This is a genomic window from Arthrobacter sp. LFS091, from assembly GCF_047977885.1.
In the GTDB taxonomy this organism is placed as follows: Bacteria; Actinomycetota; Actinomycetes; order Actinomycetales; family Micrococcaceae; genus Arthrobacter.
Map to the genome: position 1 here is coordinate 115,212 of NZ_JBFPFP010000007.1, position 55,600 is coordinate 170,811.

Below are 55,600 nucleotides of genomic sequence, written 5' to 3' on the forward strand. Positions count from 1 at the left end.
CGCGCCGCCATGGCGAGATGTTGGGTTCCTCGACGCCGGTCCATAGCTCCAGGAATCTCAGGACGGACGTGTGGTCGAAGACCTCGGAGCTGACGACGCCGCCAATCGTCCAGGGGGAGACCACGGTCATGGGGACGCGCGGGCCCAGGCCGATAGGCCGTGCCGTGGTCCAGTCCGTGGATTCCCCGGAGGCCGGGCGCGGCTGGACCGGCGGCGGAACGTGGTCGAAGTAGCCGTCGTTCTCATCGAAGTTCAGGAAAATGGCCGTGCTGTCCCATGTCGCGGGATCGCTGGCAATGGTATCCAGCAGGCGGTACACGAAGTTGGCACTGCCCACGGGCGTGGAAGCTCCGGGGTGTTCGGAATCCGCCGCCGACGGAACGAGCCAGCTGACCTGTGGCAAAGTGCCGTTGGCGATGTCGGTGCTGAGGCGTTCAAGGAGGGTATTGGGGCGCCCCCTCCACATGGCTTTGTCGAACAGCGACCTTTCGGCATCGGTCAGTGTGCTCCGGCCCGCTTCCAATTGGGCGAGGAGACGATCCTGCTCTGCAGGGTCCTTGCCGGCGAGGCTGTCGTAGAACTCTTCGGTGGTGCGCAGCTTGCCGTCTACGGAGGCCAGCATCTTCCTGCCAATTGCCTTGAATGTCTGGAAGTACTCCACGGCGTTGTCCGTGAAGTTGTCCCAGTCCTGGTAGATCCGCCACGGGATACCGGCCTGCTCCAGCCGCTCGGGGTAGGTGGTCCAGTCGTAGCCGCCGTGGTCGTAGCCGTAGGCTGCGTTGGTGACGGCCCTCTTGCTGCTCCCGGGTTCGTTGCCCGTGGTGCCGCTCCAAAGGTAGGTGCGGTTCGGGTTGGTGGAGCCGTTGACGGAGCAGTGGTAGGCATCGCAGATGGTGAAGGTGTCAGCGAGTTCGTACTGCAGCGGGATGTCCTGGCGCTCGTAGAACGTCATGGTGGAGGCGCTTTTGGCGGGAATCCATTTGTCACACCAGCCGTTGTTCCAGGCCGTGGTGGTGCCGGCGAAGGAGTGGTCCAGGTCGCCAAGGTATTGGATGTCCGAGCCTGGCCGTCCGGCGAGTTCGGCGGCCTTGCGGAGGGAGAAGGGCAACACCGTCTCCCCCGTGGCGCGGGGCTGTTCGAACACGGACTTGCCGTTGGGCAGACGGGTGACGGACTTGTCGGCGTAGCCGCGGACGCCGCGAAGGGCACCAAAGTAGTGATCGAAGGAACGGTTTTCCTGCATCAGCACGATCACATGCTTGATGGACTGGAGGTTTCCTGGTGGAACGGGTTTGGCCATCGCCGCCTGGACGGAGGGAGGCAGCAGGGATCCGGTCGCGGCCAGTGCCGTGGCTGCGGCAGCGGTGCCGAGGAAGCCACGACGGGACAGTCCGGCTGAGCCGTTGGTTGAACGTTTCACCAAATCAGGAGAGTGCGAGGACATCAAGGGGCCTTTCATGGTCAGGGTTGACCACGCCAGCTTAGGCACTCCAGGTGAACCGATGATGAAACCGCGGCAAACCACCGGGGCGTGCCGGGACTCTGGCTTTCTTTAGAGAAGTCAGCTACTTTGGTGCACATGCCCCTCCGATCTGACTGGTCCGCCCGCACGTGCAGCCTCGCCCGCGGCCTGGATGTCCTCGGCGACCCATGGGGAAGCCTGGTCCTCCGCGAAATCTTCTTTGGAAACGGCCGCTTCGACGCCATCAAACGGCGGCTCGAGGTGGCAGACAATGTCCTGAGCAAACGCCTGGCCTGGTTGGTTGAATCCGGCTTGCTCGTCCAACGCCCGTACCAGGACGGAGCACGTACCCGCCAGGAATACGTCCTCACTCCCAAAGGCGAGGACGCGCTGCCTGTCCTGAACGCCATCATCATCTGGGCCGAAAAGCACCTGGACGCCCCGAACGAGGTCTCCCATATGCGGGTCATCCATACCGACTGTGGGCAAGCGACATCGTCGGCTGACACCTGCGCGCATTGCGGCGTCGCACTGACTGCCGCCAACACCAGCTGGCACAGTTACAAGCGGAGCGACCATCCCCTTCCCCTCGCCGTGGCACCCCGCGAAAACCACGCGCCCGTCCCCACATCGGAGATTCCCGCATGACCGCTCCCGACCTCACAGGAACCCCCGCCGGAACAAAAGGCGCTCCCTCGGGCAAACGACGACGCCTGCATCCTGCCTGGATCGTTGCCGCGGTAGCCTTCCTGGCGCTTGTTGGCGCGGCAGGGTTCCGGGCGGCACCAGGCGTGCTCATGGTCCCCCTTCAGCATGAGTTCGGCTGGTCAACCACGGTGCTGTCCCTGGCCGTCAGCATCAACCTGGTCCTGTTCGGGTTGACCGCGCCCTTCGCTGCTGCGTTGATGGAACGGTTCGGCATCCGCAAAGTCACCTCGCTTGCCTTGTGCCTGATCGGTTTGGGCTCGGCACTGACGGTCTTCGTTAACCAGTCCTGGCAAATCCTGCTCACGTGGGGCGTGCTGATCGGGCTCGGCACGGGATCCATGGCATTGGTCTTCGCCGCGACAATTGCCAACACCTGGTTTGCAAAGAACCGTGGCCTGGTCATCGGGATCCTCACCGCGGGAAGCGCAGCCGGACAGCTGGTCTTCCTGCCATTCATCGCAGCGCTCGCGCAGAACCCCGGGTGGAGGGGTGCTTCCCTGCTCATTGCCGCGGGTGCCCTCGCAGTGGTTCCGCTGGTGCTGCGCTGGTTGCGGAACTCACCGGCCGACGTCGGGGTTTTGCCTTATGGGGCAGAAGAACCCAATGCGGAAGCCGCCGAAGCCGGTACCACGCCGCCGCTGTCAGGCGGAGCCGGCGCTGGGGTTCCGTCGCCGGCAACGTCCGACTCCGCCAACGCTGCCGTGCGTGCCCTGCAGGTCCTCAAGCGTGCCAGTAAAGTCCGTACCTTCTGGGCGCTGGCGGCCGGGTTCGCTATCTGTGGAGCCACCACCAACGGGCTTATCGGCACACACTTCATTCCCTCGGCCCACGATCACGGCATGCCGGAAACCACAGCGGCGGGCCTGTTGGCCGTCGTCGGAATTTTCGACATCGTGGGGACTATCGCATCCGGCTGGCTCACCGACCGGTTCAACCCCAAGGTCCTGCTGGCCGTGTACTACCAATTCCGCGGGATCGGCCTGCTGGTTCTACCGTTGCTGCTGGGCTCATCGGTGGAGCCGAGCATGATCATCTTCGTGGTGGTCTATGGGCTCGACTGGGTTGCCACGGTGCCTCCCACAGCAGCGATTTGCCGGTCAGTGTTCGGCGCTGACGGCTCTGTGGTGTTCGGCTGGGTATTCGCCGCCCATCAGCTCGGTGCCGCTGCCGCAGCACTGGCAGCCGGGTTCATACGCGATGCCACGGGACACTACAACTACGCGTGGCTCGGTGCAGCCGCCATGTGCACCGTGGCGGCCGTCATCAGCGCCACCATCCGAAAGGACGCCGCCAAGAAAGTACCAGTCGCGGTGGCTTGATGGCGTTTGTTGGGCCCGCTCTGCACAGTATTCCGGCCGGGGAAAGCGTAGAGCGGGCCTCGCAACTCGGGACGGTCAGCCGCGGAATGCCCCGATCCCGGTGATGTGCTGCCCCAGGATGAGGGTGTGGACCTCGTCCGTGCCCTCGTAGGTCCGAACAGATTCCAGGTTGTTGGCGTGGCGCAAAGGGGAGTAGTCCAGCGTGACGCCGTTCCCGCCCAGGATGGTCCGTGCCTCCCGGGCGATCTTGATGGCCTCACGGACGTTGTTGAGCTTTCCGAGCGAAATTTGCTGCGGCTGCAGGTGACCGGCGTCCTTCAAACGGCCCAGGTGGAGGGCCAGGAGGGTGCCCTTCTGGATCTCCACCAGCATGTTGACCAGTTTTTCCTGCGTCATTTGGTATCCGGCCAAGGGGCGGCCAAACTGCAAACGTTCGCCCGCGTAGTCCAGGGCTGCCTCGTAGGAATCCCGTGCTGCACCCATCGCGCCCCACGCGATTCCGTAACGTGCCTCGTTCAGGCAAGTGAACGGCCCCCGCAAACCCGCAGCGCCCGGGAGGATCGCGTCCGCTCCCAGTCCGACGGCGTCGAACGTCACATCGCACTGGATCGAGGCGCGCATCGACAGCTTTGGTTCGATCGGCGTAGCGGTCACTCCCGGGGTTCCCGCCGGGACCAGGAAACCGCGGATGCCGTCCTCGGTGTTGGCCCACACCACCATGACGTCGGCGATCGAGGCGAGGCCGATCCAACGCTTGGCTCCGTCCAGGACCCAACCGTCGGCGGTCCGTCGGGCAAACGTGGTCATGGACGACGGGTCCGAACCCGCCGTCGGCTCCGTCAGGGCGAAACAGCCGATCAGCTCGCCCGCCGCCATCCGTGGAAGCCATCGCTCTTTCTGCTCCTCGGAACCCCACTTATGGATGGCAGTCATGGCGAGGGAGCCCTGCACCGAGACAAAGGTGCGGATCCCTGAATCGCCGGCTTCCAGTTCCATCGCTGCCAAGCCATATTCGACCCCGGTCCGGCCAGGGCATCCATACCCCTCCAAGTGCATTCCCAGCACCCCAAGCTCACCCAGTTCAGGGGCAATTTCCCGGGGAAAGACGGCGTCCTCATACCAGCGGGCGATGTTCGGCCTGATCCGCTGCGCTGTGTAGTCCCGCACCCTGTCACGGAGGGCTACCTCGTCCGCCGTCAACAAGGAATCAAGCGCCAGGATGTCGGACGGGTTCGTCGTTGAATCGCTCATTCCAGCATCCTAGGCGGCTACTCGCCGCGGACGATCCCAGCCTCGGCACGTTCGCCCGTGAAATACCCGCGGGTGGACGGCGCGAACCTGCACACAACGGCCAGCACCACGCCGAGGGCCAGGAGCAGTACGCCGCTGACGAACGCGCCACCGATGCCGAATATCTGGGTGTCGCCGTACGACGGATCCCACATCTGCACGGCCGAGATGAAGAACGCAGCGGTCAGGGACAGCGCGCCGAGCAACGGCAGGATGCCACGGAACCACAGGTTGCGGGCTGAGTCGCGCAGCGTGGAACGGAAGAACCAGATGCAGGAGAACCCGGTCAAGGCGTAGTAGAACGCGATGAAAAGGCTGATGGCGCTGATGGAATCGGAGAGCAGGTTCTGGCTGAGGAAGCTCATGGCCACGTAATAGACAACGGCCACCACGCCCATGACCTGCGTGGAGAACCCCGGCGTCTGGAAACGCTCGTGGATCTTGCCGAAACGCGGAGGGAGGGCTCCGTGGACACCCATGGACAGGGTTCCGCGGGCAGTCGGAAGGATGGTGGTCTGGGTGGAGGACAGGACGGAGGCCAGCACGGCAACAACGATCAACCAACCCCAGGGGCCCAGCACAACGTCCTTCATGGCCAGGAAGACGTCATCCTGGTTGGCTTCATTGCCCAGCCCGATGCCGTCCGTGCCGATCGTGGCGTACATCATGACCAGCAGCGCCACGGAAACGTAGATGGCCAGGAGGACGGTGGCTGAAATGACGGCCCCGCGGCCCGGGGTCTTCGCCGGGTTCTCGGTTTCTTCGTTGAGCGCCAGGCACGTGTCCCAGCCCCAATAAATGAACAGCGCCAGGAGAGCCCCGTGCACCACGGCGCCTGGATCCGCGAAGGCCCCGGCGGGGTTGAACCATTCGATGTCGAACGGCTGCCCCTCAGGCGCGCCGCCGGTGATCCTGAAAACGATGGCCACGGCGAAAATGCCCAAGGAAATGTACTGGATGTACGTCAGGGTGCGCTGGACGTGCTCGCCAAGCCGGATCCCGCGATGGTTTACGTACGTCATGAACACAATGAAAAGGACTCCCGTGGCCGTCACCAACCAGGTGTTGTCCGCCAAGGAACCGTCGCCGACCAGCAGCCAGAGATACTTGCCGGCGATTTGGGCCAGGTTGGCCAACACCACGATCCCGGCGAGGGCAACCCCCCAGCCACCAAGCCATCCAGCCCACGGGCCAAAGGCCTTGCGGGCCCAAAAGAACGTGGTGCCGCAGTCGGGCATGGCGCTGTTGAGTTCCCGGAAGGCATAGGCAATGAACAGCACCGGGATGAAGCCGAGGACCAGGATCAGTGGAGTGTAGTTGCCGTTGACAGCCACAATGAGGCCGAGAGTTGCGGCCAGCGAATACACGGGCGCGGTGGAGGCCAGGCCCAGCATGACGGAGTCGCCCAGGTCCAGGATGCCGGCGCGGAGGCCTTTGGAAGGCACGACGGCGGAACGGTCGCCGCCCGCCGCGCCGCCACCCGGCGTCGTAATTTCAGTGCTCATAGGGCAGCTCCGTAGGAAGTAGCAGGGGGCGCCACAGGCGCCGGGGCATCGATGGTGTTGGGCACGAAGCGGCAGAAGTAGTCCGTAATGGGGCCGTCCGATTCGCGGATACCGCAGCCCACGGATTCACCATCCACTACCCACAGGCCCAGGACTGGGTGGTTGCCGTCGAAGTCCGGAAGGGAGTGGTACTGCTGGAAGCACCAGCCTTCACGGCCGTAACCGCCGGGCTGCTGTATGTCGATGCCGGGGGCGTGGATGCGGATGTTGTCGCCCTCACGTCCATGCAACGGCTTGGCCACCCATTCCTTGAGCGGACCCGGGTCTCCCAGGTACGCGGGCAGCAGGTTCTCATGGTTGGGGTAGAGGTGCCACAACGCTGCGAGCAGGGCTTTGTTGGACAGCAGCATCTTCCAGGCAGGCTCAACCCAGCGTGGGTTGTGGGCACGCTGCAGCAGCCTTTGCCCAAAAGGCTCCTTCATCATGAGTTCCCACGGGTACAGCTTGAACATGGTGCTGATCATGAAGTTGTCCAGGTCCACGAAGCGGTTGAGGTTCGGGTCCCAGCCGATATCGGACATGTTGATGCCGATGGTGGTCCACCCGCCTTGGCTCGCGACGTCCCGCATGTAGGCAGCCGTCATCCAGTCTTCGCCTGACTCCTCAGCCTCGGAGTGGGCCACGTGCAGGGTGCTCATGCCGGTGCGGAACTGCAGCTTCTTCCACTGCCGGATCAGGGCCTCATGGATGCCGTTCCACTGGTCCTTTTCCGGGAAGACGTCCTGAAGCCAGAACCACTGGGCCACCGAAGCTTCGATCAACCCTGTGGGGGTATCGGCGTTGTACTCCAGCATCTTCGCTGGACCGCCCTTGCCGTCATAGATGAAGTCGAAGCGGCCATAGATGTCCATGTCCGCAGCCAGCAGGGAGTCACTGGCAAGCTCCAGCGCCTGTGGCCCGATCCCGATGTCGCCCATGGCACCGGTAGCGAGGTATTTCGCCGCTTCCAAGCACATGATGTGCATGTCCTCGGCGGTCTTTTCCAGCGTTTCCACCTCGTCCATGGTGAATTCGTAGTAGGCCGATTCGTTCCAGTATTCGATCTTGCGGCCATCGGGCATGGTGGTGGTGGAAAAAACCAGGCCCTGTTCTTCGATCTTCTTCTTCCAGTCCGGCCTCGGCACGGAGGGCAGTCGACGCATCCCTAGCCTCCCGAGCTTCCGCCGCTTTTGGAACTGCTGCCAAAGCCACCACGGCTGACTGTGCCGCCCTTGGTGCTGTACCCGGTGGAGGACTTGGCACCGGACGGCACGTTCTTGGTGTAACTCGGGTAGGCCGACCTGTTCTGCCCGACAGCCGGGACACTGGCGCCCCGCGAGTAGAAGTACCAGGCGTAGACGCCCGAGCTGCGGCCCGCCGAGCTGCTGTTGTCGCACTGGTTGTCGTCGACGCGCTCGCCGGTTTCCTCGTTGAAGCAGACCTGGGCGTAGTCGGCTTCCTGCTCGTTGCTGGCCACGATCGCGGTGATGGTTCCAGCCAGCAAGGCAGTCACGCCCAGGCCCACCACGACGGTCCGGCGCTGCGAGCGCTTCTTCCTCTTGGCTGCTTCCGCTGCGCCACGTTCGCGTTCCTTGGCGAAAGGATCAATGACGGGCAGGGGCTGGCCGGGCTCAGGAGTTCCTGCCTGGCCCGGGGATGCCCCAGCGGGTACGGTGCGCTTCTTGCCTTTGCTGGCGGCGCGGGTCTTGCCTTGCTGTTCCTGGGCCGGTTCTTCCACGGGCGCGAACAGTTCGGGGTGGAGTTCGGGTTTGGGCACCTGCCAGGGCGGGGGCTTGGGCGGATTGTTGCCCGCTGCGAAATCGGGGTTGCTGTCCCCGCCGTTGCCGTTGGTGCCGGCAGCGTCAGGGTTGTCTTTCGGGCCCATGCGTATCCCCCTGGATAGACCGTGGAAGTGTCCGGCGCCACGCCGGACCAGAATGCTCAGAGCAAGCCTAGTACCTGTGCGCATCGCTGGCACCGGTGACAGTCCCACATGGGGACAACTGCCCACCAAGCAACCATGTAAGGATGTAGCCATGGCGGCACCTGAGACACACAGCAACGGCGAGGACGGCGTACTGCTGCGGCTTCCGTCGGTGCGGGGCATCGGCCAGGGCAGGGTCATCAGCGGCCTGATCCTGGCACTATCGCTGCCTCCCGCCGTCGAACTTCTCGTCACGGTGCTGGGTTTCCGTAACTTTGCGATGATTATGCTCCTGCAACTGGCGGTTGCAGTGGCCGTGGCCGCGATCGGGGGCTTGTGGCCGGCTGTGGTGGCAGCTGTGCTGGGCAGCTTCCTGCTCAACTACTTCTCAGCGGACCCTGTGGGTTCGCTCTCCATCGCGGACCCCAGCACCCTGTTCACCGTGGTGGTCTTCCTTGCCGTTGCGTGTGGGGTAGGGCTTGCTGTGGGCCTGGCCACCCGGCGGGCGCAGGAAGCGGCGAGGTCGGGGGCGGAGGCCACGGCGCTTAGCGAGCTGGCCTTGCGGATCCTCAGCTCCGACGGCAGCCTGGAGTCGTTCCTAGAGAAGGTCCGTGGCAATCTGGGCATGGAGGCGGTGACACTGCTGGGGAGCCAGGGAATCACGGCGCAGGGTGCGGCACCGGAGTGGCGTGTCCTTGCCACTGCCGGCTCCAATGCGCCGGTGACCCATGCCGCCGCAGACCATGCCGCCGTCGTCGATCCCCACTACACCCTGTTGCTGCGCGGCGGGCCGTTATCGCCGCAGCATCAGCGGATGCTTGCGGCCTTCGGCGCGTTTGTTGTCGCCGTGCGCGAGCGGCAGCAGCTGGTGCAGAGCCGGCGCGATAACGTGCGGTTGTCGGAGGGCAACAAAATGCGCACGTCTATCCTGCGCGCCGTGTCGCATGACCTGCGGACGCCGTTGGCCGGGATCAAGCTGGCGGTCAGCAGCCTACGCCAGGACGACGTGGATTTTCCGCCGGATGTGGAGCGGGAATTGCTGGAGACCATCGAGGATTATGCGGACCGGCTGGACCACTTGGTGGACAACCTCCTGGACATGTCGCGCATCACGGCGGACGCCGTCAATCCGTTGCTGACCGGTACTGCATGGGCCGACGTGCTGCCGGAAGCGCTGCAAGGTATTCCCCGGAACCGTCTCCGCAACGAACTGCCGCCCAACCTCCCACCGGTTCAGGCTGATACCGGCATGCTCGAACGCGTGGTGGCGAACATTGTGGAGAACGCTGTGAAGTATGCACCTGACTCGGACGTGGTGCTGAGGGCCACGGCGGGTGCTGGGATCACCCTGGGGGAGCGGCCGGCCAGCGAGTTGCGGATTGTCGATCATGGGCAGGGGGTAGGCCCGCAGGAGGTCCTCACCATGTTCCAACCGTTCCAGCGGTTTGGGGATGCGCCCACACCGGGCCCGGCCGGTGGGATCGGGCTGGGGCTTGCGGTCGCCAAAGGATTCACCGAGGCCATGGGTGGAAGCCTCGCGGCGGAGCCGACGCCGGGTGGTGGGCTGACGCTGGTGGTCACGCTGCCGCTGTGGACCGGGGAGCAGCTATGACGCTGGTGCTGATCGTTGAGGACGAGGCGCGCATAGCGCGCGCCATGCAGGTCACCCTCCAGGCCCACGGCTACCAGGCCCTGACCGTGGGAAACGGCGCGGATGCTCTGAACGCCGCCGCGAAGCAACCGGTGAAGATTGTGGTCCTGGACCTCGGCCTGCCTGACATGGACGGTGTGGAGGTCATCCGCCGTATCCGGGGCTGGTCCAGCATGCCCATCATCGTGCTTTCCGCCCGGCACGCGTCCGAAGACAAGGTGGAAGCGCTCGACGCCGGTGCGGACGATTACGTGACCAAGCCCTTTGGCCTGGATGAGCTTCTTGCCCGGTTGCGGGTTGCCTCCCGCAGGGTAGTCACCGGAGAAGAAGAACCCACCCTGGCCACCGCCGACTTCGTAGTGGACCTGGCGGGCAAGAAGATCGTCCGGGATGGTGTGGACGTGCGGTTGACCCCCACGGAGTGGAACATCCTGGAGTTGCTGGTCCGGAACAAAGGGAGACTGGTGAGCCAACAACAGATCCTCACCCAGGTTTGGGGCCAGGCGTACGCCAAGGAAACCCAGTACCTCAGGGTGTATATCGCCCAGCTCCGGCGGAAACTGGAGAGGGATCCTGCGGAGCCACGCCACCTCCACACGGAAGCGGGCATGGGCTACCGGTTCGATCCCTAGTTCGGTGTGGGCATCCGTACACTGGTGTCCATGAACACCGCTTCCCTGCTGGCCGTCTGCCGTGTCCACCAGTTGCTGCCCGATCCCGGCAATGTGGGCGTCACTGCCATTGACAAGCGTCCCGTTGAAGGGCCGGTCAAGGTACACAAACTCGGGCTCCATGGTGATGTGCAGGCGGACCGGGCCAACCACGGCGGAGAGGACCAGGCACTGTACGCCTATTCGCAGGAGGACGCTGACTACTGGTCGGGGGAGCTGGGACGGGAGCTCGCGCCAGGTTTCTTCGGCGAGAACCTGCGTGTCACCGGCATCGAAACCACGGGCGCGGTGATCGGCGAACGCTGGAGGATCGGTCTGGACGTGGAACTGGAAGTGACCTCGCCCCGCGTTCCCTGCGCCACTTTCCAACGGGCAGTCGACGAGCCACAGTGGGTGAAGAGGTTCACGCAGGCCGGCAGGGTTGGCAACTACCTCAGGGTGATCCGGGCGGGCACCATCTCGGCGGGGGACCACATCCACCGCACGTTCGTTCCGAATCACGGCGTCACCGTGGGCCAGTGGTTCAGTGAACCCAACCCGGAGCTCATCCAGGCCCTTTTGGATGCCGAGGCAGACGGAGAGATCCGGCTGCAGGACGAATATCACGCGAAGTTCGAAAAGGTCCTGCGCCGCAGCGGCCTCTGAGACCGGCTTTGCGGACCCGTCGGGCCTGCGTTCACTACCCGGCGGGGAGAATGTGAACAAGCTCACCGGACTCCGGGTCGCGGACCTAACGTCCTGTGCCCTACACTTGAAATATCCCCCACTCCGGAAATCCCTTTATCCTGCCCAATTCTTGAGGCAGGACTGGTAAGTGTTGGGGCCCGCAACTGTGTGCGGGCATTTTCATAGGGAGAGCCGGCTAAAGAAAACGCTGTACAGACTGCTGGGATAGCAGCCAAGAGATGCAGCGGGAAGTCCTGCCATGGGATTGCGATAGCGCCGGACTTCTTGCGAAAGCAGGGCACCTTTTTCCCTGTCTCTTCGCGACGAGTACTGCGGCCAGCCCAACCGGGTCGCGCCGACTGCCCTATGGATGAGGAATTTCTCCCTATGACCGAAAATCTCAACGAAGACTTCGACGCCCAGAACACCGTCTCCGCAGAAGCCGAGACCACCGCTCCCGCCGAAGCCGAAGCACCGGCTGCTGCCGCTGCCCCCGTCGAGACCGCTGCAGCCGAGACTGCAGCCCCCGCCTCCACCGACGCTCCCGCCCCCAAGGCTGAGGACGAAGAAGAAGGCATCCGCTTTGCCGAGCTCGGCATCGATGGCCGCGTTCTGGCCGCACTCCAGGATGTTGGCTACGAAAAGCCGTCTCCCATCCAGGCCGCCACCATTCCGCTGCTCCTTGAGGGTCGCGACGTCGTTGGCCTGGCCCAGACCGGTACCGGCAAGACCGCAGCGTTCGCTGTTCCTGCCCTGTCCCGTCTGGCAGAACTCCATGACCTCAACGGTCCCTCCCGCAAGACCCAGGCCCTGGTCCTGGCTCCGACGCGTGAACTTGCCCTCCAGGTTGCCGAGGCCTTCACCTCCTACGCCAAGCACATCGATGACTTCACCGTCCTCCCGGTATACGGTGGCTCGGCATACGGCCCGCAGCTTGCCGGCCTTCGCCGTGGCGCGCAGGTTGTTGTCGGTACCCCCGGCCGCGTGATCGACCACATCGCCAAGGGTTCCCTGGACCTGTCCGAACTCCAGTACCTGGTGCTGGACGAAGCTGACGAGATGCTGCGCATGGGCTTCGCCGATGACGTGGAGCAGATCTTCCAGCAGACCCCCGAGGACCGCCAGGTTGCCCTGTTCTCTGCCACCATGCCGGGCCAGATCCGCCGCATGTCCAAGCAGTACCTGAACAACCCGGCTGAGATTTCGGTGAAGTCCAAGACCACCACCGGTGCCAACACCCGCCAGCGTTACCTGCAGGTCATGGGCCCGCACAAGCTGGACGCGCTGACCCGCATCCTTGAGGTTGAAGAGTTCGACGGCGTTATTGCCTTCGTGCGCACCAAGATGGCTACCGAGGACCTCGCTGACAAGCTGAAGTCCCGCGGGTTCCAGGCTGCCGCCATCAACGGCGACATTCCGCAGCAGCAGCGTGAGCGCACTGTTGACGCGCTGAAGGAAGGCCGCATCGACATCCTCGTGGCCACCGACGTCGCGGCCCGTGGCCTTGACGTTGAGCGCATCAGCCACGTGATCAACTACGACATCCCGCACGACACCGAGTCCTACGTGCACCGCATTGGACGCACGGGCCGTGCAGGCCGTTCCGGTGACGCGATCCTGTTCATGACGCCGCGTGAGAAGTACTTGCTGCGTTCCATCGAGAAGGCCACGCGCCAGCCGGTGGAGCAGATGCACCTGCCCACCGCCGAGACAGTGAACACGCTGCGCCTTGGCAAGTTCGCCGAGCGCATCACCGAGACCCTGGCGTCCGAGGATGTTGCAGCATTCCGCGACCTCATCTCCTCCTACGAGGAAGAGCACAACGTGCCGGCCTCGGAGATTGCCGCAGCCCTGGCCGTCATGGCCCAGGGTGGTCAGCCCCTCCTGGTCAAGGAACTGCCTGCAGCTCCTGAGTACCAGAAGCGTGAGCGCTCCAAGGACGGCTTCGGTTCCCGCGGCCCGACCCGTGCACTCACCGAGGGCAATGCAACCTACCGGATCGCCGTCGGACGCCGCCAGCGCGTCATGCCGGGGTCGATCGTGGGCGCCATTGCCAACGAGGGCGGCATTTCCTCCGCACAGATCGGTGGCATCGACATCCGCTCGGACCACTCCCTGGTGGAGCTCCCGGCAGACCTCAGCCCCGAGCAGCTGCGCGCACTGTCCCGCACCCGCATTGGTGGCGAACTGATCCACCTTGAGCTGGACAACGGCCGCAGGCCCAACAGCGAACGTGGCGGCTCCGGCGGTGGACGTGGTGGCTACGGCGACCGCGAAAACCGTGGTGGCGGCAACTTCAAGGGCAACGGCGGCTTCAAGAAGGACTTCCGCAAGAACGACGGCGAGCGTACCTCCGCTGACCGTGGCGGACGCTCCTACAGCGACCGTTCCGAGCGCACCGCAGGCAGCTTCGGCGACCGCGACCGCGGCCAGGCCAGCGGCTCCCGCTTCGGTGGTCACGGCGACGGCGCACGCAAGCCCCGCAGTGGCGGCGAAGGCGGACACCGCGACTTCAACCGCAAGGGCAAGTGGTAAACACGGCCCGGTGGTAATCACCGCTTGGCGGTGACCACTCAGTAGTTCCCTCAGGGGGTCGGCTTTCGAGCCGGCCCCCTGTTGCGTTTAAGCACTGTCCCGGGATTGTTGGCCGGGCCCGCCCTTGTACGCCGGCTGTTTCGTACGAGACCGGGTTACGGTGCGCGGGCGAGCAGGCGGCCAGGCAGCCGGAGGCAGGCACCGACAGCGCCAGGCAGCCGCAGGAAGCCCAGGAGGGCGCCCCTGAGGGCTCCGCTGGGCTCTCCCAGGGTGCCGGCAGGGTCACCGAGGTGGTGGTGGAGCACGGGGACACCATGAGTGGGATTGCGGCCCAGTTTGGCGTGGACCTCGGCGCCCTGATTGCAAGCAACGCGGACACCGTGCCAAATCCCGATTTTCTCTACCCCGGCCAGGTGCTTCGCTTGCCCTGATCTTCTCCATTCGGAGATCAACTCCGGGGCACTTTTGCAAATTGTGTCGCGGCGGTTTTTCCGCGTCGTTTCGCCGATTTGTAGCTTCTGAAAACGTCCGGTAGAGTATTTACTCGTTGCCCCCCTAGCTCAGTGGTAGAGCGCGTTCTTGGTAAGAACGAGGTCACCGGATCGATTCCGGTGGGGGGCTCTGAATGAGGGCCTGTGTCAGGGCGGTTTTGACCGGCTTGACACAGGTTTTTCTCATTCGTGGCGGTGTAGCTCAGTTGGTTAGAGCGCACGACTCATAATCGTGAGGTCGGGAGATCGAGCCTCCCCACCGCTACAGAGCAAGACCCCGCAGAATTCACCTGCGGGGTCTTTTTTCATTTCCTGGGACAGAATGGGTCCATGAGCCGAATCGCAATCATTGGCGGCCACGGCAAAGTGGCCCTGCATCTGTCCAAAATCCTCAGTGGCGAAGGTCACGATGTCACGTCCTTCATCCGAAATCCCGACCATGTGTCCGATGTCACGGAAACGGGAGCCTCTGCTGAGGTGCTGGATGTGGAGAACTCGACGACGGCGGAACTCGCCCAAGCGCTCAGCGGCCACGATGCCGTGGTCTGGTCGGCCGGAGCTGGAGGGGGCAACCCGGACAGGACCTATGCGGTGGACCGGGACGCCGCGATCCGCTCCATGGATGCTGCAGGGCAAGCCGGTGTCTCCCGTTACGTGATGGTCTCGTATCTCGGCGCCGCCAAGGACCACGGCGTGCCACCGGACAATCCATTCTTCGCGTACGCGGAGGCCAAGGCTGCCGCCGACGATTACCTGCGGAGCACAGACCTGGACTGGACTGTCCTGGGCCCGGGCACACTGACTGATGAGCCGGCCACAGGGTTGATCGAAACGGACCCCCGCAACACAGCAGACGGGACCCGGACTTCACGGGCGAACGTGGCGCTGGTGGCCGCTGCCGTCCTGGAACTACCGGGGACGGCCCACCGGACGATCCCCTTCAAGGACGGCACCGAAGACGTGGTGGACGCCCTGACCAAGGACTGACAGCTCCTGACCGGGGGATGGCCCGGGATATGTTGGTAGGGAACTTTTTCGGCAATGCCGGGAAGGGCCGTACAACATCTGGGGAAGCAGGGTTATGGATCAGTTGGCGCTCATTATCGGGTTGCTGCTTGCGACGGTGGTGGCTGTGGGCCTTGGCGACCGGCTGCGCCTTCCTTATCCGGTGCTGATGCTGCTGCTCGCTGTAGCACTGACGTTCATTCCGGGCTTTCCCGAGTTTGAGATCTCGCCGGACCTGATCCTGCCGATCTTCCTCCCGCCACTGCTGTTCGCCACGGCGCAGAAGAGTTCCTGGGCAGTCTTCCGCGTGCGCTGGCGGACACTGCTGCTCATGGCCGTGGCCCTGGTGGTAGTGTCCACTGCCACGGTGGCCGGCGCCGCGTGGCTGATGATTCCCGGCATCGGCATACCGGCGGCCATAGCGCTGGGCGCCATGGTGGCACCCCCGGACCCTGTAGCCGTGGAATCCGTTGCCGGACGCGTCCATATGCCGCGGCGGCTCATCACAGTCCTCCAAAGTGAAGGCCTGTTCAACGATGCCGCGGCAATCGTGATCTTCCAGGCCGCCGTGGCGGCAACGGTCTCAGGCAGTGACGTGGGGCCGAACGTGATACTTCAGTTCGTGGTGGGCGCGGCCTTGGCCATCCTCATCGGCATCGCGATGGGCTGGGTGACCAAAGTCATCACCAAGCTGGTTACCTCCATGGTGGCCAGAAGTGCTGTCACCCTTGTTGTGCCTTTCGCCGCATACATCCTCGCGGAAGAGCTGCACGCATCAGGCGTGGTGGCCGTCGTCGTCACCGCCTTGGAGCTGCAACGCCATACGCGACCCCAGGACGCTGCCGAACGGATCACCCGGACGGCTTTCTGGGACGTGGTGGAACTGCTCGCCACGGGGTTGGCCTTCGGCCTGGTGGGCCTCGAAACCCGTCACGTCATCCGGGATGAGGGAACGGCCATTTTCGGGATGATCGGCATGGCCGTGGTGATCTGCGTCCTGGTCTTCGTGGTGCGCTTCCTCTGGCTGGGCCTGCTCTCCCTGACTGCCCGACGGCGGCGTAACCTCCTGCCGACGTCCCCCAAGGAGGTGCTGATCCTGACGTGGTGCGGTATGCGTGGGCTGGCAACGCTGGCGTTGGCACTGGCGCTCCCCATGACTTTGCCCGATGGCAGCGATTTCCCGGCCCGGCACGAGATCCTGGTCATTGCGTGCGCCGTCCTCCTGGCCACTTTGGTCCTCCCCGGTTTGACGTTGCCGTGGCTGATGCGGGTCCTGAAGGCCACCGAGGATGGCTCGCACGAACAGGACGCAGCGCGGGTCTTGGCACGGCGTGCCCAGTCGGCGGCCGTTGCGGCGCTGAAGGAACACGACCTCATGAAGGAATTGCCTGCTGAGAAGGTGGCCTTGATTAAGGAGAAGATGCGCCGGCTTCACGCCGAGCTGCTGGATGGCACGTTGCAGAACGAGACCACGGCCGAGAAGCGCAAACGCGGGCGGGAACTGTCAATCGCCGTTCAGACGATCGCGCTGGACGCCGCCCGACAGGAAGTGGTCTCAGCGCGCAACGAGCCCGGGACCGACCCGGAGGTGGCTGACAGGGTGCTGCGGCAATTGGACCTCCGGACCATGTCGATGCCCGACTAAGTCCTGGGCGAGCCTAGGCTCTGTTCAATGACGCAGGGGAGAGGTCAAGGGCATTCGCTTCCACGTAGTCCAGTGCGTGACGAACCGCTCCGAGAGACACGATGCCATCGCCCAGGGTGGAGCTGGCAAGTCGTGGGGGAGTGAAGGTGAACTCCGGCAACTGCTGTTCGATGGCGGGAATCAGGGCGTTGGCGGACGCTGCGACACCTCCCGCTATGACAAACAGTTCGGGATTCACCAGGGTGCTGATCGAGCCGATGACCCGGGCCATTCGATGTGCCAAACGGTCCAGGGCGCTTTGCGCGGCCGGGTCGCCGTCGGCTGCCGCCGCAAAGACCATCTCTGCGGTCAGGGCTGATGGGTCACCGCCACACAGGGCCCCGAGCGCCGAGGCGGCGTCGTTTTTGAGGGCTTCGCGGCCCCACAGGGCAGCGTAGTGGGCAATTCCGTAGGTGTCGCCGACGCCGTCGACGTTGTCGAGGTAGCCGAGCTCGCCGAAGCCGCCCAGTTGGCCGTGGAGCAGGCGTCCTGACTCGAGGATGCCCGAGCCCAGGCGGTCGCCGGCCAGCATGACCACCAGGTTGTCCACTCCTTGGGCTGTTCCCTGCCACCGTTCGGCGAGGGCCGCAAGGTTGGCGTCGTTTTCGAGGAGCACATGCCAGCCATGCCGTTCGGAAACTATTCGGCGCACATCGAACGAGCGCCAGAATTCCTGGACCGTGGGCACTTCGCCTTGGCGGTTGACGGGGGCAGCTACGCCGACGGATACGGCGAGGACGGAGTTGGCCGTGATGCCGGCCTTGTGCATGGCATCTGCAGCGATGCGGTCCAGGACGTCGGCCCGTTCATCGGCGGGCACGTTGTCGGTCCGGAACGGCATGGTGACCTGGGACAGGGGGGTGCCGGCCATGTCCGCCGCAATGGTGGTGATCTTGGTGGCACCGATGTCTATGCCCAGGACGTGGGCCGCACTGTCGTCGAAGACGAAGCGGCGGGCCGGGCGGCCCTTCACGTAATCTCCGGCCACCCGTTGGTTTTCCAGTTCCTGGAGCCATCCCAGCCGTACCAGTTCATCGCAGATCGAGATGACGGTGGCGCGCGACAGTTCGGTGGAGGCCATCAGTTCGGTGCCTGTAACGACTCCCGCGCCGCGCATTGCCTTGAGCATTGCGCTGGCGTTAACCCGGCGGACCAGCTGCGTTGACGGTGCGGTACCGGTCAGCATGCTGCTTCCTCACTTTCCCGACCGCCTGCAGGAACTGAGACAGCGGCCTTTCTAAATTTAGTTCATAAATTTAGATCCCGACACATTTCGCTGAAAGTCTTGACGGTGTGGCGGCCGTCACCCAAGCTTAGCGATAGGTTGTAAATTTATCTCCTATCTAAACTCGGTGGGCAGGATGGTTGGCCCTCTGATGGTGACGCGGCCGTTGGGGTCCGCAGGATGAAAGGACTATGGTGTCTGCACAATCGACACGCAAGAAACGCCTGGCAGCGATGGGGCTGGGGCTGGCCCTGCTGGCAGGCCTCCTCTCGGGTTGCACGGGCGAACCGGGCAAGGAAACAATCCGGTTCACGTTCAGTAAGCGTGAGGCCATCGGCTTCATGGGCAAACTCGTTGCCGACTACAACGCTTCGCAGGACAAGACAGAGGTTGTCATGGACACCTCCGGCGTCGACGTCGTCTCAGCCAGCTTCGTGCGAGGCAACCCGCCGGACATTGCACTGGCCAACTACAACATGGAATCGTCCCGGTTCGTCCAGCGCGGGGTTTTGAGCGATCTTTCCGGAACCAACGCTGCCTCCCGCATCAGGGAAGACCTCCAGCCGTTGATGGACCAGTACGGCAAGTACCCAGGGCGTACCAGTGCCCTTCCCTATTCGGTGATGGCGTCCTCCGTGATCTACAACAAGGACATCTTCGCTGCGAACAACATTGAGGTCCCGACAACCTGGAGCCAGCTGATCGCCGCCTGCGAGAAATTGAAAGCCGCTGGCGTGACGCCGTTCTACGCCACGTGGAAGGACGACTGGACCATCGCGCAGGGATGGTTCGACTACTCCGTTGGCGGTCAAGTGGACACCCTTGACTTCTTCAAGAAGCTCGCCGATGAAGGGACGGGCGTCGGTCCGGATTCCTCGGTGTCGTTCCAGAAAGACTTCGACCAGCCGGTTTCCAGGATGCTGCAGTTGACCAAGAACTACGTCAATAAGGATGCAGCGAGCCGGGCCTATGGCGACGGAAACCTGGCCTTTTCACAAGGCAAGGCGGCCATGTACCTGCAGGGGCCTTGGGCATTCAGCGAAGTGGCCAAGACCGCACCGGACCTCAAGCTCGGGACTTTCCCGTTGCCGATGACCGAGAATCCGGAGGACCTGCGCGTCCGCGTCAACGTGGACCTCGCCGCGTGGATTCCTGAGGCGTCCAAGCACAAGGACGCCGCGCGTGACTTCCTTGAGTATCTGTACAAGCCGGAAGTGATGGACGCCTACAACAAGTCCCAGCTCGGGTTTACCCCAACTAAGGACTCCACGGTGGTCCCGGACCCGCGGATCGCGGGCATGGCCGGGTACTACGAGCAGGGAAAGGTCTATCAGGGTCCCTCGGTCCTGGTGCCAAAGACCATCCCGATCATGAACTACACCCAGGCGCTCGTCTTCGGCGCGGGACCTGAATCCACCCTCCGCACCCTCGACGCAGATTGGGCGCGCCTGGCGTTTCGCCAGTAGCGCCGGACCCTGGAGCCAAAAATGTCAATCCTCACCAACAAAACCACCTCCCGCACGGGCCTTCCCCGGCAACGCGGCAAGCGTCCCGTCGAACCGATCTTCTACCTCTTCCTTCTGCCCAGCCTTCTCTTGTTCACCCTTGCCATCACCGTCCCGGCCATCATCGGTATCTTCTTCAGCTTCACGGATTCCATTGGCATCGGTGACTGGAAGTTCGTTGGCCTCACCAACTATGTTGCAATCTTTGGTGATCCTGCGATCCTGCAGAGCTACCTTTTCACCTTCGGTTTCTCGCTGGTTACGGTAATCGCCGTCAACGTCGTGGCCTTCCTCCTGGCAGTGGGCCTGACCTCGCGTATCCGGATGAAGTCCGCGCTGCGCACCGTCTTCGTCATCCCCATGGTGGTTTCCGGCATCATCATCGCCTACGTCTTCAACTTCCTGTTTTCCAATTCGCTGCCGGCGGCCGGGGCGGCAGCAGGGATTCCATGGCTGGAAAGCAGCCTGCTGGCCAACCCGGACCTGGCATGGATTGCCATCGTGCTGGTGACCGCGTGGCAGGCAGTTCCCGGCGCCCTGCTCATCTACATTGCGGGCCTGGTCGCTGTTCCCGGGGATGTTTACGAGGCAGCGGACATCGACGGCGCCAGCAAGTTCCAGCAGCTCGTTAAGATCACCCTCCCGCTGGTGGCCGGATACGTAGTCATCAACATCATTCTCGGGTTCAAGGGCTTCCTGAACGCCTACGACATCATTGTCGGGCTGACGAAGGGCGGCCCGGGAACCTCCACCCGAAGCATCGCAATGACCGTGATCGCCGGCTTCAACGGCGGCGACTACGCCTACCAGATGGCCAACGCAACGATCTTCTTCGTTGTCGCCATCCTGATTTCCCTTGTACAGCTCTCATTGACCCGCGGACGGAATGCCCTCTGATGACCGAACAAGCCACCATCGAAACCGAAGCCCGGCAAACCAAACCAAGCACCGCCGTCGGACGTTCCCGCTCCGCTGGAAGAGTAAAGCCGGAGCGGGCCAACTGGTCGGGGACCGCCATCCTCCTGCTGTGCGCCGTTACTGTCCTGCTTCCCCTGTACGTCACGGTTTCCATGGCGTTCAAGACCCAGGGGCAGGCAGTTGACGGCAATGCGTTCTCCTTCCCGGCGCCATTCAGCCTGGACGGCTTCGTCCAGGCCTGGACGTTGACGAACTTCCCCGTCGGCGCTGCCATGTCGCTGCTGGTCACGGCAGGCACGGTGGTGGCAACCATCATCCTGGCTGCGTTCGCGTCGTACGCGATAGTGCGTAACTGGGAGCGCAAGCTGTTCCGGTACTCGTTCTTCTACTTGCTCGCGGCCATGTTCATCCCGTTCCCTGTGGTTGCACTGCCGCAAATCCAGCTCACCGGCCGGCTGGGTCTGGACAATCCATTCGGCGTCATCCTGCTCGCCACCATGTTCCAACTGAGCTTCAGCGTGTTGCTCTTCACCGCGTTCCTCCGTTCAATCCCCATGGAGTTGGAAGAGAGTGCCCGGATCGATGGTGCTACGACGTGGCAAACGTTCTGGAAGCTGATCTTTCCGCTGCTGGCGCCGATGAGCGCAACGGTTGGCATCTTTGCGTTCCTCTATGCCTGGAACGACTTCATGATGCCGTCCTTGATCATTTCCGATCCGGCCCTGCAGACCCTCCCGGTGCGGCAGAACCTGTTCCAGACCCAATTCAGCAACAACTACCACGTGTCCTTCGCGTCCTACCTCATGGCCATGGCACCCGCGATCGTTGCGTATCTCTTTACCCAGAGGTGGGTCATGGCGGGCGTCACGCAGGGCGCAGTCAAGGGCTGACCACTGTTGACCTTCCCGTGTCCAGCGTTTCATACTGGTCCGGGATCTAAATTTAGAATCTAAATCAAAGGAGTTTCGTGAGCACCCCCACTACGCAGGCACACCGTACCGACGCCGGACGCATGGCGGATCCGAACTGGTGGCGCCAAGCAGCGGTCTACCAGATCTATCCCCGCAGCTTCCACGACGCGAACGGGGATGGGCTGGGCGACATCAAGGGCATCACAGCCAAGGTCCCGTACTTGAAGGAACTGGGAATCGATGCCGTCTGGCTCAGCCCGTTCTATCCCTCGGCCCTGGCTGACGGCGGCTACGACGTGGATGACTACCGCAATGTGGACCCCAAGCTGGGAACCCTGGAAGACTTCGACGAGATGGCCGCAGCCCTGCACGCCGCGGGAATCAAGATCGTGGTGGACATCGTGCCCAACCACTCTTCGGACCGTCACGAATGGTTCAAGGAGGCCCTGGCCTCGCCGAAGGGGTCAGCCGCCCGCGAGCGCTACATCTTCCGTGACGGCAAGGGCGAAAACGGTGAGCTTCCTCCCTCCGACTGGGACTCCGTATTCGGTGGACCCATCTGGGAGCGCATCACCGAGCCGGACGGCACTCCCGGACAGTGGTACATGCACATCTTCGCCAAGGAACAGCCTGACTTCAACTGGGAGAACCCGGAAATCCGCGAAGACTTCCTCAAGACCCTGCGTTTCTGGTCCGACCGCGGGGTGGACGGCTTCCGCATCGATGTTGCCCACGGCATGGCCAAGGACCTGTCCGAGCCGATGCCCATGAAGGCAGACCTGCTGAAGAAGGCGCACGGAACCGACGGTTTCACCGATGGCTCCCACCCCTTCTGGGACCGTGACGAGGTGCACGAGGTCTACGCCGAGTGGCGCAAGCTCTTCAATGAATACAACCCGCCGCGGACAGCCGTTGCCGAGGCATGGGTCCACGAGTCCCGCCGGGCCCGGTACGCCAGCCCTGAGGGACTGGGCCAGGCGTTCAACTTCGACCTGCTGCAGTCCGACTTCGACGCCGCATCCTTCAGGAAGATCATCACGGACAACCTGGTCCACGCCAAGGAATCCGGCGCGTCTTCAACGTGGGTCTTTTCCAACCACGACGTCGTCCGCCACGCCACCCGCTACGGGCTGCCGAAGGGCGGCTCAGTGGCACAGGGAACCAACGCCGCGCAAGACATCACCGGCAGCGAACCCAAGGGCCAGGACGGAAAGGGGTGGCTTCTGGCCGGCGCGCCGGCTGAAGAGCTCGACGTCGAACTTGGCTTGCGTCGCGCCCGCGCCGCAACGCTGTTGTTGCTTGCGCTGCCGGGCTCCGCGTACCTGTACCAGGGTGAAGAGCTGGGCTTGCGCGAAGTGACGGAGATTCCCGACTCCGAGCGTCAGGACCCGTCCTTCTTCCGCAACCCGGGAGTGGAGATCGGCCGTGACGGGTGCCGTGTCCCGCTGCCGTGGACAGCGGAGGGCCCATCGTTCGGTTTCGGCTCCGGCGGCGCGCACCTTCCGCAGCCTGCGTGGTTTGCCGAGTACGCAGTGGCCAAGCAGGACGGCGTTGAGGGTTCCACGCTTGAGCTGTACCGGAAGGCGCTGCACCTGCGAAGCGAACTCCAGGCCGATGAGGAACTCGAATGGGTGGAGACCGGCAACCCGGATGTGCTGCACTTCAGCCGTCCCGGAGGGTGGCACACGCTGACCAACTTCGGCAGTGATCCCGTTGATCTTCCTGAGGGCGACGTCGTGGTCTCCAGCGGACCATTGGAAGAGGGCAAACTGCCGTCGGACACCACTGCCTGGGTTGTCAGCAAGGCGTAGGGGAGTACTGACGCTATGGCGAACGGGCGTGGACGCCTTATATACGGCTGCATGGGACTTGGCGGTTCGTGGGACGGTACGTCCTACGGAGCTGCGGAGATCGACCAGGCCGCTGCAGTGATCGACGCCGCGCGCGGGATTGGCGTTGAGCTGTTCGATCATGCGGACATCTACCGCAGCGGCAAGTCCGAGGCAGTTTTTGGGGAGGTCCTCGCCCGTTCGCAGGGCCTGCGCGAAAATATCAAGTTGCAGACCAAGTGCGGGATCAGGCTGGGGGAGCGGGGGTTGGATACGCACTACGACCTCAGCCGGGAAGCCATCCTTGAACGGGTCAACGGGAGCCTGAAACGCCTTCAAACGGATTACGTGGACCTGTTGCTCCTGCACCGGCCCGATCCCCTGATGGACCCGCATGAGGTGGCGGCCGCCGTCGGGCAGTTGATGGCAGAAGGAAAGGTGCGGCAGTTGGGGGTGTCCAACATGTCCGGCGCGCAGATTGCCTTCCTCCAGGACGAGTTGGAGACACCCATCGTGGCGAACCAATTGGAAATGAGCCTGCTGCGGCGGGACTGGGTGGAGAGCACCGTGCTGGTAAACCATCCGGAAGGCCGGGGCTACAGCTTTCCGCACGGGACCGTCGAGTACTGCGTGGCTAATGGGGTGGAACTTCAGGCGTACGGGTCCCTGGCCCAAGGCCGTTTTACGGGGGCGCAGTCTGCGGAGCTTTCGCCGGCCGAATCGGCAACTGCAGACAAGCTTGCACAGTTGGCGGCTGAGAAGAACACCACGCCCGAATCAGTGCTGCTGGGCTGGCTGATGAAGCACCCGGCCGGGATCTCGCCTGTTGTAGGGACCACTAACCCCGCACGTATTCAGGCATGCGCTGATGCCGCCTCCGTGGCCGCCGGCATGTCCCGTGCCGAGTGGTACGGACTATGGGTGTCGGCGAGGGGAAACAACATCCCGTAACGCTGGTTTTAACCCAACTGAGTCGCAGCTGTGTGCGTTATGACCTCTCAAAACGCGTTCAGCTGCGACTCAGTTGGGTGCTTACAGCAACACATGGTTACGAGACAGGGCTGGCCGGAGCGACCACGGAGTACGTGCTGGAGTCACCCTGGATCGCCTGGCTGGGCTTTCCGTCGATGCTGACCGGGATGTCGCCGGCGATGGTCACGCGGTTGAGCTTGCGCGGCTGGCCATCGTAGTTGTCCGGTGCGTAGTGCTGGGTGATGCGGTTGTCGAACAGAACCACCTGGTTGGGCTCCCAGTTCACGCGGACCACATTTTCCGGTCGCGTCACATACGCCTGAAGCAGGCGGATGATGTCCTTGGACTCGGTGTTGGACAGGCCCACAATGCGAAGCCGTTGCGCGAAGCCCCCAATGAACAATCCGCGCTCGCCGGTCAATGGGTGGACCCGCACCACGGGGTGGGCGGTCTCGAACTTCAGCCGGGTGAACTCCTTGCGACGTTCCTCGGCGTTGGAGTGCTCCAGGTTCTTGGGCACCGAGTAGTCGTAGTCGTTCGTGTGGATGGCCCACAGGCTGTCCGCAAAGGTGCGCAGTTCCTCGGGCAGGTCCTGGTAAGCCCCGGCCGAGGAGGCAATCAGCGTCTCTCCGCCGTAGGCCGGAAGGTCGATGCTGCGCAGGGTGGATGCCTGCGGCGGGTTCACCACGAACGTGACGTCCGTGTGCCAGTTGTTGGCCGAGCCGTTTTCACTGTCAACGGGCAGGACGTTCTCTTCCCCTTCCACCGAAGCCACGGTCGGGTGGGCTTTGGTCAGTGGTCCGAAGTGGGAAGCAAACTTCACCTGGGCCTCATCCGTGAGGATGTTGGCCTCGCGGAACACCAGCGCCTTGTGCTCGTTGAGGGCTGCCCTGATCTGCGCCACGGTTTCCTCGCTGAGGTCTCCGCTGATGTCCAGCCCACGGATTTCGGCACCGATGCGGGAGCCGAGCTTGGCGAACTCGAGTTTGGTTTCGGTAATGACTGTCATTGTTTTTCCTTTTCGTTTCTGTGATGTGTGTGGCTGGGTCGCCACGGGTAAAAATTCAGGAGGCTGCAGAACCGACGGCGGTCCGCCACCGGGAGAAGTGCCGTTCCAAGGCCACCAGCAGGAAGTTCACACCGAGGCCCAGCAAGGACACCGTGAGGATGCCCGCGTACATGTCCGGGATCAGGAAGCTGCTCTGCGCATTGACAATCAGGTAGCCCAGGCCAGCCTTCGCGCCCACCATTTCGGCGGCGATCAGCACCAGGATGGATGCGGTACCGGCCATGCGGATGCCCGTGAAGATCGTGGGCACCGCGGAGGGCAGGATGACTTTCTGGAAGAGCCGGAAGCTGTTGAGTCCCAAGGAACGCGCTGCCCTGATCAGGAGCGGATCCACGGTCTTCACCCCGGCGATGGTGTTCAGCAGCACCGGGAAGAAGGCCGCGTAGGCCACGATGCTGATCTTGGATTCCTCGCCGATGCCCAGCAACAGCGTGAACACAGGCAGGAGCGCCAGGGCCGCCGTGTTGCGGAACAGCTCCAGGAGCGGGTTCAGGACCGAGTTCAGCCGCCCGTACCAGGCAATGAGCAAACCCAGCGAGACACCCGCCACCAGCGCGGCACCGAAGCCCGCAACGGAGCGCGTGAGGCTGGCCGCGATGTGGCCCTGGATGGTGCCGGATTCGAAGAGCTTGCCCCAGGCCAGGAGCACTTCGTGCAGCGGCGGCAGGAACACCCGGGTGGAGGGAATCGCCAAGTACGTGGGCCCCAACTCCCACAGCGCCAGGAACGCCAGGACCGCCGCGGACTTCCACACGGCTGAACCAAGCACCGCGGCGACACGACGCACTATGAGGAATGACGGAGGCTTTTTGCTGTGGTGGGACGGTTTGCGTAGCGAGATGCAGCCGATCCACGACAGCCAGGGCGTGTTCGCCGTCCTGGAAAAGGAAGTGCGGCGCCTGGGCTTCGATTACTACGCCTATGGCGTGCGCCACACGATTCCCTTCACCCGGCCGAAGACCGAGGTCCATGGCACCTATCCCAAGGCCTGGCTGGAGCGATACCAGATGCAGAACTACGGGGCCGTGGATCCGGCGATCCTCAACGGCCTGCGCTCCTCGGAAATGGTGGTCTGGAGCGACAGCCTGTTCGACCAGAGCCGGATGCTCTGGAACGAGGCTCGCGATTGGGGCCTCTGTGTCGGCGCGACCCTGCCGATCCGCGCGCCGAACAATTTGCTCAGCGTGCTTTCCGTGGCGCGCGACCAGCAGAACATCTCCAGCTTCGAGCGCGAGGAAATCCGCCTGCGGCTGCGTTGCATGATCGAGTTGCTGACCCAGAAGCTGACCGACCTGGAGCATCCGATGCTGATGTCCAACCCGGTCTGCCTGAGCCATCGCGAACGCGAGATCCTGCAATGGACCGCCGACGGCAAGAGCTCCGGGGAAATCGCCATCATCCTGAGCATTTCCGAGAGCACGGTGAACTTCCACCACAAGAACATCCAGAAGAAGTTCGACGCGCCGAACAAGACGCTGGCTGCCACCTACGCCGCGGCGCTGGGCCTCATCTGAATGCCGGGTGCCGACGTCGTACCCTCTCCGGCGGCTGCCGTCACGGAAGGTTCGACGGCGGTACGTGCGCCAGCCGCGGAGGTTGCGGTTTCTGGATGTGCCAAGGTGGTGGTCATCAGGCCGCGGTCCTTTCAATAGTGGTGGTCACAGGTTCGTCCGGTGCGCTGCCATCCGGGAGGATCTTGCGGTGCCCGGCGTCCTGTGCCCGGCGGACTTCGTCGTGCAGCAGGGTCCAGACCTGGTGCCGGTGCTCAACAAAGGCAGGGTTGGAACGGATGTCTTCGTCGCCTTCACGGTCCGGGATGTTGATGTCCACGATCTCCTTGAGCCGCCCCGGGCGCGCGCTCAGCACGGCAACGCGCTCGCCGAGGTAAACGGCCTCGTCGATGCCGTGGGTGATGAACACGATCGTCTTGCCGGTGGCCTTCCAGATCCGGAGAAGTTCGTCCTGCAACTGCTCACGGGTCTGGGCGTCCAGTGCGGCGAACGGCTCATCCATGAGAAGCACGTCCGGCTCGTAGGCCAGGCTGCGGGCGATGGCAACCCGCTGCTTCATTCCGCCGGAGAGTTCATGCGGGTAGCGGTCCTCGAAGCCGGCAAGGCCTACCAACGCCAAGTACTCCTTGGCTTTTGCCGCACGTTCCCGGCGATTCAGCTTCTTCCCGTCCGGACCCGCCCCCTCAAGGCCGATCGACACATTGGCTGACGCCGTCCGCCACGGAAACAAGGCGTACTGCTGGAACACCACGGCCCTGTCCTTTCCCGGACCGGTAACTGTTTTGCCGTCCACCAGGACTTCGCCGGACGTCGGGGAGGATAAGCCGGCAAGCAGGTCCAGGAGCGTGGTCTTGCCGGAGCCGCTGGGTCCCACCAGGGTGAGGAATTCGCCGTCGCGGACGTCGAGGCTGAGCCCATCGATGGCGGTCAACCGGGTGGCCGCAGCAGTCTTGGTGGCGCGGACCGTGAATTCTTTGGTGACGTTGCGCAAGCTGATTTTCGCCGTCATGGCTATCCCTTCTTCGCGAGGTCGTTGAAGTCGTTGGTGTAGTACTTGGACGGCGCCAGGTCGCCCTTGAGGATGCCCGAGGACTTGAGCCAGGCCTCCCAGCGGGTGAAGTCCTCGTCCTTGATCACGCCTGCGTCCGGAACGCCCGGGCTCTTCCAGAACTTCAGGTTGGCTGTGCTTTCGTTACGGCCGCGGCTTTCGATGATCTTGGTGAAGCGGGCGATCACTTCTGCGCGCGGCGTTTCCGTGGCCCACTTGATGGCCTTGGCCACGCCTGTGGTGAAGGTGCGGGTGGTGTTGGGGTTCTTCTCGATGAAGTCGTTGCGGAGCACGATCTGCCCGCCGGCAAACGATCCAAACAATTGGACATCGCTGAAGAGGGACCGCAGTCCGCCAGCTTCAACGGCATGGTCCTGCAGGATCCCGCCGAGCGTTCCGGCATCGACCTGGCCGCGGCGGATCGCTTCCTCGGTGTCGTTCGGTGCCAGCGGGACAAGCTGGACCTGCTTGATTTCGTCCTGGCTCAGTCCGTTCTTGGTCAGCCACGTGTTGATGACTGCCTCGTGGTGGGCGCCGAGGGTGTTGACCGCAATCTTCTTGCCGATCAGGTCCTTCGGGCCTTTGATGTCGCTGTCTGCCTTGACGTAGTAGCCGCTGAAGTTCTTGTCGTCCGAGCCGTAGTAGTTGACGACGCCCTTCACGGGCGCTCCGGCCTCGATCAGCTTCACCACCGCACCGGAGAAGGCGCCGCCGAAGTCGGTCTGGTTGGTCGCAGCCGACTGGATGTCCTGCGGGCCGCTGGTGGTGTTGCCAACCCAGTTCAGTTTCAGGTCGCCCAGGTAGCCCAGGTCCGCTGCGAGTTCGGGGAAGGTCACGTTGTTCGCTGAGCCCTGGTAGCGGAGTTCCTTGACCTCGTTGCCTGCTTGGTTGGCTTGTCCGGCTTCGGCTGCACCGCCGCAGCCGGACACCGTCAGCGCTAGTACGACGGCGGCCGCGACGCTCAGGAGGGGCAGATGCAGTTTCATGGGAGCTACTTTCAGATGATGGGGGGTGTTGGGTGGTCGGCCGATGCAGGAGTTTGGAAACCCGTGCAACGGCTTGGGAACGATGAAAGCCCATTTCGACGCCGGGTGGGAAGCGATCGGGTAACGCCTGGAAACGCTGCGAAACAGCCCGACACGGGAGGAAATCCAGGGCAATTCCCGGCAACCGGGGGACACAAGACGCTGCGTTGAGCCCTGTGAACAACAACGTCTGGTGGGCGCCGTGTGACTGGCGGGTATCGCCGTCGGGCGTTCATACTGCGGGACCCCACAGTCATATGGGGTTTAGTTCGTATTGATCCTCACAACCGGGCGAAATTCTTCGCCTCGCGGCACGCTGGCCGGATACGGTAGATACATGACGTCTAGCATCGCCGCCGAGTCCGTTCGGCCTACCCGCAACATTCCTGCCGATATCGCCCGTTCCTGGCTTCTTGTCAATGCCATGAAAACGGAGCTTTTTGAAGAATCTGCGGGTTCGCGGGCAGACGCGATCATCCTCGACATCGAAGACGCCGTAGACCCCTCCCAGAAGGATGCCGCCCGCGAGAACGTGGTGAACTGGCTGACCGCAGGTGGACAGGCATGGGTCCGGATCAACGACGCCACCAGCCCGTTCTGGGCCGACGACCTCGCCGGCCTGCGTGGCACGCCCGGACTTCTGGGTGTCATGCTCGCCAAGACCGAGTCCGCTGACCAGGTCACTGAGTCGTACCACCGCATGGATGGCAAGACCCCCGTCGTGGCCCTGGTTGAATCGGCCCTCGGCATCGAGGAAGCCAACCACATCGCCCGTGCGCAAGGCGCCTTCCGCCTCGCCTTCGGTTCCGGCGACTTCCGCCGCGACACCGGCATGGCGGCCACGCCGGAGGCCATGGCCTACCCTCGCGCCAAGCTGGTTGTCGCCAGCCGCGTCGGTAACCTGCCGGGCCCCATCGACGGACCCACCGTGGGAACCAACCACCCGATCCTGCGCGAGCAGACCGGCATCACCGTGACCATGGGCATGACCGGCAAGCTGTGCCTGGCCATTGACCAGACCACGGTCATCAACGAAGTCATCAGCCCCACCCCGTCAGACGTCGCCTGGGCCACGGACTTCATGAACGACTTCGAAGCCAACGGACGTGTCATCCGCGACGGTTCCGATCTCCCGCGTTTGGGCCGTGCCGAGAAGATCATGAAGCTCGCAGTGGCTTTCGGAGTCCAGCCTTCCCTGTAGGGATGCTGGTCCACGGAGTCTCATGGGACTCTTCCGTCCCTGCGTTGAGGCTGTGGTCGCCGCAGGCGGAATTTACTGATGTTGCGTTGGCCCGGGGTACGTCCCTGGGCCTTCGCGTTGCCCCCGGTTTGTGGTGCCTTGGCCATACAAGGGTCCACGGACCCGGAGACCGGACGTATGTTCCCTGCCCCACTGGTGCCCCGGCGGAGCGGGGCAAGCAGTGCGGTGCGTGCTTTGCGCGCGACGAGCCGCGGTTGATGCATGACTTCCACCGGGGTGGCTCCGTACCGTCAGGGCTGAGGGCCTACCTCATGCAACCGCACTGGCTCTACGTGGCCACCTTCGCGAACGGTGCAAGCAAAGTCGGGACAGCTTCAGCGCCACGCAAGTTGAACCGCCTTGCTGAACAGGGCGCCGTGCATGCCTCCTACGTGGCGCACGCCGAAGACGGCCGCACTGTCCGTGTCCTGGAGGACCTGGTAACCCGCGAACTCGGCCTCGTCCAGCAGGTCCGCTCGGCGGCAAAGGTGACCGGCCTGGTGGAGCCGCGTTCCGGCGTCGAGCTTGCCGCTGTGAACCGCCGGCATGCCGGGCGCGTGCGGGAACTGTTGGGCGGCCTGGCCATGACCGGTTACACGGTGGTGGAGGAAGAGTGGGAGAGGCCTGCGCTGGCGGACACCCTCTGCACCGCGCACACCGGCCTTCGCCACCGTTATCCGGCAACGTTCGACGGCGGTGGGCACGGTGTGCGGGTCCGCTCGCTGAGCGGAGCAATCGCCTTGGTTGGCCTCCCCGACGCTTCAGGGAACGAGGTGGACGGCAGTTTCGTGGCAGACCTTGGTGCCTTGAAGGGCCGCAAAGTGGAGTTCGGCCCGCACACCACCGAGATCCCGGCCCTGCAGGACTCCCTCTTCTAACCCCCTCCCGTTGTGGGGCCTGTTGTGCGGGGTATTTCGTGGTCGTGGGGCGCAGAGTGGGCCCCGCAACGCAACCCCTTCAACGCGCGCCGGTAGACTTGGACGGTGCTTGAACAATTCTGGGCCACCGCCCCTACGTCCTACAAAGTGCTGGTCTTTGGCGCCATGGGCCTGATCGCCGTCGGAATTATCCTGAGCATTGTGGGCAACACGTCCGGCAACCAGGGACTGGCATTGGCATCGCTTCCGCTGATCGGCGTCGGCCTGCTCCTGCACGTTGCGGGGCTCGTGGTCCGCGGCCAGAAAATCCGCAAGGACTACAGGAAGTAAACCAACCCTTCGGGCCGATAGGGTTGGATCATGAGTATCAATCCGGACCTGCAGGGCCGAAGCTACCCTGCCGCAGAGGTATACGACGTCGGGCGCGAAAAGATTCGCGAATTTGCCCAAGCCGTGAAGGCTACCAACCCCGCGCATTTTGACGTGGACGCGGCCAAAGCCCTCGGGCACAGCGACCTCGTAGCCCCGCCAACCTTCGCCATCATCGTCGCCCAGCGCGCTGACGCGCAGCTTGTACAGGACCCCGAGTCGGGCATTGACTTTTCCCGCGTGGTCCACGCCGACCAGCGGTTCACGCACCACCGCGCCATTGTTGCCGGTGACCGGCTTGTGGCCGAACTGCACGTTGACGGTGTCCGGGCCATGGGCGGAGGAGCCATGATCACCACCCGCTCCGAAATTTCCACCGAGGCGGGCGAAAAGGTCGCCACCACCACCTCATCCATTCTGGTCCGCGGAGAGGGACAGTAACCATGAGCCCCACATTCGAAGAACTCGCGGTTGGCCAGGAAATCGGCACCCGCAGCATCGACGTCACCCGCCAGGACCTGGTCAAGTACGCCGGGGCTTCAGGCGACTTCAACCCGATCCACTGGAACGAAGCCTTCGCCACCTCGGTTGAACTGCCCGGAGTTATTGCGCACGGCATGTTCACCATGGGAGCCGCAGTGCAACTGGTGAGCGACTGGGCGGGCGACCCGGCCGCCGTCGTCGATTACCAGACCCGCTTCACCAAACCTGTCCTGGTCACGGACACCACCGGCACGGACAATGCCGGCGCCGTCATCGACGTCACCGGCGTGGTGGGGGCCCTCGACGCCGAGGCCCGCACCGCCCGTATCGATCTCACTGTTGTCGCCGGCGGACAGAAAGTCCTCATGAAGTCGCAGGCGGTCGTGAAGGTCTCTTGAACCAACCGAACCATTCCCTGCAACGCGCCACTGCGACCCAGATGCTCCAGTGGCGCGTCGCTGTCCTGACGTCCTATGCGGCCAGCGGCGTTGCGTTCGCCACCTGGGTGTCGCGGCTCCCGGCGATCCGTGACGGATTGGACCTGACCCCCGGTGGTATCGGGCTCCTTCTCATGTGCATGACTGTGGCGTCGTTCATTTCGATCTCCGCGTCCGGACTCATCGTGCTGCGGCTCGGCCCTAAACTCACCAGCTGGATCGGGAGCTGCATGGTGGGGGCAGGCTTGGTCACTGTTGGCGTGGGGGCCTCAATCGCGGCGAACCCCGTCGTCGTTGCCACGGGGTTGGTGGTATTGGGCCTTGGCACGGCCAGCTGGAACACGGCGTCCAACGTCGAAGGCGCGGCAATGGAGCGGGCACTGGGACGGCACGTCATGCCGCACCTCCACGGCGCCTTCAGCCTGGGTACTGTCGCGGCTGCGGGGTTTGGTGCGTGGGCCGCCGCCGTGCACCTGGCCGTGTTCTGGCATTTCCTGATCGCGGGTGTCGTGGTGACTGGTTCCGTGGTGGCCGCAGGATTCTTTTTCCGGGCGGAGAAGACCGCGGCGCCGGCCCGCGCTCCGCGTACGGAGGAAACCGATACTTTCCAGGATCCCTCTACTGGACCGTTGCCCATTATTACGGCGGAAACCGGGACCGCCGCTGCACCACTGGACAACAAACGGCTCGTGGCCCTGGCCTGGCGTGACCGTCGAACGCTGCTGATCGGCGTACTGGTCCTCGGCCTGGCATTGGCCGAAGGGGCTGCTGGAGACTGGGTGGCTTTGGCATTGTCCGACGGCTACGGCCAATCGGACGCGGCAGGAGCGGTTGGCTACGGCCTGTTCGTGACGTTCATGACCATTGGACGCTTCGCCGGCACCGTCATCCTTGACCGGTTCGGGCGGGTAGTGGTGATGCGCTGGTGCTCGGCCACCGCCGTCGTGGGTTTGGCGCTTTTTGTCTTTTCGCCCCTGCCTTGGCTTGCTTTCGTGGCGCTGGCTGTGTGGGGCCTCGGTGCCTCGCTGGGGTTCCCGGTGGGAATGTCCGCTGCAGCTGATGACCCCGTGCACGCTGCCGCCCGCGTTTCCGTCGTCTCCACCATTGGCTACGGTGCGTTTCTGTGCGGACCGCCGCTCCTGGGCCTGCTGGCCGAACACTTTGGCATCCTCCACTCCCTGCTTGCACCTCTTGTGATGCTGGTTGTCAGCTTCTTCCTGGCCCCCCTCGTCGGGCAAACCACAAGGAAGTCCATGCAGCCCAACGAAGCCCGTTAGGCTTGATTGGTGACCCAGACGCTGCTTTCCGAATTGACCACCGCCGCTGTTGGCGGCCCCGCAGGAAACTTTGTGGAGGCCCGCACCGAGGCTGAAATCATCGACGCCGTACGGTCGGCTGACGCTGCAGGCGAAAAACTCCTCATCATCGGCGGCGGATCCAACCTCCTGATCTCGGACGACGGCTACCCCGGCACAGTCCTGAAGATCGCATCCGAAGGGTTCACAGTGAACTCCGAGGACAGCTGCGGAGGCGTGTCGGTGGTGGTACAGGCCGGCCACAACTGGGACGCCCTGGTCCAACACGCCGTCCTGCACGCATGGTCCGGCCTGGAAGCGCTGTCCGGCATTCCGGGTGCCACAGGAGCTACGCCCGTGCAGAACGTGGGAGCTTACGGCGCTGACGTATCGCAAACCATTGCGGCCGTGCGGACGTGGGACCGTGAACGCAACGCCGTGCAGACCTTCACCAACTCCGAGCTCAAGTTCGGATACCGCGACTCCATTCTCAAGCAGACCACGGTGGAGGGCTCACCGCGCTACGTGGTCCTGACAGTCGAGTTCCAGTTGCCGCTGGGTCGGATGAGTGCCCCTATCCGGTACGCCGAGCTGGCCCGGGTGCTGGGCGTGGAGGCAGGCAAACGCGCCTACTCCAACGATGTCCGCCGTGAAGTCCTTCGGCTCCGGGCTTCCAAGGGAATGGTCCTGGACGCAGAGGACCGGGATACCTACTCCACCGGCTCATTCTTCACCAACCCGATTGTGCCCGCAGAGCGCGCCGCGGGGCTGCCAGCGAACGCACCGCAATACCCCGCCGGAACGGATGGACTGGTGAAGCTCTCCGCCGCCTGGCTCATCGACCAAGCCGGGTTCGGGAAGGGCTTCGGGCTTGAAGAGGGCAGTGTTTCCGGGGGGAGGGCGTCCCTGTCCACCAAGCACACGTTGGCCATCACCAACCGCGGTTCAGCCTCAGCTGCGGACATGGTGGCGATCGCGCGCGAGGTGCGTGCCGGCGTCGTCGAGCGTTTTGGTATTGAGCTGCACCCGGAGCCGCTGTTGATCGGTGTGTCCCTCTAAGGCGCGTTCGCTGGGGGGCTCTCGGGGATCTTGCCCCTCGGCGGTCCTAGCGTGTTCGCCGCTCGGCGATCGGCAGGACCTTGTTGAGCAGCAAGAACGTCAACCCGCAACTGATGGAGCCCAGAAGGAATATCTGGCTGAACGCGATGCTCTGGGGCGAGGGACCACTCGGCATGAACAGCCCGGCTGCAGCGAAGCCCACCAAGCCCAGGAGCATGACAACTGACCCGAGCAGGAAGCTGCGGACTTGGGCGGCCGCGGCCGGGTAGAACCACGGCTCGGGGGCGTCATCATCACGATCGGACACGGGCTGGCTGGCCGCCGCTGTTCCAATGAGGAGCGCGGCCGTAGCCGTTGCGACCAGACTGACGGTTTGGATGGCCTGCATCGATGGAGAAAGGCTGACGCCGGTCCCGACGGCCACGATCAGCCCGGCACCAAGTCCAACGAGCGTGCAGAACCAGCCGGCGGTAGCCAACCACCGGCTCATCGGCCGCACGAACGGAGCGAGGTCACCAAAAAGCATGAACTCATCCTAGGTTCCCCTGCTGGGTGACGGCTGGGAGGCGCGGCAAGGTTCCCTGTGCCCGCGTGCGCTCTTAGGATGAAGCATGCCTACACCGCTGACTCCCCGCGTCATGGGCCGGCTCCGGCTCGCCAGCCAGGGCCTTCTGGCTGGTGGCTTCCCTGGCATCGCCGATGCCGTCCGCTGGATGACGGCCATGCAGGCCCAGGACCTTGGGATGGCTTTCTGGGCTGTTGGGCAACGGGTGCCCGGTGTTGCGGCCTCGGACGTCCGTGCAGCCCTCGATGCCGGGACGGTGGTTCGCTCCTGGCCCATGCGCGGGACCCTGCACCTGCTGGCACCCGAAGATCTGCGCTGGATCCTCGGTATCACCAGCGGCCGGCTGGCAATGGCGGTGGCGAGCCGGCACCGCGAACTGGCCATCACTTCCGACGACATCAGCCACTGCCGGGACATAGCGTACAAAACCGCCGAAGTCCTCAAGACAGGCGAGGGTGCCGCCGGGGCAACCCGCGAACAGCTGTTCACCGCTTTTGAGGAAGCCGGCCAGCCCACTACCTCCCAGCGGGGCATCCACATCCTGGGAACCTTGTGCCGCGAAGGATGGCTGGTCCAAGGACCCATGGCGGCCTCTGGCGGAAAAGCCGGCGTCCAGCAACTGTTTGTCCCCTTCGAGGACTGGATTCCGGAGTCCAGGGACCTGGGCCGTGAGGAAGGGATAGCCGAACTCCTCTTCCGGTACTTCCGGGGCCACGGTCCGGCGACCATCAAGGACTTTGCGTGGTGGAGCCAAGTGCCGCTCGCCGAGGCCCGCGCTGCCTTGGCAGTTGTGCGGGACCGCTTGGTTGAGCTTCAATTCCGCGGAGCCAGCTACTGGCTGTCACCCGAAGCGGCAGCAATGCTTGACGACGGCGTTCCCGGCTCCCGCTCGCTGCTGGCACTGCCTGGGTTCGACGAATACCTTCTCGGGTACCAGGACCGCAGCCTGGTTCTCGCCCCGGAGTACGCCGAACGCGTGGTGCCGGGGAATAACGGCGTCTTCAAGCGCATCATCGTTTCCGGAGGCGAAGTGGTGGGGACCTGGGCCCGTTCGGGCTCCGGGAAGAACGCCGGGGTGGTCCCGGAACCGTTTGCAGGCGAGCTTGGTCCTGCCGCCGAGCGGGCGTTCCAGGCTCAGGGACGGGCGTACCTGAAGTTCATGGCGAGCTGAGGCCGGCCCGGCCGGGTGGTCCGTTGCTGGCCCGCTGTTCCGTGGTTGGCCAGCGACGTGGGAGCGGGTTGGCAACGGGTTTGGGTGGGAAGTGGTAGGGCTGGGGCACGGGGCTGGGTTGGTCCGTTGCTGGCCCGCTGATCCGTGGTTGGCCAGCGACGTGGGTGTGGGTTGGCAACGGCTCTGGCTGGGAAGTGGGAGGGCTGGGGCCCTCCTCGGCGCCCCGACTCCGATGAGCTGATCGAGGTTGTCCACATACGGGAACTGGGCCATGGTGGGCGCTGTCTGCGCCCCGGACGATGGACAGATGCAAACAAAGAAACTTGACCACCACATCTCCCGCTTCTGGCCCGGCACCTCGGTAGCCACAACAGCAGACTTGTCCGGGCTCGGCTTTAGTGATCGGGTGCTCACAGCTGGCGTCCGCTCCGGGAAACTGATCAGGCTTAGGCGTGGTGCCTACGTCAGGGCCCAGGATTGGCATCGGAGAAAGCCATGGGAACAGGACCTGCTGCGGATAGAGGCGCATCATCGTGGCGCGCGGACAACCAGTGTCTACAGTCATGCCAGTGCCGCACGGTTGCACGGATGTTCCCCTTGGGACAGTGGTGCCCAGGTGCACGTGACCACACCGTTTTCCCCGTCCCAGGGGAGCTCTGGTGACGATGTTGTGGCCCACGGAGGTCCGCTGTCGGGTACTGAGATCGTCGAGGTGCTGGCCCCCTGGGAAAGGCCCATCCCGGTCACCAGCCTTGAGCGCACCGTGGTGGACTGTGCACGGGCCATGGACTTTGAGCGGGCTTTGGTTATCGCGGACCAAGCTCTTCGAAAGGGTGCTGACCCGCAAGCGATGCGGGATTACCTCAGCACCGGAGCGATCACGCGGGGTGCCCGACGCTTGTGGCGGATCCTGGACGCCATGGATGGGAGGTCCGAATCGGTAGGGGAGACGCGTACCCGTGCGCTCCTGGACCGGCTCGGCATCGGTGGCGCAGACCTTCAGGTAGAGGTCATGACGCCCATCGGAACCTATAGGGGAGACTTCGGTTGGAGGGACCACAAGCTCATCCTTGAGTTTGATGGTCGAGCCAAGTACTTCGACTACGCACCAACTGAGGATGTCATATTCCAGGAGCGGCGGCGGGAGAAAGCGCTTATGGCAATGGGCTGGAACGTCATCAGGATCGAGTGGGGAGACCTCAGCAGGCCCTGGGAGGTTGAGCGTCTGCTCAAAACCGCCCTGGCCAAGGCAGGAAGTCGAAAACCCGCTGTTCCGTTGCTGGGCAGCAACGGAACAGCGGGTTAGCGACGTTCAGGGGCGGACGGGTATTAGAGCTTGCCCGTCGCGATGTTGAGCATACGGCGGAGCGGCTCGGCCGCACCCCACAGGAGCTGGTCGCCCACAGTGAAGGCGCTAATGTATTCCGGACCCATTTCGAGCTTGCGGATACGGCCCACGGGGATGTCCAGCGTGCCGGACGCAGCCACCGGGGTCAGGTCCGCCATGGAGGCTTCCTTGGTATTGGGAACAACCTTGGCCCACTCGTTGTCCTTGGCCAGGAGGTTCTCAATCTCGGTGACGGACAGGTCCTCACGCAACTTGAGCGTCAGTGCCTGCGAGTGGGAGCGCATGGCACCAATGCGGACGCAGAGACCGTCCATGGCGATGTGGTCCTTGCCGGCGGTACCGTTTCCGGTGCCGAGGATCTTGTTGGTTTCTACTCCGGCTTTCCACTCTTCCTTGGACTGGCCGTTGCCGAGGTCGGCATCGATCCAAGGAATCAGGGAACCGGCCAACGGGACGCCGAACTGGGTGGCGTCAACGCCTGTGCGCTGCGCTGCGAGGACCTTGTGGTCGATCTCCAGGATGGCGGAGGCGGGATCTTCCAGTTCACTGCTGACCTCGTTGTTGAGGGTGCCGAACTGGTTCAGGAGCTCACGCATGTGGCGGGCACCGCCACCGGAAGCGGCCTGGTACGTCATGGACGTACCCCACTCCACGAGGTTGTTCTTGAAGAGGCCGCCGAGGCCCATCAGCATGCAGGAGACCGTACAGTTTCCGCCGATGAAGTCCTTCACCCCGCCGGAAAGGCCTGCGTCTATGACGTCGCGGTTGATGGGGTCCAGCACGATGATGGAGTCGTCGTTCATGCGCAGGGTGGAAGCAGCGTCGATCCAGAGGCCGTCCCAGCCACGGCTGCGGAGTTCACCATGGACCTGCTTGGTGTAGTCGCCACCTTGGGCGGTGACAATAATAGGCAGCTTGGCCAGCGTCTCAATATCGAACGCATCCTCGAGCTTGCCTGCCCCCTCAGCGAAGGAAGGGGCGGCACCTCCTGCATTCGAGGTGGAGAAAAATACCGGGTTGATGTTGGCGAAGTCGTTCTCTTCCTGCATGCGCTGCATCAGGACGGAGCCGACCATGCCACGCCAACCGACCAGTCCAACGGACGGATTAGCTGCTGTAGTCATTCACCAAGTCTAAACTTTCGGAGCGGACTGCCGCTGTTGGTTACGTCACGGGCGGGATGCACGACGACGACACCCGGCCAGGCGGCCGATCCGACCTCCACGCCCGCTTCCGGCTGGAACGCTAGTTGCCGGCTTCATGCTCCTGAACCAGAGCAGCTTTGCGTGCCCGGACGGCGAAGAATGAGCCAAACGTGAATACCTGGGTCACGATCACCAGGATGATGATGCCCACGATCTTGTTTCCGCCCAGGATCATCGTCAGGCCCACGATGGCGGAGATCAGGGCAAAGAGCGGCAGCAGCATGTAGCCCAGCACGAACAGGGTTTCGGGTTTCTTCAGCATGCAGTCGTTCCTAGCGTTCGTTCCGGCGCCACGAGGTGAACCGGTAGTTTGTGCCGTTTTTGGCGGTGAGCCAGCCCTCGGCTGGCGCCATGGTGTCAAAAGTCCAATCATCACCGAGTTCAGGCGCGAAAGTGTCGCCGTCGAAGTCGGCATCGATGATGGTGACCACTGCAAGATTGGCGAGGTTCATGGACTGCTCGAAAATCTGCGCGCCGCCGATGATCCACACCTTCTGGCCGCCGGGCGCGAACTGGGACTCCAGGAGGGCCTCGTCAAGCGAGGAAACCACCAGTGCGCCTTCTGCTTCTGGCGTGGAGGCCCATTCAGCGTTCCGGGTCACTACGATGTTGGTGCGCCCGGGCAAGGGGCGGTACTTCGCGGGGAATGACTCCCAGGTCTTGCGTCCCATGATGACGGGGTGACCGGTGGTGAGTTGGCTGAAGTGCTTCAAATCTTCCGGCAGGTGCCACGGCATGCTGCCGTCCTTGCCGATCACGCCAGCCTTGGTTTGGGCCCAGATCATTCCGATCCCGGTCATGGCGGCAGCCGTCTCCTGGGTAAAGATTACGCCGGGGAGTTGCGCGGGAACGTCGGCGGAAGGCGTGCTCATACGGCGATCGGCGCCTTGATGGTGGGGTGGTGGCGGTAGTCCACAACCTCGAAGTCATCCAGGGTGTAGTCGAAGATCGAGTCAGGTTTGCGGAGGATCTTTAGCTGCGGGTACTCGTATGGTTCGCGGGTCAGCTGCTCGGCAACCTGCTCCACGTGGTTGTCGTAGATGTGGACGTCCCCACCCGTCCACACGAACTCACCGGGTTCAAGGCCCAACTGCTGCGCGACCATGAGCGTCAGCAGGGCGTACGAGGCAATGTTGAAGGGGACGCCCAGGAACGTGTCCGCCGAACGCTGGTACAGCTGGCAGGACAACTTTCCGTCGGCCACGTAGAACTGGAAGAACGCGTGGCATGGGGGCAGGGCCATGTCCTTGAGCTCGGACACGTTCCAGGCGGAAACAATGTGTCGTCGTGAATCCGGGTTGCTGGCCAGGCCCTTCATGACCTCGGATATCTGGTCGACATGTCCACCGTCAGGAGTGGGCCAGCTGCGCCACTGGACTCCGTAAACCGGCCCGAGCTCGCCGTCCTGATCCGCCCATTCGTCCCAGATGGAGACGCCCTGGTCCTGCATCCATTTCACGTTCGAGTCGCCGCGGAGGAACCACAGGAGCTCCACTGCCACGGACTTGAAGTGAACCCGTTTGGTGGTGATGAGGGGGAAGCTTTCGGCAAGATCGAACCTCAACTGACGGCCGAAGACGCTGCGCGTCCCGGTTCCGGTGCGGTCCGACTTGTGCGTGCCGTTGGCCATGACGTCGCGCAGAAGGTCTTCATAGGGGGAGGGGATACTCACGGGTCCAGCTTACTTTGCCGGGGCGGGTTGGCCATCACGGAGTTGGCATGTCGAGGCCGGGGAATAGCCTGGATAAGTCCCCGTACAGGGGTGATGGCGGTGATGACGGCGATCGCTGCCAGCACCATTCCGAGGGTAACGGCGGGGCTTGGTGCGAGCGGATAGACCCCCGGGGTGGGCACGAACAGCTGGTACCAGGCATCCCCCGAAGTCATGAGGAGAAGGGCCGATTGCCCCAGGCAGTAGGCGCTCAGCGTCCTGATGATGCGGTACATGGAGATTGCCCTCAGGGCGGCGTCCAAGCCGGTGTCGCCGTCGTCTTCGGGGATACCACGACGCCGGCGGGCAGCAAGGATAGCAGCGGCACCTGCCGCGGCGGCCAGCAAGGTCCCGGTTACGGCAGCCGGCCATGCCGCGGCAGCGAATGGTTGCCCGGCGTGGATGGCCACGACGAAGGTGAGGGACGCAACGAACAGCAGCGCGCTGGCCAACGCGAAAGACGACAGCCCGCGGGATATTAGTCGTAACGGCCACCTGACGGGTGCCTCAAGGGTTCCGTAATTTCGTCCGATGAGAATGTCTCCTCCCCAAATGGTTACCAGGAGGAGTGCTGTCACCAGCCCGAGCGCAAGGGGTGCGACCCACGAATTTTGGGGTTGGCTCAGCGCGTACCTTGCAACGAAACCCGCGACTGCCGCCAGCCCTCCAAGAGTGCCGAGTGCAACGCCGATGCTGATGGTGAGCCGGGCTGCTCCGTGAGTTCCGGGGTGAGCACGGAGGGCCCATACGCTGGTGGACTGCCCTGCAGTGCAGAGCGAAGGCATGCGGGGAACCGGCCACCACAACATCACCAGCAGTACCGCCATATTGACCACGCCCAGGGCATTGAACCAGGACGATTGCCACCCGGATCCGGTTTCTGGTTGTGCCGCGAAATTCCCGGCAATGGTGGCAAGCCCGGCCGCAATGGTTGCCACCGTGCGCAGGAGCCGGTTGGCCGCGATGCGACGGAGGGTTCGGTCGTCGTCGGCGTCGAGCGCTTCCAGCTGGCGGCGGCGCCCGATCAACCACAGCAACAGCAGGGTGCCGGAGGCGAGGACCAGCAGCGCGCCTCCGAGCCACGCGGCCAGCTCCCAGCCCGGAATCCTGCCGTCCTGTCCTTGACCGTAGTATCCGGTGTCGACGTCCTGGGGCTGCAGGGTAGCTGAAGGGGCAACCGGGGTGTGTCCGGGAAGGGTGGCAACCCACGCTAAGACCACGGCCGTGAAGGCGAATATCGATGTGGTGGTCCAGGCGAGCCGTTGGGGGACGAAGTCCCGGAGTCGCCCGCCCGGGCGTCCGGCAAACCTGCGTTGCCCCTTGGTCGTTGGATAGCTGAACTGGCCCAGGGAATGGATGGCGAGGCAGGCGAGGATGGGCCATGCCAGGGCGGTGCCAATCTGTTCAGGAGTTGCTTGAGCAGCCGACACGGTTGGGTTTCCGGGCAGGATCCCGGCGTTCATGGCCCCTTGGAGCGAGCTGGCCATCCAGCCGATGATTCCCACCCAAAGACTATGCGAGGCCAAGGACCGGGCATTGGGCTTTGACCAGACCAGCATCCGAAGGAACAGGTACACCACGACAGCCCCGATACCCGGTCCCAGCACTGCAACCACAACAAGACCCCCAAGTCTTTGAAACGAAGTTCATACGATTCGTCACAAAGAGCCGGGGGTCAAGTCATACGTCAGTCGTCGAAGGGTTTGACCTGCTCCACGGAGACGATCTTCCGTTCGGCGCCCCGCGCTACCTGGCACACGATGACCTCGCCGGGGGCCAGGTAAGGGTCCGCGCCCGGCAGGACTGCCCGTAAAGCCGAAGGCATGTGCTGTCCCAATTGCTTCAAAGCCGTAGGCAGTGCAGGTCTGTGCGTGCACACAGCTATGGGCACCTGTTTGTCGAACAACGACTCAACAGCGGCCGCAGTCTTTTTAGGGGAGCGCTGATGGTGGTGTTCCGTGAGGGCTTCCACCAGCTTCACCTTGGCCCCACTGGCTTTGGCGTAGGGTGCGATGGTGGCGACGCACCGCACCCATGGGCTGGTGACGACGCGCTGGGGCTTCCACACGCCGAGGAGGCGCTGGACTGCTACAGCCTGCCGCTGGCCGGTTGCCGCCAGCGGCCGGTCACCTTCGGCCTTGGTCCATGAGGACCGGGGCTTTGCCTTGGCGTGGCGGATCAGGATCAAAGGCCACGTGTCCAGCTCGCCACGGACGTGCGCCTTTTGAAGGTATTCCAGTGGCTCCACATCGCTCGGGTTGCTCAGGAATGTGGCCGCCCGGTCCGGGGTGCACCACATGACGCTGTCCACCTCTTTCCCATCAGGGCGCAGCTGCGCGCCGTTGACTTTGATGGCCCAGTACCGGACCACCTTCAGCCCGGCAGCCACGTGGTAGTGGATGGGTGGGAGCGGGATGCCCAGGGTGGCCTGGAGCCCGATCTCTTCCCAGACTTCGCGTGCGGCGCATTCGGGAACCGTTTCGCCGGCGTCGAGCTTTCCTTTGGGCCAGGACCAATCGTCGTAGCGCGGCCGGTGGATCAGGAGCACCTCAAGGGCACCCTTGTTGAGCCGCCAGGGGATGCCTCCGGCCGCAACAACGGCCACCGACTCGCCAGGGTGATCTGTTTGATCGGCCACGGGGGTATCGCTGTTCAACTGCTTCTCTACCGCCGTGCCGATGCTCGCTGCCGGGAACGCGATTCCAGGAGCCATGACTGCATATCCAACAGCGGTTTGCCGTCGGCGTCCAGGTGATGACGCGTCCAGTGCCCTTGGTTGTCCAGGTGCCAGCTCGCTGTTCCGTCGTCAACGTAGCGGCGCATCAGGTCCATGACCGTCATTGTGTCTTCCTTGCTTGCCAACTGCACCAGGGCCTCCACACGACGGTCCAGGTTGCGGTGCATCATGTCGGCCGAACCGATGTACACCACGGGCTCGCCACCGTTCCCGAAAGCGAATACGCGGGAGTGTTCCAGGAACCGGCCAAGGACGGAGCGGACGGTGATGTTCTCGCTGAGTCCCGGAACCCCGGGACGCAACGAGCAGATACCGCGGACGACGACGTCGACCTTCACGCCAGCCTGCGAGGCGCGGTACAGGGCATCGATGATCGCTTCGTCCACCATCGAGTTGACCTTGATCTGCACCAGGCCGGGGATACCTGCACGAGCATTGCGGATCTCGGTTTCAATCCGTTCCACCAACCCGGCACGCACGGACCGGGGCGCCACCAGCAGCCTCTTGAACGTTGACTTGGGCGCGTAGCCGGAGAGCTGGTTGAACAGCTTGGACAGGTCTTCGCCGACCTGTTCGTTGGCGGTGAGCAGACCCAGGTCCTCGTAGTACCTTGCAGTGCGCGGGTGGTAGTTGCCGGTTCCGATGTGGCAGTAACGGCGCAGGCCGTCCACCTCCTGGCGGACAACCAGCGACAACTTGCAGTGCGTCTTCAGTCCGACGATGCCGTAGACCACGTGCACGCCTGCCTGTTCCAGCTTCCGTGCCCAGGAAATGTTGGCTTGCTCGTCAAAGCGGGCCTTGATCTCAACCAGGGCCAGAACCTGCTTGCCTGCCTCTGCGGCGTCGATCAGGGCGTCCACGATGGGGGAGTCGCCGGACGTCCGGTACAGGGTCTGCTTGATGGCCTGCACCTTGGGGTCCGCCGCAGCCTGCTCCAGGAAGGCCTGGACCGAGGTGGAGAACGAATCGTACGGGTGGTGCAGCAGGATGTCCCTGCGGCGCATCGCGGCAAAGACGTTGGCTGCCTTGGACGTTTCAGATTCGTTCAGGTACCGCGACGTGTGTGGCACGTGCTTGGGGTAGTGGAGGTCGGCGCGATCGATGCCGCTGATCGCTGACAGCCCACGCAGGTCCAAGGGTGCCGGCACGGAGTAGACCTCGGACTCCTCGACGCCGAGCTCACGGATGAGCAGTGCCTTGATGTTCGGGTTGATGTCCGTGGTGACTTCCAGGCGCACGGGAGGACCGAAACGCCGGCGCAGCAGTTCCTTCTCCAGGGCCTGGAGGAGGTTCTCGGCGTCGTCCTCTTCAACTTCGAGGTCCTCGTTGCGGGTGACGCGGAAAGTGTGGTGCTCCAGGACTTCCATGCCGGGGAAGAGCTTGTCCAGGTGCACGGCAATAACTTCTTCGAGGGCGATGAACCGGGCCACGCGTCCGGGGATGGCGCCGGCACGCGGACCGTCCACGGAGATCAGCCGGGGGAGCTGGTCCGGAACCTTGACACGGGCAAAGAGTTCCTTCTCGCTGACCGGGTTACTGACAATGACAGCAAGGTTCAGGGAGAGCCCGGAGATGTACGGGAACGGGTGGGCCGGGTCCACGGCCAGGGGCGTCAGGATGGGGAAGACCTTCTCCTGGAACATGGCGCTGATGCGGTGGCGGGCATCCTCATCAAGTTCATCCCAGTGCATGATGTGGATGTGCTCGTAGGCCAATGCGGGGCGGATTTGTTCAGCGAAGACCCGCGCGTGGCGTTCCTGCAGCTTGTGGGCCTCCTCGCTGATCTGCTCCAGTACCTCGATGGGGCTCAGCCCGGCGGGGGACGGGACCGCCAGCCCGGTAGCGATACGCCGTTTGAGGCCAGCCACGCGAACCATGAAGAACTCGTCAAGGTTAGAGGCAAAAATGGAGAGGAAATTGACGCGTTCCAGCAAGTAAAGGTCCGGATCTTCGGCAAGTTCCAGGACCCGGGAGTTGAACGCCAGCCAGCTCAGCTCGCGATCAAGGAAACGGTCCGGGGAGATGTCCCCTTCAGGCTCCAGGCTTGGTGCGAACTCAGGAATGTCGATGCGGTCTTGTGTGGCACGCGAGGCCGGGACCTCCGATGATCCGAAGCGCGGAGGCAACGTAGCGCCCTTCGAGGTGGATCCGGCGGTGCCGACGGGGTCCGGCTGCATGGGTTTCTCCTAAGCTCAGGACAGGGTTTCCTCCCACATTACAAGCAATTCGGGTGCCCGAATCCAAGATGTCCCGGCATTCGCACCAGGTTAATCCTTGGCGACCGGACCGTACATGACATCGGTGTCCCATCGAACGAAGCCAAGCTTCTGATACAGGGCTACCGCAGCCTCATTGTCGGCGTCCACGTAAAGCATCACAGCGTGCAGGCCCTTGTCCTGGAGATAGGTGATCCCGGCCACGGTAAGGGCCTTGCCGAGGCCCATGCCTTGGGCTGCCGGGGTCACCCCCACCACGTAGACCTCGCCGATGGCCGGGTGCGGACCCTGCCGCGGATGGACCTTGGTCCAGTGGAAGCCCAGCAGTTCACCGTCGTCATTGACGGCGAGCAGGAAGCCTTGGGGGTCGAACCAGTCCTCGGACTTGCGGGCCTCAAGGTCCGCCAGAGTCATCGAACCCTGCTCGGGGTGGTGTGAGAACGCCGCCCGGTTGGCGTCCAGCCATGCCTGCTCATCCTGGCCCGGGACGAAGGCGCGCAGCGAGACCCCGTCTGGAAGGCCGGCGTCGGGCAGTGCAGAAGCAGAAGACATGAGCCGCATCTTCCACAGCTCACGCACCGGCCGATAACCGAAACGGGTGGCAAGCCCGGCAGCGGCTTCATGGTTTCCGTGGGACCAGGCGCTGAGGCCGTCCAAGCTCCGCTTTTCCTGGAGCGCGGCCAGCAGCCGGCCCGCTACCCCTTGGTTGCGGTAGCTCGGGTGGACCGCCAGCTCCAGCACGCCGCTGCCGTCGGGGCCTTCAACCACGACGGCGATCCCCGCCAGATCTTCTCCGGTCGCCGGATCTGAGTCCTCGTCCGGGGCGTACACGGCCAGTGACAGAACCGAGGATTCCCCCGAGTCGGCGCCGCGCAACATCACCAAGGTCTGCTCCGAGAGGGGAGGATTCCCATCGGATTCCTCCGCTGCAGCGGCAAGGGTGGTGAAGTCCTTGAGGAGTTCGGCGTCCAACGCGCCGTTGACGATCAAGACGGGCCAGTTCTCCGGGTGCGCGTGACTCATGATGCAAGGCTATACGCCACGGGCAAACAGCGGGATTTGAAGTAACCGCTAAACAGGGATAGTCTCTATATCTCGTTCGGCTTTGCGGTAGCCCGCAGCAGTGAACGCGAGGGGGATCCACCAGTGGGGTGGCCTCGATACGTTCGACCCGTATGTCCTCCACAACAGAGCAAGGAAAGGCCGGAATCCGCAGGGATTCCGGCCTTTTCCGTATCAGGTCCGCATCAAAACGTGCTCAGGCTTCGGAGAGTTCGTCGTCGGGAAGGCGAACCAACGTCAGCCGGTAGCCGACGTTGCGGACGGTGCTGATCAGGTTTTCGTGGTCTACGCCCAACTTGGCGCGAAGGCGCCGGATGTGGACGTCCACTGTCCGGGTGCCCCCGTAGTAGTCGTAGCCCCACACTTCGGTCAGCAGCTGTTGACGGGTAAAGACGCGCCCTGGGTGCTGTGCCAGGTACTTGAGGAGTTCGAACTCCTTGAAGGTCAGGTTGAGCGGTTGGCCGTTGACGCGCGCTGTGTAGCTCGCCTCATCAATAACGACGCCGGCCGCCCGGATCTCTGTCTGGGTTTCCTCTTCGCCGGTGACGGCCCGCGCCATGGCCAGGCGGATGCGGGCCTCGACCTCGGCCGGTCCCGCGGAGTCCAGCACGATGTCATCAACAGCCCACGCCGACGAGACGGCAGCCATGCCGCCTTCGGTGAGGATCAGCATCAGGGGTGCGCTGAGGCCGGTGGCCTTGAGCAACTGGGTCAGGGAGCGGGCACCCACCAGGTCTTTACGGGCATCCAGGAAGACGATGTCCGTGGGATCGGTTTCCAGCAAGGCTGTGGGTTCCGCCGGGAGGATGTGCACACGGTGGTTCAACAGTTCCAAGGCAGGCAGAATGTCCACCGAAGAGCCGGTGCTGTTCGTTAGGAGCAGGATGTGCGACATAGTTCCTCCAATGGGCTTTACGCGCATCATCGGGCGTCGAAACCGGAGTCTCACCGGTCGGTCACAGCACGCAGGCCGCCTCTTCCCGTTGTAACGGGATCAAGGCATACACTGTGCGCCGTTGAAGTCTGAGTATACCCACCCGGGCCCGGCCAGACAGGGATTCGTGACGGGCAGGGGGCGGAATTACGACATATTGGCCTGGGTTAAGGCAGGATTGTCGAGAGGTCGTAAGGCGCATCGGATTGAGGTCGGCACACAGTGAAGTCTTGGAGCATCGGGGTATTCGGACTCGTGGCGCTCGCAGCCATCGTGGCCAGCACCTTCGTTTCCCGGGAAGCCATGGTGGGCGTGGGCATCGTGGCCTCTGCAGCCGTGGGCATCGGGTGGCCGCATTTCCTGGCGGTTCCGGCCAAGAAGACCCTGGCCGCCGTCATTGGGCTTTCGGGTGCGGGATCGGCTGTGGCCGCGGCTTACATGCCGGCGCCGGGTTTCCTGGATGGCGCCCCCGCTTTCGTTGCTTTGGGCGTCATGGCAGTTTTCGTCGTCCAGCTTGTCCGCGGCACGGGCCAGGCCCAACGCCTCGAATCGACCCTTGGCTGCTGCGCCGGCGTCCTGCTGAACTGCCTGGGCGCAGGCTGGATTGCCGGTGCACGTTTCAACGGGGTCAAGGAAATGGTCCTCGTGGCAGGGCTGAGCGCTGCGGTTGCCCTGCTGGTGGGAATCATCCGTTGGCCCGACCGTATCGTGGCCCCGCTCGGCGTGGTCATGGCGGCCCTGATGGGTCCGTTGGCCGGCCTTGTCTTCTCGGACATCGCAGTGCTTCCCGCAGCGCTGGTGGGTGTCGTCGTCGGATCGGTGCTGGTCAGCTTCCGGCGGATGACCACGTTGCGGCGCGGCCGGCTTAACCTTGCTGCCGCGATTGGCATGGGTGTCGCACCCGTATGGGCCGTGGGCGCCTTGGCTTACTTCATCGACAAACTTCTCATCTACTAACGGTTAGGATGGCATCATGTCTGTTCTCGCATATGAAATCTTCTTCCTCGTTCTCCTCGGCCTGGCAAGTGTCGCGATGGCATGGTTTGCCGGCTATGTCGTCTACCGTCTGTTCCAGGGCCAGAAGTAGGACCTTTGGTCCTGCAGTCCAAGCAAGGTTGCCGCTGTGCCTATTGAGATCCCAACTGACCTGACGCCTGAACTCGTCCCCCTTTCCTGGCTCATTGGTGAGTGGGAAGGCCGTGGACGGCTAGGCAGTGGAGACGAGGATTCCGAGCACTTCGTCCAGCACGTCTCCTTCACCCACAACGGCCTTCCGTACTTGCAGTACAGGGCCGAAACCTGGCTCAGCGACGACGCCGGCGCAAAGCTGCGCCCGTTGACGGTTGAGACGGGTTTCTGGGCATTGGAGCGAAAGCTTGAAGAGGGCGACGGCGGCCCGGGACTGATCCCGGCCGACATCGTCCCTGTGCTCAAGACCGCGGACGAGGTGGAGGAGCGCCGGAACGACGACGGCGGCTTCGACATCTCGGTGTCCATCGCTCATCCCGGTGGCATCACCGAGCTCTACTATGGCCAGATCAAGGGGCCCCAGATCCAGCTCAGCACCGACATGGTGATGCGCGGAAGCCACTCCAAGGAGTACACCGCAGCAACCCGGATCTTCGGCCTGGTTGACGGCAACCTGCTATGGCGCTGGGATGTTGCTGCCAGTGGCAAGGCCCTCGAAGCGCACGCCTCGGCTTTCCTCAACAGGGTTTCCTGACAAGAGGTCTCACTGTACGTTCCGCCTAGCAACCAGCAAAAGGAGCAGATAGTGAACACCAACCTCAAGCCCCAGGGCTACGAGGGCCTGAAGGCCGTCTTCTTCAATGGCACCCTCAAGCCCTCGCCGCAGTTGAGCAATACCGACGGCCTGATCAGCATCAGCCGCGCCATCATGGAAAAGCAGGGCGTTTCCACCACCCTCATCCGCACGGTGGACCACGACATCGCCAGCGGCGTCTACCCGGACATGAGGGAACATGGTCGGGCGACGGACGAATGGCCCGAGCTCTACCCCGCAGTGCGCGATGCCGACATTGTGGTGGTTGCCGGTCCTATTTGGCTGGGTGACAATTCATCGCAGACCAAGAAGCTGATCGAACGCCTGTATGCCCATTCCGGCGAGTTGAACAGCAAGGGTCAGTGGGCGTTCTACCCGAAAGTCGGCGGTTGCCTCATCACTGGCAACGAAGACGGCATCAAGCACTGCGCCATGAACGTGCTGTACAGCCTCCAGCACGTCGGCTTCACGATCCCGCCCCAGGCCGACGCCGGGTGGATCGGGCCCGTGGGTCCGGGCCCCAGCTACCTGGACGAAGGATCGGGTGGCCCCGAGAGTGATTTCACCAACAGGAACACCACGTTCATGACGTGGAACCTCCTGCACATGGCCAAGATCCTTCGGGACGCCGGCGGGATCCCCGCGTACGGCAATCTTCCGGCGGAGTGGAAAGCCGGCACCCGTTTTGATTTCGAGAATCCGGAATACCGTTAAGCCGCAAGGACTTCTACTACATATGACTTACAAGAGCCCCCTGTTGTCGCGCCCTGGCGCGGTCGAAGATACCGGCCTCGACGCCGGTGTCGCGGCGCATTACGGTGAACCCCTGCGGGAGCAGCGCGCCCTGGCGACCGGAACCGCCGTCGTCGATCTTTCGCATCGCGGGGTGGTGACTGTGTTCGGCCCGGACCGGCTCAGCTGGCTCAACACGCTGTCGTCGCAGCAGCTCACCAATCTGCAGGCCGGCGTCTCAAGCGAGTTGCTCCTCCTCAGTGTCCAAGGCCGCATTGAATTTGATGCCCGGGTCATTGACGACGGCGCGACCACCTGGCTGATCGTCGAGGCGGCAGAAGCAGGTCCCTTGGCCGAGTGGCTGAACAAGATGAAGTTCATGCTCCGTGTCGACATCCAGGACGTCTCTGAGCAGTGGGCGGTGGTGGGTGCCACCAAGCCCGTAGAGCAGTTGTCGTCGAGCCTGGTGTGGGAAGATCCGTGGCCGCATGTCGGCCCGGGCGGCTACGCCTACAGCATCGTCCCGGAGGAGTCCCATCCGGGCCTCGAACGGCCCTGGTTCGAGTACCTGGTCCCGTCCGCTGAGCTGGAACATGCCGTGGCTGGCCTGCCGTTGGCCGGCGCGATGGCCGCGGATGCCCTCCGTGTTGCTGCGTGGCGGCCAAGGCTTGGCGCTGAGACAGACGAAAAGACCATTCCCCACGAATTGGATCTCCTCCGCACGTCCGTCCATTTGAACAAGGGCTGCTACAAGGGCCAGGAGACCATCGCGCGGGTCCATAACCTGGGGCACCCGCCGCGGCGCCTCGTCTTCCTGCAGTTGGACGGTTCGCAGCACACGTTGCCGGCAGTCGGCAGTGTCGTATTTGCCGGGGAACGCAAGGTGGGTACCCTGACATCTGTGGCGCAGCACTTCGAAATGGGGCCAGTGGCCTTGGCTGTCATCAAGCGGTCGGTGTCGGCTGAAGAAGACCTGACAGTGATGGACGGTGACGAGCCTTACGCCGCTGCTCAGGAAGTGATCGTCGCCCCCGACGCCGGCCAGGTCGTCGGGCGCCAGACCGGATTCCTGAAGGGACCCCACCGATGAGCCAACCCACCAACGCCGGTACCGAGGACGGCGCAGACGACGACGCCTTGGCACTCGCCCACGCTCTGTTCGATGCTGCCCGTGAAGGAAACACGGACTTACTGAGGGGCTACTTGGATGCCGGTGCTCCGGCGAACCTGACCAATGCCGCAGGGGATTCCCTCTTGATGCTGGCCGCCTACCACGGCCACGACGAGGCCGTGCAGCTGATCCTCCATCACGGCGCCGACGTCAATGCGGCCAACGACCGCGGCCAGACGCCACTTGCCGGCGCTGTTTTCAAGGGCTACACCAGCGTCGCACGGGTCCTGCTGGATGCGGGTGCGGACCCCGACGCCGGTCAGCCCACCGCCCGTGAGGCTGCCGCGATGTTTGCCCGGGCGGAGATCCTGGCACTCCTGGGCTGAACCACCACCAAGACGGCCCGGTCGCCATGGCGGTCGGGCTTTCTTGCGTCATACTATTCCACGTGGAATAGTTGTTGTGGAATATATGAGGGGAAGACGCTGTATGCCCAAAGCTGCAGAACTGACGCCACTTGGTGTGGCGTCGTTGGCTCTTCTGGCCGAAGGGCCAATGCATCCGTACGAGATGTACCAGCTGCTCATGGCCCGCCATGAAGACCGGCTGGTCAAGGTTCGTCCGGGTACGCTGTACCACTCGGTCGGCCGCCTCGAGGAAAACGGACTCGTGGAGGCCACCGGAACCGAGCGGGAAGGTAACCGGCCCGAGCGGACGACGTATCGGATTACGGATGCCGGCCACCAGGCCTTGGACTCGCGGCTGCAGGCCATGCTGTCCACGCCCGTCAATGAGTATCCGATTTTCCCCCACGCAATCGCCGAAGCCCACCACCTGCCGGCCCTGGTGGTGGCCGAATTGCTGGAACAACGGGTGGTGGCACTCACCGCCGACCTCGACTTCCTGGTCCATGCCGAGGACGTCGTGACTGGCAAAGGACTGGACCGTAAGTACTGGATTGATATCTCTTACCAACAGGCCATGCGCCGTACGGAGATTGCGTGGATCCGCGGTCTCCTCGAGGAGTTGAGCAGCGGGCAACTGCCCTGGGATGAACCCCGGCCAACTCCTGTCGAACTTTCAAACAAGCCTAAGGAATCCCTTGGAAAACGTAGCTAAACCGTGGCCCGCGCTGTGGTCACTCGTCGTGGGGTTCTTCATGATCCTCATCGACACCACCATTGTGTCGGTCGCGAATCCGCGCATCATGGAGGGCCTCAACACCGACATCAACGCCGTCATCTGGGTCACGAGTGCCTACTTGCTGGCCTATGCGGTGCCCCTGCTGATCACCGGCAGGTTGGGTGACCGGTTCGGTCCCAAGAACCTCTACCTGATTGGCCTGGTGGTCTTCACCCTGGCTTCCTTGTGGTGCGGCCTCTCAGGTGATGTCACCATGCTGATCGCCGCCCGCGCTGTCCAGGGACTGGGTGCTGCCATGATGACACCCCAGACCATGGCCGTCATCACCAGGATCTTCCCGCCGGACCGTCGGGGTGCCGCCATGGGCCTGTGGGGCGCCACTGCAGGCATGGCAGTCCTCGTTGGCCCCATCCTCGGTGGTGTCCTGGTGGACAGCCTCGGATGGGAGTGGATCTTCTTCGTCAACGTTCCCATCGGACTCGTCGCCTTCATCCTGGTGACGCGTTTCGTGCCGAAGTTGACCACGCACAGCCACACCTTCGACGTCGTCGGAGTGCTGCTTTCCGCCGTCGGCATGTTCCTGCTGGTCTTTGGTATCCAGGAGGGACAGACCTACAAGTGGGGCACCGTTTCCGGTGTCATTTCGGTGTGGGGACTCATCATTACGGGACTTGTTGTGCTGGCCCTCTTTGTCGCATGGCAGTGGATTCTTGAGCGCCGCGGCGGTGAGCCATTGCTTCCGCTGGGCCTGTTCAAGGACCGGAACTTCTCGCTGGGCAACACCACCATCATGGTCGTTGGCTTTACTGTTACCGCGTTTCCGTTGCCTACTATTTTCTACTACCAGACGGTTCGCGGCCTGACGCCTACGCAGTCGGCGCTGCTCATGATCCCCATGGCCGTGATTTCCGGTGCGCTGGCGCCGTTCGTGGGCAAGCTGATCGACCGTGCCAACCCGCGGTGGTTCGCAGCCTTCGGCTTGCTGTGCTTGTCGGGTGCCTTGTTCTGGACGGCGTCCCTGCTGGGTCCTGATACGCCCATCTGGATGTTCCTTTTGCCGAGCGCTCTGCAGGGTGTTGCCAATGGCTTCATTTGGGGCCCGGTCTCCAATGCCACCACACGCAACCTGGATCCCCGCCAGGCTGGTGCTGGTTCAGGTGTCTTCAACACCACTCGCCAGATTGGTGCTGTACTGGGTTCGGCCGCTATCGCTGCCTTGATCCAATCCCGCCTGGCCGCGGAACTGCCGGCAGCACCGGCCGGTGCACCGGCCGGCGAAGCGTCCATGGGCGGCGTCCTGCCGGAGTTCCTCCACGCAGGATTCTCGACGGCGATGAGCCAGTCAATCCTGCTGCCCGCCTTTGCCGTCCTGGTCGGCGCTATCGTGGCGTTGTTCTTCGCGAAGCCGAAGTCCGTATCAGGTTGGGGTGGCAAGGCTCCGGCACAAGCCGAGGAAGCGAACGCCGAACTCCAGAGCTAGCAGTGGTGTTCTTGTGCAGCTGACGTGCTCATTGGCGCTTCTTTGGGCCGTCAGCTGTACAAAACTTCCGCGAGGAGTCAGCCGAGCCGAACGCTTGCGTGGAGACCGCCCGTGGCGAAGCCAAGGTGGCGGGCCATCGCAAGTGCTCCGGTGTTGCTGACGTCGGACTTCCATTGGAGCGTAAGGCCAGCTGCGAGGGCTTCGTGGGCGGCGATGGAAGCAGCCAGTGTTCCCAGTCCGCGCCGGCGCCATGGCGGAGCAACCAGCACACCCATGTCGGCCAGTATCCCCTCCCACTCGGAGTAGGCTCCGCAGGCTACAGGCGTGGATTGCTCATCTGCCGGATTCAGGATGGTGAACCGGTGTTCAAGGCCTTGGAGCCCCACTTCGTTCACGTCATCCGGAGGGCACAGCCCTTCTAGGAGGATGGCTTCGGGGTTGCCCGGGGAGACCATGAGGTCGTCCGAGGGCTGTTGGAGCGGCAGATCGTCGGCGAAGAACAAAGCCGACGATCCCAGTCCGTGCCCCCCATGTGAACGGGTGAGGGTCAACAGCGTCACATGCTGTGCGAGGTCCGTGTCCGGGATCCCTGCTGCCGCGTCCAGTGCCCATTGCGGTCCCACCAGGGCTGACACCCCGAACAACCGCAGAAACACAACGTCCCGGGCGGACTCGTCCACACGGGTGATTCTGTGGGCAGGTTCTCCCGGGGCAGCCCCGGTAGAGGCGAGCCTGGTAGCGGCGGTGGCGAAAGCGTCGTCGTCGAGCCCTAAATGGCGAGCCCACGCCAGCTGGATAATTGCAGCGGACGTGGGCTCTAATGTCATGGATTCAGCCTAGCGGACTAGCCGAACAGGACTGACGCTTCGTCGTAGCGGTGCTGGGGCACAGTCTTGAGCTTGCCCAGGGCCTCCTCGAAACCGACGTGCGAGATGTCCGTTCCCTTGAGGGCGACCATGGTGCCCCAGCGGCCTTCAACCACGGAATCGATGGCGGCCATGCCAAGGCGGGTCGCCAGGACACGGTCGTAGGCGGTGGGGACGCCGCCGCGTTGGATGTGGCCCAGGATAGTGGCACGTGTCTCGATGCCCGTGCGGGCCTCAATCTCGGGGGCGAGCTGATCGGCGATGCCGCCAAGCCTCGGACGGCCGAAGGTGTCCAGGCCGCGTTCGGAGTGCGGGGATTCCATGTGGTCAGGTACGAATCCTTCGGCCACGACCACCAGCGGCGCACGGCCGCGGTCGTGGGCTTCCTGGACCCACTCGGTGATCTGTTCGATGCTCGCCTTCTGTTCCGGAATCAGGATGGCGTGCGCACCGGCCGCCATTCCAGCGTGCAGGGCGATCCAGCCGACGTGGCGGCCCATGACCTCGGCGATCATGCAGCGGTGGTGGGATTCACCGGTAGTGCGAAGCCGATCGATGGCCTCAGTGGCAATCTGCACGGCTGTGTCGAAACCAAAGGTGTAGTCGGTAGCGTCGAGGTCGTTATCGACGGTCTTGGGGACGCCGACAATTTTCAGGCCGGCATCCGTGAGACGCTTGGCAGCAGCCAGGGTTCCCTCGCCGCCGATCGCGATGATGGCGTCAATGCCCAGGCGCTCCATGTGCGCCTTGATGACGTCCGGGCCGCCGCCGTTTTCGAAAGGATTGGTCCGGGAGGTGCCCAGGATGGTTCC

The 55,600-nt window shown here is 63.6% G+C and carries 55 protein-coding genes and 2 tRNA genes (2 of these 57 only partly in view); 33 read left to right on the forward strand and 24 right to left on the reverse strand.

What is annotated here, in order from left to right; translation table 11 throughout:
• Positions 1–1,420: the 5' portion of a phosphocholine-specific phospholipase C gene (locus tag ACNQOP_RS14400; RefSeq protein WP_416404902.1), read on the reverse strand. The gene continues 698 nt to the left of window position 1, outside the view; 1,420 of the gene's 2,118 nt are visible here — the first part of the coding sequence; its start codon is at positions 1,418–1,420; its stop codon lies beyond the left edge, outside the window.
• A 159-nt stretch (positions 1,421–1,579) separates the two neighbouring features.
• Between ACNQOP_RS14400 and ACNQOP_RS14405 the strand changes: the two genes are divergently transcribed.
• Together ACNQOP_RS14405 and ACNQOP_RS14410 are read left to right on the forward strand one after the other, a co-directional pair.
• Complete coding sequence (locus tag ACNQOP_RS14405) at positions 1,580–2,110, forward strand: winged helix-turn-helix transcriptional regulator (RefSeq protein WP_416404903.1); 531 nt, start codon at positions 1,580–1,582, stop codon at positions 2,108–2,110.
• On the forward strand, positions 2,107–3,489 hold the full coding sequence (locus tag ACNQOP_RS14410) for an MFS transporter (protein ID WP_416404904.1): 1,383 nt from the start codon (positions 2,107–2,109) through the stop codon (positions 3,487–3,489). The genes ACNQOP_RS14405 and ACNQOP_RS14410 overlap by 4 nt, the downstream gene beginning before the upstream one ends.
• Positions 3,490–3,564: 75 nt before the next feature.
• Here the strand turns inward: ACNQOP_RS14410 and ACNQOP_RS14415 are convergent, their stop codons facing one another.
• The 4 genes from ACNQOP_RS14415 to ACNQOP_RS14430 are packed head-to-tail and all read right to left on the reverse strand — an operon-like array spanning position 3,565 to position 8,208.
• Positions 3,565–4,740 (reverse strand): acyl-CoA dehydrogenase family protein, encoded by a 1,176-nt coding sequence (locus ACNQOP_RS14415; RefSeq protein ID WP_284986434.1) that lies wholly within the window; start codon positions 4,738–4,740, stop codon positions 3,565–3,567.
• 17 nt (positions 4,741–4,757) lie between these two features.
• On the reverse strand, positions 4,758–6,284 hold the full coding sequence (locus ACNQOP_RS14420; RefSeq protein ID WP_257370599.1) for an APC family permease: 1,527 nt from the start codon (positions 6,282–6,284) through the stop codon (positions 4,758–4,760).
• Positions 6,281–7,486 (reverse strand): glutathionylspermidine synthase family protein, encoded by a 1,206-nt coding sequence (locus ACNQOP_RS14425; RefSeq protein WP_284986435.1) that lies wholly within the window; start codon positions 7,484–7,486, stop codon positions 6,281–6,283. The genes ACNQOP_RS14420 and ACNQOP_RS14425 overlap by 4 nt, the downstream gene beginning before the upstream one ends.
• A gap of 2 nt (positions 7,487–7,488) precedes the next feature.
• Positions 7,489–8,208 (reverse strand): Tat pathway signal protein, encoded by a 720-nt coding sequence (locus ACNQOP_RS14430; protein WP_416404906.1) that lies wholly within the window; start codon positions 8,206–8,208, stop codon positions 7,489–7,491.
• A gap of 151 nt (positions 8,209–8,359) precedes the next feature.
• On the opposite strand from ACNQOP_RS14430, the gene ACNQOP_RS14435 reads away from it, so the two are divergent.
• From ACNQOP_RS14435 to ACNQOP_RS14450, 4 genes are all read left to right on the forward strand, one after another.
• Positions 8,360–9,859: an ATP-binding protein gene (locus ACNQOP_RS14435; RefSeq protein WP_416404907.1), complete on the forward strand. Its 1,500-nt coding sequence runs from the start codon at positions 8,360–8,362 to the stop codon at positions 9,857–9,859.
• Complete coding sequence (locus ACNQOP_RS14440; RefSeq protein WP_257370595.1) at positions 9,856–10,530, forward strand: response regulator; 675 nt, start codon at positions 9,856–9,858, stop codon at positions 10,528–10,530. The genes ACNQOP_RS14435 and ACNQOP_RS14440 overlap by 4 nt, the downstream gene beginning before the upstream one ends.
• A gap of 30 nt (positions 10,531–10,560) precedes the next feature.
• Positions 10,561–11,214, forward strand: coding sequence for an MOSC domain-containing protein (locus ACNQOP_RS14445; protein ID WP_416404908.1), 654 nt, complete (start codon positions 10,561–10,563; stop codon positions 11,212–11,214).
• 408 nt (positions 11,215–11,622) lie between these two features.
• A complete protein-coding gene (locus ACNQOP_RS14450) occupies positions 11,623–13,770 on the forward strand; it encodes a DEAD/DEAH box helicase (RefSeq protein ID WP_416404909.1) in 2,148 nt (715 codons plus the stop codon).
• Between the two features lie 155 nt (positions 13,771–13,925).
• Here ACNQOP_RS14450 and ACNQOP_RS14455 read toward each other — a convergent pair whose 3' ends face one another.
• Complete coding sequence (locus tag ACNQOP_RS14455) at positions 13,926–14,075, reverse strand: hypothetical protein (RefSeq protein WP_416404910.1); 150 nt, start codon at positions 14,073–14,075, stop codon at positions 13,926–13,928.
• Positions 14,076–14,084: 9 nt separating this feature from the next.
• On the opposite strand from ACNQOP_RS14455, the gene ACNQOP_RS14460 reads away from it, so the two are divergent.
• The 5 genes from ACNQOP_RS14460 (at position 14,085) to ACNQOP_RS14480 (ending at position 16,911) form a co-directional block, all read left to right on the forward strand.
• Positions 14,085–14,201: a LysM peptidoglycan-binding domain-containing protein gene (locus ACNQOP_RS14460; protein ID WP_235517179.1), complete on the forward strand. Its 117-nt coding sequence runs from the start codon at positions 14,085–14,087 to the stop codon at positions 14,199–14,201.
• A 118-nt stretch (positions 14,202–14,319) separates the two neighbouring features.
• Positions 14,320–14,391: transfer RNA gene (locus tag ACNQOP_RS14465), tRNA-Thr, on the forward strand.
• Between the two features lie 61 nt (positions 14,392–14,452).
• Positions 14,453–14,526, forward strand: a tRNA-Met gene (locus ACNQOP_RS14470).
• A gap of 65 nt (positions 14,527–14,591) precedes the next feature.
• Positions 14,592–15,248, forward strand: coding sequence for an NAD(P)-binding oxidoreductase (locus tag ACNQOP_RS14475; protein WP_257370591.1), 657 nt, complete (start codon positions 14,592–14,594; stop codon positions 15,246–15,248).
• Between the two features lie 94 nt (positions 15,249–15,342).
• Positions 15,343–16,911, forward strand: coding sequence for a Na+/H+ antiporter (locus ACNQOP_RS14480; RefSeq protein WP_416404911.1), 1,569 nt, complete (start codon positions 15,343–15,345; stop codon positions 16,909–16,911).
• Between the two features lie 13 nt (positions 16,912–16,924).
• On the opposite strand, the gene ACNQOP_RS14485 is transcribed toward ACNQOP_RS14480, so the two are convergent.
• The gene (locus ACNQOP_RS14485) at positions 16,925–18,136 is read right to left on the reverse strand and encodes an ROK family protein (RefSeq protein WP_284986441.1); all 1,212 of its coding nucleotides are present in this window, start codon (positions 18,134–18,136) and stop codon (positions 16,925–16,927) included.
• 230 nt (positions 18,137–18,366) lie between these two features.
• On the opposite strand from ACNQOP_RS14485, the gene ACNQOP_RS14490 reads away from it, so the two are divergent.
• From ACNQOP_RS14490 to ACNQOP_RS14510, 5 genes are all read left to right on the forward strand, one after another.
• Positions 18,367–19,641: an ABC transporter substrate-binding protein gene (locus ACNQOP_RS14490; RefSeq protein WP_416404912.1), complete on the forward strand. Its 1,275-nt coding sequence runs from the start codon at positions 18,367–18,369 to the stop codon at positions 19,639–19,641.
• 21 nt (positions 19,642–19,662) lie between these two features.
• Positions 19,663–20,577, forward strand: coding sequence for a carbohydrate ABC transporter permease (locus tag ACNQOP_RS14495; RefSeq protein WP_416404913.1), 915 nt, complete (start codon positions 19,663–19,665; stop codon positions 20,575–20,577).
• Positions 20,577–21,488 (forward strand): carbohydrate ABC transporter permease, encoded by a 912-nt coding sequence (locus ACNQOP_RS14500; RefSeq protein WP_284986444.1) that lies wholly within the window; start codon positions 20,577–20,579, stop codon positions 21,486–21,488. The genes ACNQOP_RS14495 and ACNQOP_RS14500 overlap by 1 nt, the downstream gene beginning before the upstream one ends.
• 77 nt (positions 21,489–21,565) lie before the next feature.
• Complete coding sequence (locus ACNQOP_RS14505) at positions 21,566–23,320, forward strand: glycoside hydrolase family 13 protein (protein WP_416404914.1); 1,755 nt, start codon at positions 21,566–21,568, stop codon at positions 23,318–23,320.
• A gap of 15 nt (positions 23,321–23,335) precedes the next feature.
• A complete protein-coding gene (locus ACNQOP_RS14510; protein WP_416404915.1) occupies positions 23,336–24,289 on the forward strand; it encodes an aldo/keto reductase in 954 nt (317 codons plus the stop codon).
• 97 nt (positions 24,290–24,386) lie between these two features.
• Here ACNQOP_RS14510 and ACNQOP_RS14515 read toward each other — a convergent pair whose 3' ends face one another.
• Both ACNQOP_RS14515 and ACNQOP_RS14520 read right to left on the reverse strand, forming a co-directional pair.
• Positions 24,387–25,319 carry a TauD/TfdA dioxygenase family protein gene (locus ACNQOP_RS14515; protein WP_284986447.1) on the reverse strand — a complete coding sequence of 311 codons (933 nt, stop codon included), beginning with the start codon at positions 25,317–25,319 and terminating at the stop codon, positions 24,387–24,389.
• A gap of 55 nt (positions 25,320–25,374) precedes the next feature.
• The gene (locus ACNQOP_RS14520) at positions 25,375–26,148 is read right to left on the reverse strand and encodes an ABC transporter permease (protein WP_416404916.1); all 774 of its coding nucleotides are present in this window, start codon (positions 26,146–26,148) and stop codon (positions 25,375–25,377) included.
• A 19-nt stretch (positions 26,149–26,167) separates the two neighbouring features.
• Here ACNQOP_RS14520 and rhlR point away from each other — a divergent pair, with 19 nt between their 5' ends.
• Positions 26,168–26,893, forward strand: coding sequence for a transcriptional regulator RhlR (gene rhlR / locus ACNQOP_RS14525; protein WP_347063173.1), 726 nt, complete (start codon positions 26,168–26,170; stop codon positions 26,891–26,893).
• Here the strand turns inward: rhlR and ACNQOP_RS14530 are convergent.
• The 3 genes from ACNQOP_RS14530 to ACNQOP_RS14540 are packed head-to-tail and all read right to left on the reverse strand — an operon-like array spanning position 26,866 to position 28,924.
• The gene (locus tag ACNQOP_RS14530) at positions 26,866–27,009 is read right to left on the reverse strand and encodes a hypothetical protein (RefSeq protein ID WP_416404917.1); all 144 of its coding nucleotides are present in this window, start codon (positions 27,007–27,009) and stop codon (positions 26,866–26,868) included. The genes rhlR and ACNQOP_RS14530 overlap by 28 nt on opposite strands.
• Positions 27,009–27,899: an ABC transporter ATP-binding protein gene (locus ACNQOP_RS14535; protein ID WP_416404918.1), complete on the reverse strand. Its 891-nt coding sequence runs from the start codon at positions 27,897–27,899 to the stop codon at positions 27,009–27,011. The genes ACNQOP_RS14530 and ACNQOP_RS14535 overlap by 1 nt, the downstream gene beginning before the upstream one ends.
• Before the next feature lie 2 nt (positions 27,900–27,901).
• Positions 27,902–28,924: an ABC transporter substrate-binding protein gene (locus tag ACNQOP_RS14540; protein WP_257370584.1), complete on the reverse strand. Its 1,023-nt coding sequence runs from the start codon at positions 28,922–28,924 to the stop codon at positions 27,902–27,904.
• Between the two features lie 376 nt (positions 28,925–29,300).
• On the opposite strand from ACNQOP_RS14540, the gene ACNQOP_RS14545 reads away from it, so the two are divergent.
• The 7 genes from ACNQOP_RS14545 (at position 29,301) to ACNQOP_RS14575 (ending at position 34,724) form a co-directional block, all read left to right on the forward strand.
• Positions 29,301–30,164, forward strand: coding sequence for an HpcH/HpaI aldolase/citrate lyase family protein (locus ACNQOP_RS14545; protein ID WP_284986450.1), 864 nt, complete (start codon positions 29,301–29,303; stop codon positions 30,162–30,164).
• 2 nt (positions 30,165–30,166) lie between these two features.
• Complete coding sequence (locus ACNQOP_RS14550; protein ID WP_416404919.1) at positions 30,167–31,081, forward strand: DUF2797 domain-containing protein; 915 nt, start codon at positions 30,167–30,169, stop codon at positions 31,079–31,081.
• A gap of 105 nt (positions 31,082–31,186) precedes the next feature.
• Positions 31,187–31,411, forward strand: a complete 225-nt coding sequence (locus ACNQOP_RS14555; RefSeq protein ID WP_211712085.1) for a DUF3188 domain-containing protein — start codon at positions 31,187–31,189, stop codon at positions 31,409–31,411.
• A gap of 30 nt (positions 31,412–31,441) precedes the next feature.
• On the forward strand, positions 31,442–31,891 hold the full coding sequence (locus tag ACNQOP_RS14560) for an FAS1-like dehydratase domain-containing protein (protein ID WP_416404920.1): 450 nt from the start codon (positions 31,442–31,444) through the stop codon (positions 31,889–31,891).
• A gap of 2 nt (positions 31,892–31,893) precedes the next feature.
• Positions 31,894–32,331: a MaoC family dehydratase gene (locus tag ACNQOP_RS14565; protein WP_416404921.1), complete on the forward strand. Its 438-nt coding sequence runs from the start codon at positions 31,894–31,896 to the stop codon at positions 32,329–32,331.
• The gene (locus ACNQOP_RS14570) at positions 32,328–33,647 is read left to right on the forward strand and encodes an MFS transporter (protein WP_416404922.1); all 1,320 of its coding nucleotides are present in this window, start codon (positions 32,328–32,330) and stop codon (positions 33,645–33,647) included. Before ACNQOP_RS14565 ends, ACNQOP_RS14570 begins: the two co-directional genes overlap by 4 nt.
• 9 nt (positions 33,648–33,656) lie before the next feature.
• Positions 33,657–34,724, forward strand: coding sequence for a UDP-N-acetylmuramate dehydrogenase (locus ACNQOP_RS14575; RefSeq protein WP_235517163.1), 1,068 nt, complete (start codon positions 33,657–33,659; stop codon positions 34,722–34,724).
• 46 nt (positions 34,725–34,770) lie between these two features.
• Here the strand turns inward: ACNQOP_RS14575 and ACNQOP_RS14580 are convergent, their stop codons facing one another.
• The gene (locus tag ACNQOP_RS14580; RefSeq protein ID WP_235517162.1) at positions 34,771–35,250 is read right to left on the reverse strand and encodes a hypothetical protein; all 480 of its coding nucleotides are present in this window, start codon (positions 35,248–35,250) and stop codon (positions 34,771–34,773) included.
• Positions 35,251–35,335: 85 nt separating this feature from the next.
• Between ACNQOP_RS14580 and ACNQOP_RS14585 the strand changes: the two genes are divergently transcribed.
• Both ACNQOP_RS14585 and ACNQOP_RS14590 read left to right on the forward strand, forming a co-directional pair.
• A complete protein-coding gene (locus tag ACNQOP_RS14585; RefSeq protein WP_416404923.1) occupies positions 35,336–36,460 on the forward strand; it encodes a winged helix DNA-binding domain-containing protein in 1,125 nt (374 codons plus the stop codon).
• Positions 36,461–37,082: 622 nt separating this feature from the next.
• The gene (locus ACNQOP_RS14590) at positions 37,083–37,766 is read left to right on the forward strand and encodes a DUF559 domain-containing protein (RefSeq protein ID WP_416404924.1); all 684 of its coding nucleotides are present in this window, start codon (positions 37,083–37,085) and stop codon (positions 37,764–37,766) included.
• A gap of 23 nt (positions 37,767–37,789) precedes the next feature.
• On the opposite strand, the gene asd is transcribed toward ACNQOP_RS14590, so the two are convergent.
• The 9 genes from asd to ACNQOP_RS14635 all read right to left on the reverse strand — a co-directional run bounded on the left by asd (position 37,790) and on the right by ACNQOP_RS14635 (position 47,634).
• Complete coding sequence (gene asd / locus ACNQOP_RS14595; protein WP_235517159.1) at positions 37,790–38,932, reverse strand: aspartate-semialdehyde dehydrogenase; 1,143 nt, start codon at positions 38,930–38,932, stop codon at positions 37,790–37,792.
• Between the two features lie 121 nt (positions 38,933–39,053).
• The gene (locus ACNQOP_RS14600) at positions 39,054–39,275 is read right to left on the reverse strand and encodes an NF038396 family protein (RefSeq protein ID WP_235517158.1); all 222 of its coding nucleotides are present in this window, start codon (positions 39,273–39,275) and stop codon (positions 39,054–39,056) included.
• Positions 39,276–39,285: 10 nt separating this feature from the next.
• Positions 39,286–39,885, reverse strand: a complete 600-nt coding sequence (locus ACNQOP_RS14605) for a dihydrofolate reductase (protein ID WP_349471151.1) — start codon at positions 39,883–39,885, stop codon at positions 39,286–39,288.
• On the reverse strand, positions 39,882–40,685 hold the full coding sequence (locus tag ACNQOP_RS14610) for a thymidylate synthase (protein ID WP_416404925.1): 804 nt from the start codon (positions 40,683–40,685) through the stop codon (positions 39,882–39,884). The genes ACNQOP_RS14605 and ACNQOP_RS14610 overlap by 4 nt, the downstream gene beginning before the upstream one ends.
• Complete coding sequence (locus tag ACNQOP_RS14615; protein WP_416404926.1) at positions 40,682–42,340, reverse strand: hypothetical protein; 1,659 nt, start codon at positions 42,338–42,340, stop codon at positions 40,682–40,684. The genes ACNQOP_RS14610 and ACNQOP_RS14615 overlap by 4 nt, the downstream gene beginning before the upstream one ends.
• Positions 42,341–42,411: 71 nt before the next feature.
• Positions 42,412–43,380 carry an NUDIX hydrolase gene (locus ACNQOP_RS14620; protein WP_416405012.1) on the reverse strand — a complete coding sequence of 323 codons (969 nt, stop codon included), beginning with the start codon at positions 43,378–43,380 and terminating at the stop codon, positions 42,412–42,414.
• An 8-nt stretch (positions 43,381–43,388) separates the two neighbouring features.
• On the reverse strand, positions 43,389–45,638 hold the full coding sequence (locus ACNQOP_RS14625) for an RNA degradosome polyphosphate kinase (RefSeq protein WP_416404927.1): 2,250 nt from the start codon (positions 45,636–45,638) through the stop codon (positions 43,389–43,391).
• Between the two features lie 90 nt (positions 45,639–45,728).
• Entirely contained in the window at positions 45,729–46,700 is a 972-nt protein-coding gene (gene mshD, locus ACNQOP_RS14630) for a mycothiol synthase (protein ID WP_284986462.1), read from the reverse strand.
• A gap of 235 nt (positions 46,701–46,935) precedes the next feature.
• Positions 46,936–47,634 carry a winged helix-turn-helix transcriptional regulator gene (locus tag ACNQOP_RS14635; protein ID WP_090817688.1) on the reverse strand — a complete coding sequence of 233 codons (699 nt, stop codon included), beginning with the start codon at positions 47,632–47,634 and terminating at the stop codon, positions 46,936–46,938.
• Positions 47,635–47,895: 261 nt separating this feature from the next.
• On the opposite strand from ACNQOP_RS14635, the gene ACNQOP_RS14640 reads away from it, so the two are divergent.
• The 7 genes from ACNQOP_RS14640 (at position 47,896) to ACNQOP_RS14670 (ending at position 53,922) form a co-directional block, all read left to right on the forward strand.
• Complete coding sequence (locus ACNQOP_RS14640; protein ID WP_257370573.1) at positions 47,896–48,630, forward strand: permease; 735 nt, start codon at positions 47,896–47,898, stop codon at positions 48,628–48,630.
• 166 nt (positions 48,631–48,796) lie between these two features.
• Entirely contained in the window at positions 48,797–49,396 is a 600-nt protein-coding gene (locus tag ACNQOP_RS14645) for an FABP family protein (protein WP_235517151.1), read from the forward strand.
• Positions 49,397–49,447: 51 nt separating this feature from the next.
• Positions 49,448–50,170: a flavodoxin family protein gene (locus ACNQOP_RS14650; protein WP_416404928.1), complete on the forward strand. Its 723-nt coding sequence runs from the start codon at positions 49,448–49,450 to the stop codon at positions 50,168–50,170.
• Positions 50,171–50,192: 22 nt separating this feature from the next.
• The gene (locus ACNQOP_RS14655) at positions 50,193–51,278 is read left to right on the forward strand and encodes a YgfZ/GcvT domain-containing protein (RefSeq protein WP_416404929.1); all 1,086 of its coding nucleotides are present in this window, start codon (positions 50,193–50,195) and stop codon (positions 51,276–51,278) included.
• Entirely contained in the window at positions 51,275–51,685 is a 411-nt protein-coding gene (locus tag ACNQOP_RS14660) for an ankyrin repeat domain-containing protein (protein ID WP_416404930.1), read from the forward strand. Before ACNQOP_RS14655 ends, ACNQOP_RS14660 begins: the two co-directional genes overlap by 4 nt.
• A 103-nt stretch (positions 51,686–51,788) precedes the next feature.
• A complete protein-coding gene (locus tag ACNQOP_RS14665; RefSeq protein WP_257370569.1) occupies positions 51,789–52,418 on the forward strand; it encodes a PadR family transcriptional regulator in 630 nt (209 codons plus the stop codon).
• On the forward strand, positions 52,402–53,922 hold the full coding sequence (locus ACNQOP_RS14670; protein WP_416404931.1) for a DHA2 family efflux MFS transporter permease subunit: 1,521 nt from the start codon (positions 52,402–52,404) through the stop codon (positions 53,920–53,922). Before ACNQOP_RS14665 ends, ACNQOP_RS14670 begins: the two co-directional genes overlap by 17 nt.
• A gap of 77 nt (positions 53,923–53,999) precedes the next feature.
• Here ACNQOP_RS14670 and ACNQOP_RS14675 read toward each other — a convergent pair whose 3' ends face one another.
• A complete protein-coding gene (locus ACNQOP_RS14675; protein WP_416404932.1) occupies positions 54,000–54,749 on the reverse strand; it encodes a GNAT family N-acetyltransferase in 750 nt (249 codons plus the stop codon).
• A 17-nt stretch (positions 54,750–54,766) separates the two neighbouring features.
• Positions 54,767–55,600, reverse strand: partial view of a 6-phosphofructokinase gene (locus ACNQOP_RS14680; RefSeq protein ID WP_018776708.1) — the 3' portion only. The gene runs 192 nt beyond the window's last position; the window shows 834 of its 1,026 coding nt (coding positions 193–1,026); its start codon lies beyond the right edge, outside the window; it ends in the stop codon at positions 54,767–54,769.

Excerpts from the sequence above, each read along its gene's own strand:
- ACNQOP_RS14460 (WP_235517179.1), top strand. The coding sequence starts at position 14,085 with ATGAGTGGGATTGCGGCCCAGTTTGGCGTGGACCTCGGCGCCCTGATT.
- ACNQOP_RS14485 (WP_284986441.1), bottom strand. The coding sequence starts at position 18,136 with ATGCTGACCGGTACCGCACCGTCAACGCAGCTGGTCCGCCGGGTTAAC.
- ACNQOP_RS14560 (WP_416404920.1), top strand. The coding sequence starts at position 31,442 with ATGAGTATCAATCCGGACCTGCAGGGCCGAAGCTACCCTGCCGCAGAG.
- ACNQOP_RS14580 (WP_235517162.1), bottom strand. The coding sequence starts at position 35,250 with ATGCTTTTTGGTGACCTCGCTCCGTTCGTGCGGCCGATGAGCCGGTGG.
- ACNQOP_RS14500 (WP_284986444.1), top strand. The coding sequence starts at position 20,577 with ATGACCGAACAAGCCACCATCGAAACCGAAGCCCGGCAAACCAAACCA.
- ACNQOP_RS14530 (WP_416404917.1), bottom strand. The coding sequence starts at position 27,009 with ATGACCACCACCTTGGCACATCCAGAAACCGCAACCTCCGCGGCTGGC.
- ACNQOP_RS14655 (WP_416404929.1), top strand. The coding sequence starts at position 50,193 with ATGACTTACAAGAGCCCCCTGTTGTCGCGCCCTGGCGCGGTCGAAGAT.
- ACNQOP_RS14405 (WP_416404903.1), top strand. The coding sequence starts at position 1,580 with ATGCCCCTCCGATCTGACTGGTCCGCCCGCACGTGCAGCCTCGCCCGC.
- ACNQOP_RS14480 (WP_416404911.1), top strand. The coding sequence starts at position 15,343 with ATGGATCAGTTGGCGCTCATTATCGGGTTGCTGCTTGCGACGGTGGTG.
- ACNQOP_RS14495 (WP_416404913.1), top strand. The coding sequence starts at position 19,663 with ATGTCAATCCTCACCAACAAAACCACCTCCCGCACGGGCCTTCCCCGG.
- ACNQOP_RS14435 (WP_416404907.1), top strand. The coding sequence starts at position 8,360 with ATGGCGGCACCTGAGACACACAGCAACGGCGAGGACGGCGTACTGCTG.
- ACNQOP_RS14635 (WP_090817688.1), bottom strand. The coding sequence starts at position 47,634 with ATGTCGCACATCCTGCTCCTAACGAACAGCACCGGCTCTTCGGTGGAC.
- ACNQOP_RS14425 (WP_284986435.1), bottom strand. The coding sequence starts at position 7,486 with ATGCGTCGACTGCCCTCCGTGCCGAGGCCGGACTGGAAGAAGAAGATC.
- ACNQOP_RS14540 (WP_257370584.1), bottom strand. The coding sequence starts at position 28,924 with ATGAAACTGCATCTGCCCCTCCTGAGCGTCGCGGCCGCCGTCGTACTA.
- ACNQOP_RS14420 (WP_257370599.1), bottom strand. The coding sequence starts at position 6,284 with ATGAGCACTGAAATTACGACGCCGGGTGGCGGCGCGGCGGGCGGCGAC.
- ACNQOP_RS14550 (WP_416404919.1), top strand. The coding sequence starts at position 30,167 with ATGCTGGTCCACGGAGTCTCATGGGACTCTTCCGTCCCTGCGTTGAGG.
- asd (WP_235517159.1), bottom strand. The coding sequence starts at position 38,932 with ATGACTACAGCAGCTAATCCGTCCGTTGGACTGGTCGGTTGGCGTGGC.
- ACNQOP_RS14510 (WP_416404915.1), top strand. The coding sequence starts at position 23,336 with ATGGCGAACGGGCGTGGACGCCTTATATACGGCTGCATGGGACTTGGC.
- ACNQOP_RS14660 (WP_416404930.1), top strand. The coding sequence starts at position 51,275 with ATGAGCCAACCCACCAACGCCGGTACCGAGGACGGCGCAGACGACGAC.
- rhlR (WP_347063173.1), top strand. The coding sequence starts at position 26,168 with ATGAGGAATGACGGAGGCTTTTTGCTGTGGTGGGACGGTTTGCGTAGC.
- ACNQOP_RS14600 (WP_235517158.1), bottom strand. The coding sequence starts at position 39,275 with ATGCTGAAGAAACCCGAAACCCTGTTCGTGCTGGGCTACATGCTGCTG.
- ACNQOP_RS14445 (WP_416404908.1), top strand. The coding sequence starts at position 10,561 with ATGAACACCGCTTCCCTGCTGGCCGTCTGCCGTGTCCACCAGTTGCTG.
- ACNQOP_RS14565 (WP_416404921.1), top strand. The coding sequence starts at position 31,894 with ATGAGCCCCACATTCGAAGAACTCGCGGTTGGCCAGGAAATCGGCACC.
- ACNQOP_RS14515 (WP_284986447.1), bottom strand. The coding sequence starts at position 25,319 with ATGACAGTCATTACCGAAACCAAACTCGAGTTCGCCAAGCTCGGCTCC.
- ACNQOP_RS14585 (WP_416404923.1), top strand. The coding sequence starts at position 35,336 with ATGCCTACACCGCTGACTCCCCGCGTCATGGGCCGGCTCCGGCTCGCC.
- ACNQOP_RS14625 (WP_416404927.1), bottom strand. The coding sequence starts at position 45,638 with ATGCAGCCGGACCCCGTCGGCACCGCCGGATCCACCTCGAAGGGCGCT.
- ACNQOP_RS14415 (WP_284986434.1), bottom strand. The coding sequence starts at position 4,740 with ATGAGCGATTCAACGACGAACCCGTCCGACATCCTGGCGCTTGATTCC.
- ACNQOP_RS14475 (WP_257370591.1), top strand. The coding sequence starts at position 14,592 with ATGAGCCGAATCGCAATCATTGGCGGCCACGGCAAAGTGGCCCTGCAT.
- ACNQOP_RS14665 (WP_257370569.1), top strand. The coding sequence starts at position 51,789 with ATGCCCAAAGCTGCAGAACTGACGCCACTTGGTGTGGCGTCGTTGGCT.
- ACNQOP_RS14545 (WP_284986450.1), top strand. The coding sequence starts at position 29,301 with ATGACGTCTAGCATCGCCGCCGAGTCCGTTCGGCCTACCCGCAACATT.
- ACNQOP_RS14450 (WP_416404909.1), top strand. The coding sequence starts at position 11,623 with ATGACCGAAAATCTCAACGAAGACTTCGACGCCCAGAACACCGTCTCC.
- ACNQOP_RS14430 (WP_416404906.1), bottom strand. The coding sequence starts at position 8,208 with ATGGGCCCGAAAGACAACCCTGACGCTGCCGGCACCAACGGCAACGGC.
- ACNQOP_RS14410 (WP_416404904.1), top strand. The coding sequence starts at position 2,107 with ATGACCGCTCCCGACCTCACAGGAACCCCCGCCGGAACAAAAGGCGCT.
- ACNQOP_RS14535 (WP_416404918.1), bottom strand. The coding sequence starts at position 27,899 with ATGACGGCGAAAATCAGCTTGCGCAACGTCACCAAAGAATTCACGGTC.
- ACNQOP_RS14675 (WP_416404932.1), bottom strand. The coding sequence starts at position 54,749 with ATGACATTAGAGCCCACGTCCGCTGCAATTATCCAGCTGGCGTGGGCT.
- ACNQOP_RS14440 (WP_257370595.1), top strand. The coding sequence starts at position 9,856 with ATGACGCTGGTGCTGATCGTTGAGGACGAGGCGCGCATAGCGCGCGCC.
- ACNQOP_RS14490 (WP_416404912.1), top strand. The coding sequence starts at position 18,367 with ATGGTGTCTGCACAATCGACACGCAAGAAACGCCTGGCAGCGATGGGG.
- ACNQOP_RS14605 (WP_349471151.1), bottom strand. The coding sequence starts at position 39,885 with ATGAGCACGCCTTCCGCCGACGTTCCCGCGCAACTCCCCGGCGTAATC.
- mshD (WP_284986462.1), bottom strand. The coding sequence starts at position 46,700 with ATGAGTCACGCGCACCCGGAGAACTGGCCCGTCTTGATCGTCAACGGC.